The following is a 57,008-nucleotide window of genomic DNA, read 5'->3' as shown; positions in this document are numbered from 1 at the left end:
TCGGTGAGTCCCGGTTCAAGAGCGGCAAAGAAGAAAGTCGGCGCTCCAGCCGCAGGACCGAAATCCGGTCCGACGAAAGCATCGAAAGACCTGCATGATGGGGCTGTGGGGCTATGGCAGGGTCATTGTGGTTGGAATGAGATTGGGGTGAAGATGAACGTTCTTTTGACCTGCATAGGGAGACGGCGCTATCTGGTGGAGTATTTCAAGTCGGAGCTGAACGGGACCGGCATGGTGCTTGGGGTGGACATGCAACGCGGCGCGCCGGCCGCGAGCGCATGCGACATGTTCCTGGTAGGCCCCGGCCTCTTGGCGGATAACTACATCGACTTCCTGATCGATGTATGCAGGGTGCATCGGGTCTCGGCCCTCCTGTCGCTGAATGACTTGGAGCTCCCGCTCATTGCCGAGCACGCTCAACGGTTTCGGGAAATCGGAACGATACCGGTCATCTCGTCGGCAGAGGTCATTAACCTTTGCGCGGACAAGTTCCTGACTGCGCAGTTCGCCGAATCAATCGGGCTGTCCACGCCGCGCAGCTATGCGACCCTCGAAAGTGCAGAGCATGCCATTGCGACGGGCTCGGTAGCCTTCCCTCTGATTGTCAAGCCCCGCTGGGGCAGCGCTAGTTTTGGCATCTTCGTCGTCGAGGACCTGAACGAGCTTCGCTTCGCCCGTGCGTACTGCCAGCGGATCTTGCAGAAATCGATCTTCGCAAAGATGGGACAGCCAGGGATGGAGGTGCTGATCCAGGAAGTGATCTCGGGCCAGGAGTACGGGCTCGATATCTTCAACGACTTTGAGGCGAGGCCGATCGGGTTTGCGGTCCGCAAGAAGCTGTCGATGCGGGCGGGGGAGACGGACCGGGCGATCACTGTCGAAAGCGCGCCATTCAACGACCTGGCCACGCGAATCAGTCGCGAATTGCGGCACATCGGCAATGTCGACTGCGATGTGATCGAGCGCGACGGGCGTCAGTACCTGCTGGAGATGAATCCAAGATTCGGAGGAGGCTATCCCTTCACCCATATAGCGGGAGCCAACCTGGTGCGGATACTGCTGAATTGCGTGCGCGGCGGGCAGCAAGGGCAGGAAGTCCGCTATCAGGCCGGTATCGAACTGGCCAAGTGCGACTACCCGGTCGGCGTGGGAGCACGGGTTGAGGAGGGATAAAGGCAGGCGCTAACAATCAATGCAACAGGACGGAGCAGCCACACTCGTCCGAGATGGATCTTGAACCAGACTGTCGGCAAATCGCGGCGATTTCCGTGAGCGGTTGCGCGCTCATTTCCATGGCGCGCCGGGTCAATTCGGCAGCGCTGCTCAGTGTGAGCACAGCGAGGCAGATGCCCGGGAGCCGCCAGGCGACAGGTGCCGGCCAAATGCGTCCCCTCGTGAAGAGCGTCATCGGTCAGATGCTTGCCGACGCGCCATACACTGGGCCTTTTTGACATTCCGATGTGCGAAACCAGACATTGTGCGGTTTGCACACCCGATAGATTGAGGGCTCGCGACCCGCCCGCCCCGGGCCGTCCACATTTCGCCACTCCCTGCAGGGAGGCATATTGTGAACACTTCAAGCATACCGACCAAGCCTTTGCGCGCGGTGTTGATGCAACGGCTGAAACAACGGCTCAAGCCGTACACGCCAGCCTGGTTGCTGAAATACCACCACGACCGGACCATCCGCAAAGACCGCGCACTGTATCAGGGAAAGGCGCTTCGCGAGGTGTTTTCCCATGTCTACGAAACCGGGGGGTGGGGCGTGGCGAAGGACCACTCCGGGTTCTACAGCGGGAGCAGTTCTCATGATCCGGCGATCGTCGACACCTATGTCGAAGCCGTAACGGCCTACCTCGGCTCGTTGCCATACCGGCCAGACGTGGTTGACCTCGGTTGCGGCGATTTCAATGTCGGCAGCCGTATCCGGCCGGCTTGCGCACGCTATGTTGCTTGCGACGTGGTGGAGGCAGTCATCCAGTCGAACCGCACCAGGTTCTTCTCCAGTCTTGATGTGGACTTCCGGTGCCTCGACATCACAAGCGAGCCCTGGCCGAGAGGTGACGTCGTTTTCCTGCGCCAGGTGCTCGATCATCTGGACAACGCACGCATTGCCGGCGTGCTTGCCAGCCTGACGCCATACAAGAGCCTGATTCTGACTGAGTATTTGCCTCTGGCACCCGATTTCCCGCCAAATCTCGACAAGCCGATCGGCCCCGGTCTCCGGATTTGGGGCGCCATACCAAGCGGGATTGTGCTGACGGAGCCGCCGTTCGAGCTGAAAGCCTTGTCGACGCGGATACTCTGTGAGGTGCAGGACAACGTAGGCGTCATTCGTACCATCGCGTACGAACTGCCTCGGCAAACCTGACTGAACCTCTGCCAAGATGTAACGTGCCGTCCTTGACGGTGCCAGGGGCAAGGGATTTTGACGTAGGAGGCCAGGGCCGGTTCGAGGCCCGGCAGTGCGGCAGCGACGGCCCAGGCGGCAGTTCGGGTCCGGTTAATCGGATGATCGGCGATGCGGCCCAGCACTTGGCGCGGGTAGTCTTGGTGCTGAGGCCGCTGAGCTGGCTGTGCCGATGAGCGTGTACCCCCTGCGCCCGAAAAGAGGCGGTCACGCAATCTGCTCGATTTGCTCCTGCAACTCCAGCCACTTCTCCTCAAGCGTCTCCAGCTCGCCGTTGACCTCGCCCTGGCGCTTGAGCATCTCCATCAGCCTGGTCTTGTTGGCTTCGGCATAACTGCTTTCATCGGCCATGAACTGGTCGATCTCCTCCTTGGCGGCTTGCAGCACCGCCATGCGCTTTTCCACCTTTTCCAATTCTTTGGTCAACGGCTTGCGCAGTGCTGACAGCCGCTGGCGCTCGTCGGCTTCCGCGCGGCGCTGGTCCTTGCGGTTGACCGCCGCGGTGGCATCGCCGGCGTTCTCTGCCAGGTGCGCGGTGGTGGCGGCATTGCGCTTGGCCGCGGCCTGTTGCAGCAGCCAGTCGCGGTAGTCGTCCAGGTCGCCGTCGAACGGCTTGATGGTGCCGTCGGCCACCAGCATGAACTGGTCGGCGGTCGCGCGCAGCAGATGCCGGTCGTGCGACACCAGGATCAGCGTGCCTTCGAACTGCGCCAGCGCCATGGTCAGCGCCTCGCGGGTGTCGAGGTCCAGGTGGTTGGTCGGCTCGTCCAGCAGCAGCAGGTTGGGCTTCTGCCAGACGATCAGCGCCAGCGCCAGGCGGGCCTTCTCGCCGCCTGAGAACGGTTCGATCGGCGAAGTGGCCATGTCGCCGCGGAAGTTGAAGCTGCCGAGGAAGTCGCGCAGTTCCTGCTCGCGGGTATCGGGTGCCAGCCGCGCCAGGTGCTGCAGCGGCGAGTCGTGGTCGCGCAGCGTCTCCAGCTGGTGCTGGGCGAAGTAGCCGATCTGCAGGCCCTTGCCCAGGCGCAGGTTGCCCTTGAGCGGATCCTGCGTGCCCGCCAGCGTCTTGACCAGCGTCGACTTGCCCTGGCCGTTGGCGCCGAGCAGGCCGATGCGCTGGCCGTTCTGGATCGACAGCGCCAGGTTGTGCAGGATGGTGACGGGCGGCTCGGCCTCGGCATAGCCGCAATCGACACCGTCGAGCACCATCATCGGGTTGGGGGCGGCGTCGGGTTCGCGGAACTCGAAAGCGAAGCCGGCGGCCACGTGCACCGGCGCCAGCCGCTCCATCTTTTCCAGCGCCTTGACGCGGCTCTGCGCCTGGCGCGCCTTGGTCGCCTTGGCCTTGAAGCGCGTGATGAACGATTCCAGGTGCGCGATTTCCTTCTGCTGGCGCACGTAGGCGGATTGCTGCTGCGCCATCTGCTGCAGGCGCAGGGTCTCGAACAGCGTGTAGTTGCCGCCGTAGCGGCGCAGTTGCTGGTTCTCGATATGCACGGTGACGTTGCAGATCGCATCGAGGAATTCGCGGTCGTGCGAAATCATCACCAGCGTGCCGGGATAGCGCGCCAGCCAGTCTTCCAGCCAGACGATGGCGTCCAGGTCCAGGTGGTTGGTCGGTTCGTCGAGCAGCAGCAGGTCGGACGGGCACATCAGCGCCTGCGCCAGGTTCAGGCGCATGCGCCAGCCGCCGGAGAACGAGGCCACCGGCTGCGACACCTGCGCCAGCGTGAAGCCCAGGCCCAGCAGCAGAGCCTCGGCGCGCGCCGGGGCGGTGTAGCCGTCGGCGTCGGCAAAGGCGGCGTGGGCTTCGCCCTCGGCGCTGCCGTTGCCGCTGGCCTGTGCGGCGGCGATGGCGCCTTCGATTTCGCGCAGACGGGTGTCGCCATCGATCACGTAATCCACGGCGGTGCGGCTGACCGCAGGCGTTTCCTGCGCCACGTGCGCGACGCGCCACTGCGCCGGCACGATGACGTCGCCCCCGTCCGGATGCAGCTCGCCGCGCAGCAGCGCGAACAGCGTCGACTTGCCGCTGCCGTTGGCGCCGACGAGGCCCACGCGCTCGCCCGGGTTGAGCGTCACACTGGTGTGGTCGAACAGCACCTTGGTGCCGCGCTGGAGGACTAGCTGGTCGATTCGGATCACGGGAGGGGAAATGCCTGAGTGAAAAACAGAAAAAGCGCGGAGAAAGCGGGCAACCGCCGGGTCTGGTGCGCTGGCCGGCATTGTAGCGTTTCCGGTGCGCCGCACGCCGTGGCGGTGCAAAACAGCTCGGCAACGTGCACCGCCAATGTGCCTTCGTGCCTCGACGATTCAGGGATTACCCTTGGTCTTGCAAAACTCTATTTTCTTGTTCGTGCGTTGCGTGTAAATTCATTTTCACGAAAACGGCGTGCACCAGACGACGTCCAGACCAACCGCTTCCACCATGCAAAAAGGCCATTCGATCTCAGACCGCATTGCGCGCAGCCTGCCGACGCTGACGCCGGCGCACCGCCGCATGGCGGAATACGTGCTGGCCAATCTGTTCCGCGCGGCGACCATGCGCATCGATGAATTTGCCGCGGCGGTGGAGGTGTCGGTGGCCACGGCCAACCGCTTTGCGCGGGCGCTGGGGTTCGACGGCTATCCGCAGTTCCGGGCCGAGCTGGTGCGCGGCTTCGAGGCCACGCTGGCTCCGGTGGAGCGGCTGCGCAGCGAGCTGGAGCGGCCCGCGACCGCGGCCGAAGTCTTCGCCGCCTCGCTGGAAGATGCCGCGGCCAACGCGGAAGCCACGCGGCGCGGCATCGACCCGGAGGCCTGCGAGCGCGCGGTCTCGGCGATCCTGGCGGCGCAGCGTGTCTACGTGGCCGGTTTCGGCGCCAGCGGTTTCCTGGCGGGCCTGCTGCAGCACGGGCTGGAAATGCACTGCCGCATGGTGACCTCGGTGGCGGGCGCCGGCGGCGCCTCGCATGCGGCGCGGCAGCTGTTCAAGCAGCAGCCAAGCGACCTGCTGATCGTGATTGCCTTCCCGCGCTACGTCACGGACACCATCGAACTGGCCGAGCGGGCCAAGTCGCGCGGCGGCCAGGTGCTGGCGCTGACCGACGGGCCGACCTCGCCGCTGGCGCCGCTGGCCGATATCGCGCTCTACGCGCAGGCCGGCAACCGGCTCTCGGCCAACTCCGATGCCACCGTGCTGGCGCTGATCGAGGCGCTGTGCGGCGCGGTCGCGCACCGGGCCGAGCGCCCGGTCAAGGCCGCCGCCGAAATGACCGAATTCCTGCTGCCGTGGCTGTACGGCACGCCGGCCGCGGAGTCCGCGGGCCGTGCCGCGCCCGGCACCCCGCAGTCCACCGAAGCCACGGCTGGCGCCACGCGCGGCCGATCCTCCAACACCCGCAAGTCCTGAGCATCCACATGCAACCAGCAGTCATTGCCATCCATGGCGGCGCCGGCACCATCACCCGCGCGGCGATGGACGCCGCCCGCGAACGCGAATACATCGAAGCGCTGCAACACGTGCTGCAAGCCGGCCAGCGCATCCTGGCCGAGGGCGGCAGCGCACTCGATGCGGTCACCGAGGCCGTGCGCCTGCTGGAAGAATGCCCGCTGTTCAACGCCGGCAAGGGCGCCGTGCTGACCCATGCCGGCACCTATGAGCTCGATGCCGCGGTGATGGACGGCGCCACGCTGGCAGCCGGCGCGGTGGCCTGCGTCACGCGCCTGCGCAACCCGGTGCTGGCCGCGCGCGCGGTGCTGGACCACAGCGAGCACGTGCTTTTTGCCGGCGCCGGCGCCGAGGCCTTTGCGCAGTCGCAGGGGCTGGAACTGGTGGGCCCGGACTACTACTTCACGCAGGCCCGCCATGACCAGTGGCAGCGTGCGCTTGGCAACGCCGGCATGGCGCTGCTGGACCACGATGGCGCTGCGCTGGTGGCGCAAGGCAAGACGCAGGCGAGCGACCCGATCGATCCGGACAGCAAGTTCGGCACCGTCGGCGCGGTGGCCTGCGACGGCCGCGGCAACCTGGCTGCGGCCACCTCCACCGGCGGCGTGACCAACAAGCAGGTGGGGCGCGTGGGCGATACCCCGGTGATCGGCGCGGGCTGCTATGCGGACGACGTGGCGGCAGTGTCTGCCACCGGCACCGGCGAGATGTTTATCCGCACCGTGGCCGCGCACGACGTGGCTGCCCAGATGCGCTATGCGGGCCTGTCGCTCGAGGAATCAGCGCGGCGCGTGGTGATGGAGAAGCTGCCGGCCATCAACGGCCGCGGCGGCCTGATCGCGGTGGACCGCGCCGGCAACGTCACGCTGCCTTTCAACACCGAAGGCATGTACCGCGGTTTCGCCCGGGCGGGCGAGGCCGTGAACGTGTCGATCTACGGCTGAGCGCCATCCCCCTGCATCACCCGGCAATACAAGGAGTTCCAGTGGCCACTTCCCCTATGCAAGCCTCCCAGTCCGGCATCGTGCTGCCACCGCAGCGCGTGGTCTCGGTGAACGGGCTGACCGTGCGCTTTGCCACGTCCGAGCGCACCGTCGAGGCCGTGCGCAACCTGTCCTTCCATGTCGACCGCGGCGAGACGCTGGCGGTGGTGGGCGAGTCGGGCTCGGGCAAGTCGGTCACGTCGCTGGCGCTGATGCGGCTGGTCGAGCATGGCGGCGGCAAGATTGCCTCCGGCAGCATGGCGCTGCGCCGGCGCGGCGGCGAGGTGATCGACCTGGCGCGCGCGGACAACGCCACGCTGCGCAGCGTGCGCGGCGCCGACGTGGCGATGATCTTCCAGGAGCCGATGACCTCGCTCAACCCGGTGTTCCCGGTGGGCGAGCAGATCGCCGAATCGATCCGGCTGCACCAGGGCAAGAGCCGCGCCGCGGCGCGTGCCGAAGCGCTGCGCATGCTGGAGCTGGTGCGCATCCCCGAGGCGCGCCGCGTGCTGGAGCGCTATCCGCACCAGCTCTCCGGCGGCATGCGCCAGCGCGTGATGATCGCGATGGCGCTGTCGTGCAAGCCGGCGCTGCTGATCGCCGACGAGCCGACCACGGCGCTGGACGTGACCATCCAGGCCGAGATCCTGCAGCTGATCCGCGGCCTGCAGGCCGAGATGCACATGGGCGTGGTCTTCATCACCCACGACATGGGCGTGGTGGCCGAGGTGGCCGACCGCGTGCTGGTGATGTACCGCGGCGAGAAGGTGGAAGAGGGCACTTCCGACGATGTGTTCCGCGCGCCGGCGCACCCGTATACGCGCGCACTGCTGTCGGCGGTGCCGCGTTTGGGCGCGATGAGCGGCACCGACCTGCCGGCCAAGTTCCCGCTGCTGCGACTCGATAGCGCCAACGCCGAGCCGGTCGCACCGCAGGACACGGTGACGCCGGGCGTGGCGCCGATCCTGCGCGTGCAGGACCTGGTGACGCGCTTCGACGTGCCCGGCGGCCTGTTCGGCCGCGTCACGCGGCGCGTGCATGCGGTCGAGAAGGTCAGCTTCGACCTCTATCCCGGCGAGACGCTGGCGCTGGTGGGAGAGTCCGGCTGCGGCAAGTCCACCACGGGCCGCTCGCTGCTGCGCCTGGTGGAAAGTCAGAGCGGCACCATCGAGTTCGCCGGGCAGAACATCAGCAAGATGGAAGGGCCGGCGCTGCAGACCCTGCGCCGCAATATCCAGTTCATTTTCCAGGACCCGTTCGCCTCGCTCGATCCGCGCGTGCCGGTCGGTTATTCGATCATGGAGCCGCTGCTGGTGCACAAGGTCGCCAGCGGCAAGGAGGCCGAGCAGCGCGTGGCCTGGCTGCTCGACAAGGTCGGGCTGGATGCATCGCACGCGGCGCGCTATCCGCACGAATTCTCCGGCGGCCAGCGCCAGCGCATCTGCATTGCGCGCGCGCTCGCGCTGAACCCCAAGGTGGTGGTGGCCGATGAATCGGTGTCGGCGCTGGACGTGTCGATCCAGGCGCAGATTGTTAACCTGATGCTGGACCTGCAGCGCGAACTGGGCATCGCGTTCCTGTTTATCTCGCACGACATGGCGGTGGTGGAGCGCGTGAGCCATCGCGTGGCGGTGATGTACCTGGGCCAGATCGTCGAGATCGGGCCGCGCCGCGCGATCTTCGAGAACCCGCAGCATCCGTACACCAAGAAGCTGATGTCGGCGGTGCCGATCGCCGACCCGGCTCGGCGCCACCTGCGGCGCGAGCCGCTCAACGACGAGATCCCCAGCCCGATCCGCGCGGTTGGCGACGAGCCGGTGGTGCAGCCACTGGTGCAGGTCGCCGGCAGCGGGTCGCTCGGCCACTATGTCGCCCGGCATGCCGTCGGCGGCGCCTATTGAAGTCCTGGAAGTCACCAAGTTACCAAGGAGAATCGACGATGTCTGCACGTATGGTTTCGCCCCGATGGGTGGCCGGCGCCTTTGCCGCCGGCACGCTGGGCATGCTGGTTTCGGCCCCGGCTTTCGCCGCCAAGGATGCCGTGATGGCGGTGAGTTCGACCTTCACCTCGCTGGATCCGTACGATTCGAACGACACGCTGTCGCAGGCGGTTGGGAAGAGCTTCTACCAGGGCCTGTTCGGCCTGGACAAGGATATGAAGCTGGTCAATGTGCTGGCAGACAGCTACGACGTCAGCAAGGACGGCCTGACGTATACGATCAAGCTGAAGAAGGGTATCAAATTCCACGACGGCACCACCTTCGACGCCGGCGCCGTCAAGGCCAACCTGGACCGCGTCACCAACCCGGCCAACAAGCTCAAGCGCTACACGCTGTTCAACCGTGTCGCCAAGACCGACGTGGTCGATGCCAATACCGTCAAGGTCACGCTGAAGGAGCCGTTCTCGCCGTTCATCAACGTGCTGGCGCACCCGTCGGCGGTGATGATCTCGCCGGCCGCGCTGCAGAAGTACGGCAAGGAAATCGCCTTCCACCCGGTCGGCACGGGCCCCTTCGAATTTGTCGAATGGAAGCAGCCCGACCACCTGAAGGGCAAGAAATTCGCGGGCTTCTGGAAGACCGGCTACCCGAAAATCGACACTATCACCTGGAAGCCGGTGGTCGACAACAACACCCGCGCCGCGATCATGCAGACCGGCGAGGCTGACTTTGCCTTCAGTATCCCGTTCGAGCAGGCCGCGGTGCTGAAGAACAGCGCCAAGGTGGATCTGATCGCCTCGCCGTCGATCATCCAGCGCTACCTGTCGCTGAACACCATGGTCAAGCCGTTCAACGACCCCAAGGTGCGCCAGGCCATCAACTATGCCATCAACAAGGACGCGCTGGCCAAGGTCGCCTTCGCTGGCTACGCGGTGCCGGCCGAAGGCGTGGTGCCGCCTGGCGTGGACTATGCCGAGAAGCTGGGCCCGTGGCCATATGACCCGGCCAAGGCGCGCGCGCTGCTGAAGGAAGCCGGCTATCCGAACGGCTTCGAGACCACGCTGTGGTCGGCCTACAACCATACCACCGCGCAGAAGGTGATCCAGTTCGTGCAGCAGCAGCTGCAGCAGGTCGGCATTAAGGCCTCGGTGCAGGCGCTTGAGGCCGGCCAGCGCGTGGAGAAGGTCGAGAGCGTGCCCAAGCCGGAAGATGCCGGCGTGCGCATCTACTACGTGGGCTGGTCGTCGTCGACCGGTGAATCGGACTGGGCGCTGCGTCCGCTGCTGGCTTCGGAGTCGATGCCGCCCAAGCTGCTGAATACCGCGTACTACAAGAACGACCAGGTCGACGCCGATATCGCCGGCGCGCTGCGCACCACCGATCGTGGCGAAAAGGCGCGCCTGTACAAGGACGCCCAGGAACGCATCTGGAAGGATGCGCCGTGGGCCTTCCTGGTGACCGAGAAGGTGCTGTTCGCGCGCAGCAAGCGGCTGAGCGGCGCCTATGTGATGCCGGATGGATCGTTCAATTTCGAAGAGATCGATATCAAGCAGTAATGGGTGAGGCGAGGGCCGGGACTTCGTGGAAGCTCCTGCCCTGTCCCCCGGCCCCTCTCCCGCAAGCGGGAGAGGGGAGCAAACAACGGGTGCCGGCTGTAATCCCATCCAAAGAGCAGTAAGCAGTAAAGCAGTACGCCGAGGTGGCCGCCTTGCCCGCGTCGCGGGGTCGCAGGCGGGCGGCCTGCGGCCTCTGCTGCTGCATTTCTTTCTGGTGTGTCATGCTGAATTACTTCCTCAAACGTGTGCTGGGCGTGATCCCCACGCTGCTGATCGTGGCAGTGCTGGTGTTCCTGTTCGTCCACCTGCTGCCGGGCGATCCGGCGCGGCTGGCGGCGGGCCCGGAGGCCGATTCCGCCACCGTCGAACTGGTGCGCAAGGACCTGGGCCTGGACCGGCCGATGCACGAGCAGTTCGTCAACTTCTTTTCCAATGCGGTCCGCGGCGAGTTCGGCCATTCGCTGCGCACCAAGCGCCCGGTCAGCGAGGAGATCGGCGACCGCTTCATGCCCACGCTGCTGCTGACGGTGGCGTCGATGGCCTGGGCGGTGGTGTTCGGCATGGCGATCGGCATCGGCTCGGCCGTATGGCGCAACCGCTGGCCGGACCGGTTCGGCATGACGCTGGCGGTGTCGGGCATTTCGTTCCCGGCCTTTGCGCTGGGCATGCTGCTGATGGAAGTGTTCTCGGTGCAGCTGGGCTGGCTGCCGTCGATCGGCGCCGACAGCTGGAAGCACTACGTGTTGCCTTCGATCACGCTGGGCGCGGCGGTGGCCGCGGTGATGGCGCGCTTTACGCGGGCCTCGTTCGTCGAGGTGCTGCAAGAAGATTTCATCCGCACCGCCCGTGCCAAGGGCGTGCGCGAGACGCTGGTGGTGGCCAAGCACGGCCTGCGCAACGCCATGATCCCGGTGGTGACGATGATGGGCCTGCAGTTCGGCTTCCTGCTGGGCGGCTCGATCGTGGTGGAAAAGGTGTTCAACTGGCCGGGCCTGGGGCGCCTGCTGGTCGATGCCGTCGAGATGCGCGACTACCCGGTGATCCAGGCCGAGGTGCTGCTGTTCTCGCTCGAATTCATTCTGATCAACCTGGTGGTGGACATGCTCTACACCGTGATCAACCCAACCATCCGCTACAAGTGAGGCCGGCATGACTGAGCTTTCCACGCCCGCCGCAGCGCAAGCGGCACCCGCCACCGCCCCCGTGCCGGAGGCCGTGCGCACGCCCTGGACCGAGTTCTGGCGCAAATTCCGCAAGCAGCACCTGGCGCTGGGCGCCGGTGCCTTCGTGCTGGTGCTGGTGGTGATTGCCATCGTGGCGCCGCATATCGTGCCGTACGACCCGGAGAACTACTTCGACTACGACGCGCTCAACGCCGGCCCGTCGGCCGCGCACTGGATGGGCGTCGATTCGCTCGGACGCGACATCTTCAGCCGCATTCTGGCCGGCGCGCGCATCTCGCTGGCGGCGGGTTTCCTGTCGGTGATCATCGGCGCGCTGATCGGCACCGTGCTGGGCCTGCTGGCGGGCTACTACGAAGGCTGGTGGGACCGCATCGTGATGCGCATTTCCGACGTGCTCTTCGCCTTCCCGGGCATCCTGCTGGCGATCGGCATCGTGGCCATCCTCGGCAACGGCATGACCAACGTGATCTTCGCCGTGGCCATCTTCAGCATCCCGGCGTTTGCGCGGCTGGTGCGCGGCAATACGCTGATGCTCAAGCGGTTGACCTATATCGAGGCGGCGCGCAGCATCGGCGCATCGGACTGGACCATCCTGATGCGGCATATCCTGCCGGGCACGGTGTCGTCGATCGTGGTGTATTTCTCGATGCGGATCGGCACCTCGATCATCACCGCGGCCAGCCTGTCATTCCTGGGGCTGGGCGCGCAGCCGCCCACGCCGGAATGGGGCGCGATGCTCAACGAAGCCCGCGCCGACATGGTGACCGCGCCGCACGTGGCGATCTTCCCCAGCCTGGCGATCTTCCTGACCGTGCTGGCCTTCAACCTGCTGGGCGACGGCCTGCGCGATGCGCTTGACCCCAAGATCGACCGCCGTTGAACCTGAGCCGCTGAACATGACCGCATCGACAACGGGCGTGCCGCGTGTCGGCAGCCTGCCGGCAGGTCCGCTGGACAGCATCGCCGACGTGGCCGGCGTGACCGTCGGCCATTGCACGCTGGCGGATGGCGCCGTGCAGACCGGCGTCACCGTGATCCGTCCGCATGGCGGCGATCCGTACCGCGACAAGGTGCCCGCCGCGGCCACGGTGCTCAACGGCTTTGGCAAGAGCATCGGGCTGGTGCAGGTGGACGAACTGGGCGTGCTGGAAACCCCGCTGGCGCTGACCAATACCTTTTCGGTCGGCGCGGTCGCGCAGGCGCAGATCCGTGCGGCGGTGGCGGCCAATCCGGAGATCGGCCGCGCGCTGCCGACCGTCAATGCGCTGGTGTTCGAGTGCAATGACGGCTACCTGAACGATATCCAGCGCATGGCGGTGGAGGGCAGTCACTATGAGGCGGCCCTGGCCGGTGCCGGTCATGACGTCGCGCAGGGAGCGGTCGGTGCCGGACGCGGCATGTCGGCATTCGGCGTCAAGGGTGGTATCGGCACTGCTTCACGCCTGGCCGGTGGCTATCGCGTGGGCGCGCTGGTGCTGGCCAATTTCGGCACGCCGGAATCGTTGACCGTGGCCGGCCGGCTGGCCGGTCCGGAACTGGTGCAGCGCCTGGCGCAGCCCGACACCGCGGCGCAACCGGAAAAGGGATCGATCATCATGATCCTCGCCACCGACGCCCCGCTGGATGCGCGCCAGCTGCGCCGGCTGTCGCTGCGCGCCGGCGCCGGGCTGGCGCGTACTGGCTCGGTGTTCGGGCATGGCTCGGGCGATATCGCAGTCGCGTTCTCGAGCGCGTACACCGTGCCGCACGACACCGCCCGGCCGATGCCGGCCGTCGCCATGCTGCATGAAACCCATCTCGACCCGCTGTTCCGCGCCGCGGCCGACAGCGTCGAGCAAGCCATCCTGCATGCCCTGTGGCATGCCGCACCGGTGCAGGGCCGCGACGGCCACGGCCGGCGCGCACTGCTGGACGTGATGCCCGAACTGGGCCAAACCGCCTGATGAAGATCCTTGTTTCCACCGATATCGAAGGCGTGGCTGGCGTCTTCCACGCCGAACAGACGCGCCCCGGCAACGGCGAATACGAACGCGCCCGCGCCTGGATGACCGGCGAAGCCAATGCCGCGGTCGATGGTGCCTTTGCCGGCGGCGCGACTGAAGTACTGGTCAACGATTCGCACGGCGGCTTCCGCAACCTGCTGCCGGACCAGCTCGATCCGCGCGCGCGGGTGGTGCTTGGCAAGCCGCGCTACCTTGGCATGATGGCCGGCGTCGAGGCCGGAGTCGACGGCGTGCTGATGATCGGCTACCACGGCCGCGCCCAGAGCCGCGGCGTGCTGGCGCACACCATCAACAGCGGCGCGTTTGCGCGGGTCTGGCTCAACGGCAAGGAACTGGGCGAGGCGGGCCTGTACGCCGCGCTGGCCGGCGAGTTCGGCGCTCCGGTGCTGATGGCCAGCGGCGACGATGTCTTCGTGCAGGAAACCCATGCGCTGATGCCGTGGGTGCGCTATGTCGAGACCAAGTCAGCGGACGGCTTCGGCAGCGGCACCTCGCTGTCGCCGGCGGCGGCGCGCGAGGCCATTGCCGCGGCGGCCGCAACCGCGGTGCGCGAACGCGCGCAGGCGCAATGCCTGCGCATCGCCGCGCCGGTGACTTGCACCCTGCAGACCCTGACGCCCGCGCACGCGGACCTGTTCTGCCAGTGGCCGGCGCTGGAGCGCCGCGACGGCGTGACGCTGTCCTTCCAGGCCGATTCGGTCCAGGCGGCGGTGCGCATGCTGAACTGCCTGTCGGCGATGTCGTTCATGCTGAAGTAGGGCAGGGCAGATTCGCCGGGGCGGTCGCGCAGATCGGCGACAATGGCGGGTCTAGCAATTCAGGCATGAGCCGCAACGCATGACCCAGGCACACGACGGGGGCTGGATCCCCGTGCGCAAGGACTTCGTCGACCCCGCCACGCGCTGCCATGCGCGGGGCGCGAGCCGCCGCCACCATGGCTTTCCGACCGGGCAGGCTTATATCCTGCGCGACGCCGCAGGGCATGAATACCCCTTTGGCGACGACTGCGCGCGTGCCGCGGTGCCGCATCCGGGCCTGCTGCTGCAGGTGCCGGACTACACCGAGCGCGATGTGGTGCCGCGCACGGCCTTGCCCGAGGTGGCGCCCCCGGCCCGCCGGCGCGATCCCGGCCAGGCGCAGGCCGCCGAGCGCGCCGCCGCGATCCGCTACCTGGTGCTGCGCATGGAGAAGGTGGCCGCGGTGCCGCGCGTGCAGCCGACAGTGCGTTTCCCGGCGCTTGAGGGCGTCTACGAGCAGTACCAGCGCACCGGCGACATCGGCATGGCGCAAGTGCGCCGCATCCTGGCGATCGAGCGCAGCCCGTCCACCCCGCCGCGGCTGCGCGCCACCAACCTGCTGGACGTCTATACCGCGCATATCAAGCTGGAATGGCTGATCGCGGGGTCCAACAGCGTCGACAACATCCGCTTCCTGCGCAGTCTGCACGACTGGCTGGCCCGTCACCTGGTGCTGACCGCCGGCCAGCTGGCCGCGGCCGGGATCGAGATGCATCCGCAGGCGTTCACCGCGCCCGGCATCTGGGGGCCGGGGACAGAGCCCGCGCCGGCATCGCCCGGGTACGCATCCGGATCGCTGTTTTAGCTGCGGGTGGCAAGACCTGCGGATTTGGCGTCTAATGCCTGCATCGCATCAGCCGGTCACGCCATGAGCCATTTTTCTCGCAGCTACGCCGAAGCCCGCCAGAAGTTCCTTGACGCCGCGCGCACGGCCGGGGCCGCGCTGGCCCAGTTCCCGCACCCCACCAAGCGCGGCAGTGCCGGCGAGGACCTCGCCATCGACGTGGCGCTGGCCGGTCCGGCCGAGGCCCGCCGCTGCCTGATGGTGACCTCGGGCACGCACGGCGCCGAAGGCTTTGCCGGATCCGGCGCGCAGGTGACAATGCTGCACGACGCCGCGCTGCTTGCCGATTGCGCCGCCGCCGACACCAGCCTGCTGCTGGTGCATGCGATCAATCCCTACGGTTTTTCCCACCTGCGCCGGGTCAACGAGGACAACGTCGACCTGAACCGCAATTTCATGGACTTCACCCAGCCGCTGCCGTACAACGAGGCCTATGCCGAGATCGCGCCGCTGCTGGTGCCGGCGCAATGGCCGCCGTCCGACACCGACCAGGCGCAACTGATGAAGGCCGTTGCCGAGCGCGGCATGCCGTGGTACCAGGCCGCGGTCAGCCGCGGCCAGTACCAGGACCCGGGCGGCATGTTCTACGGCGGCGACAAGGCTGCCTGGAGCAACTACACGCTGTGCCGCATCCTGGCGCGCTTCGGCGCCGGGCGCGAGGCGCTGCGCTGGATCGACGTCCATACCGGACTTGGCCCCTGGGGCTACGGCGAGCCCATCCACATGGGCCCGGACACGCCGGAATCGCTCACGCGCACGCGCGCGATCTGGGGCGCGCGGGTAACCTCGATCTACGATGGCTCGTCGACCTCGGCCAACCTCACCGGCCTGGCCTGGCACGCGGTGCTGCAGACCCTGCCCACCATCGACTACGCCGGCATCGCACTTGAGTTCGGCACGCTGCCGGTGGGCGAGGTGCTGGACGCGCTGCGCGGCGACCACTGGCTGCACCAGCACCCGGAAGCCGACGAAAACCAGCGCGCGCTGGTCCGCCAGGCGATGTGGCGTGCCTTCTATGGCGATACCGACGACTGGCGCGAGGGCGTGGTGGCGCAGGTGACCGACGCAGTGCGGGACACCATTGCCTCGGCCTAGCCGGCTCTGGCCGCAAGCGCCTTCTGGTAATGTCTCGACGTTGGCGGTAGAGTGCTGAGCCAGGCACTGCCGCCATGCCTTGGCCGGCACGAGCAGCAGCCGCGCCGCGGTCAGAAAACTACCAGAAACAAGACGGAAGAGGTCGGGGCAGGCCCGGGCGCATGATCCTGCGCGTCGCCGCGGCCTGGCGCACGGCGTCGCTTCCGGCATCAGCTCGGCAGGGAGGCCGGTGCGATGACCCTCTATGAACTGAAGCCCAGGTTCCAGGCCCGGTTGCGCCCCATGGTGCAGGACCTGGCGCAGCGCGGCGTGACTGCCAACCAGGTGACGCTGGCCGCCGCGGCCGGCTCCCTGGCGGTGGGGGTGCTGGCCACGCTGGGCATGCTGGTGGCCGAGACCCCGGCGCTGTTCCTGCTGTTCCCTCTATGGTTGTTCCTGCGCATGGCGCTCAACGCCGTCGACGGCATGCTGGCGCGCGAGCACGGCCAGCAGAGCGTGCTGGGTGTCTACCTGAACGAGCTTGGCGACATTGCCTCGGACCTGGCGCTGATCCTGCCGCTGGCCGCGCTGCCGGACTTCAGCCTGGGCCAGGTCGGCACCTTCGCGCTGCTGGCGGTGATCGTCGAGGCCACCGGGCTGATCGGCCCGCTGGCCGGGGCCAGCCGGCGCTACGACGGCCCGCTGGGCAAGAGCGACCGCGCCTTCGCGGTCGGCGCGATCGCGCTGTGGGCCGGTGTTGGCCTGGGCTTTGGCGCGGCCGCCAGCTGGCTGTGGCTGGTGCTGTCGCTGCTGTCGCTGTTTACGATTGCCAACCGGGTGCGCCGCGGTGTCGCCGAGGCCCAGTCCCGCACAGCGGAGTAGCGAGATGGACCGACCGTCGACGCGCCAGCCGCAAGAGCGGCAATTCGAGACCCACGACCGCCAGACGCTGTTCTATCGGCACTGGCCGGCGGTGGAGGGCCCGGCGCGCGGCGCCGTGGTGTTGTTCCATCGCGGCCATGAGCATTCCGGCCGGGTCGCCCACCTGGCCGACGAACTGAACCTGCCCGGCTACGAGATCTTTGCCTGGGATGCGCGCGGCCACGGCCGTTCGCCCGGCGAGCGCGGCTACAGCCCCAGCCTGGCGGACTCGGTGCGCGATATCCAGACCTTCACCACCCATATCGCCGAGGTCCACGGCATCCCGCTGGAACGCACCGCGGTGATCGCGCAGAGCGTGGGCGCGGTGCTGGCCGCCACCTGGGTGCACGACTACGCGCCGCCGATCCGCGCGCTGGTGCTGGCCTCGCCCGCGTTCAAGGTCAAGCTCTACGTGCCCTTTGCGCGGCCGGGGCTGAAGCTGATGCAGCGCCTGCGCGGCAAGTTTTTCGTCAACAGCTACGTCAAGGCCAAGTTCCTCACGCACGATCCCGAGCGCATCGCCAGCTACGACAGCGATCCGCTGATCACGCGCCCGATCGCGGTCAATATCCTGCTGGACCTGTACGACACGGCGGAGCGCATCGTCGCCGATGCCGCGGCGATCACGGTGCCGACGCAGCTGCTGATCTCCGGCGCCGACTGGGTCGTGCATCGCGGGCCGCAGGACCGCTTCTATGAGCGCCTGGGTGCGCGCACCAAGGAGCGCATCGTGCTGGACGGCTTCTATCACGACACGCTCGGTGAGCGCGACCGCAAGCTGGCGGTCGATGCCGCGCGCCGCTTTATCCTGCGCGAATTCGACATGCCGTCGGCGCCGCGCTCGCTGCTCGATGCCGACCAGATCGGCCCGTTCCGCGAGGAATCCGACCGCCTGGCGTCGGCGCCTGTCGGGCTGGCCGCCTGGTACTGGCGCGCGGCGCGGGCCAACCTGAAACTGGGCGGAATACTGTCGGACGGGGTGCGGCTGGGCCATGAGACCGGCTTCGACTCGGGCTCGACGCTCGACTATGTTTACCGCAACGCCCCCTCGGGCCGCGGCAAGCTGGGCCGGCTGGCCGACCAGCAGTACCTGGACGCGATCGGCTGGCGCGGCATCCGCCAGCGCAAGGTCCACGCCGAGGCCCTGATCGCCGAGGCCGTGCGGCGGCTGCGCGCGGGCGGCATGCCGGTGCGGATTGTCGACATCGCCGCCGGGCACGGGCGCTATGTGCTTGAGGCGCTGGGCGCGCTGGATGGCGGCGCCGCGGCGGTCGAGTCGATCCTGTTGCGCGACTACAGCCCGCTGAACGTCGAGCAGGGCCGCGCCCTGATCGCCGCCAAGGACCTCGCGGACGTGGCCCGCTTCGAGCAGGGCGATGCCTTCGACGGCGACAGCCTGGCGGCGCTGGCACCGGCGCCGACACTGGCGGTGGTTTCCGGCCTGTACGAACTGTTTCCCGACAACGCGATGGTGCGGCGCTCGCTCGAGGGCCTGGCGCGCGCGGTGCCGCCCGGCGGCTACCTGGTCTACACCGGCCAGCCCTGGCATCCGCAGCTGGAATTCATCGCGCGCGCGCTCACCAGCCACCGCGCCGGCGCCGCCTGGGTGATGCGCCGCCGCTCGCAGGCCGAGATGGACGAACTGGTGCGGGCCGCTGGCTTTGACAAGGTGACCCAGCGCATCGACCCGTGGGGCATCTTCACCGTCAGCCTGGCGCGCAGGCGCGGCGCATGAGCACGGTGCCGACGGAGGTTGGCGCCGGGGCGCATTCGCAGCTGCCTGCAGGCAACCGGCCCTGGGGGCTGGCCTGCCTGCTGCTGGCGCTGGCCGGCGCGTTCTTTTTCTCCAGCTACGGCTTTGCCAACTGGCTGGCGAGCCAGCGCGCCAACGTTCCGGCGGTCTATTTCGAATGGGAGCAGGGGATCCCGTTCCTGCCGTGGACCATCGTGCCGTACTGGTCGATCGACCTGCTGTACGGCATCTCCTTCTTCCTGTGGCGCACGCGCGCGGCGCTGCTCACGCACGTCAGGCGGTTGGTACTGGCGCAGCTGGTGTCGGTGGCGTGCTTTATCGCCTTCCCGCTGCGCTTCAGCTTTGCCCGGCCCGAGGCCGACGGCCTGCCGGGCCAGCTGTTCACGCTGCTGGGCGGTTTCGACCTGCCGTTCAACCAGGCGCCGTCGCTGCATATCAGCCTGCTGGTGATCCTGTGGGTCGCCTTTGCGGCGCACCTGCGCGGCGGCTGGCGCTGGCTGCTGCACGGCTGGTTTGCGCTGATCGGGGTCTCGGTGCTGACCACCTGGCAGCACCACCTGATCGATGTGCCCACCGGCGCGCTGGTGGGCTGGCTGTGCGTTTACCTGTTCCCGATGCAACGGCCCGCTGCCGGCGCGCCGGATGCGCGCACGCGCCAGCTGTCGCGCCGCTACACCGTGGGCGCGCTGGTGGGGTTGCTGTGCGCGGTGCTGGCGGTGGGTGCGTCGGTGACGCTGGCGTTGCTGCTGTTGTGGGCCGCGCTGGCGCTGGCCTGCGTCGCCCGGATCTACGCGCTGGCCGCGCCGGCGTGGTTCCAGAAGGACGGCGATGGGATGATGGCCCCGGCCGCGCGCTGGGTGCTGGCGCCGTACCTGCTGGGCGCCTTCCTCAATTCGCGCTGGTGGACGCGGCGCGCGCCGCAGCCCAGTGCCATCGCGGACGGCATCTGGGTTGGCCGCTTCCCGACCCGCGCCGAACTGCGCGCGATCGGGGCGGACGCCGTCCTCGACCTGACCGCCGAACTGTCGCGCGCAGCCACCGACCCGGCGCTTGCGTATCGTTGCGTGCCGGTACTGGACCTGACCGTGCCGACGCCGGAGCAGTTGGACAAGGCCGTGGCTCAACTCGACGCCTGGCAGCGGCAGGGCCGCCGCGTGCTGGTCAGCTGCGCGCTCGGCTATTCGCGCAGCGCGCTGGTTGCCGCCGCATGGCTGGCGCGCCGGCAGGGACTGCGCGACGCCGGCGCTGCGCTGGCGTTGCTGCGCGAGCATCGCCCGGCGGTGGTGCTCGGGCGCGAACATGCTGAGGCGCTGCAACGCTGCCTGGACCGTCCCGCCATGCCGGAGCCCGATGATGGCCGCTGAGTTCACGCAAGGCACTGATGCCTGGATCGCGCACGCCGTCGCCGGGGCGCTGTCGGGCGCCGTGTGGATCGGCGCGGCCGGGCTGGCTTTCGGCGTGGCCACGGTATGGCTGGGGGTGGCCACGCCGGTCCCGCGCGTGCTGGCGGCCGCGTCGCTGCTGCTGGCGCTGCCCCAGGTCTGGCTGCTGCTGCGCGTTGCCATCGACCGCCGGCTGTTCGATGCGCTCGCGGCCGGGCGGCAGGACCAGCCCGACCTGGCCGGATTGGACGCCGCGCTGCTCGAACTGGGCTGGATGCCGGCGCAGCGCGCCGGCCGTCCGTTGCCGGACCGCGCCCGCGGTGCGCTGCGGCTGGTGCGCGCCAGCGCCGCGCTGACTGTGTGCCAGCTGGCGCTGGCCTTGCTGACCGTGATCCTGAGGTAACCAACCATGTGGCTTGCCCGCGCGACCGCGCGCGCCATCATCGTCTTCGCCCGGCTGCTGACCGGCATGCGCGCCAACTGGCAGGGCTGCATCCCCGCCGCGGTGCAGCGCGTCTACTTTGCCAACCACAGCAGCCACGGCGACTTCGTGCTGATCTGGGGCTGCCTGCCGCCCGACCTGCGCACAGTCACGCGCCCGGTGGCCGGTGCCGACTACTGGGATCGCTCGTCGCTGCGGCGCTTTATCGGCCGCGACGTATTCCACGCGCTGCTGATCGACCGCACCCGCAGCGAACCAGGCAGCGACCCGGTGGCGCTGATGCACGGCGCGCTGGCATCCGGCGACTCGCTGATCCTGTTTCCCGAAGGCACGCGCAATACCACCGACGCGCGCCTGCTGCCGTTCAAGAGCGGCATCTACCACCTGGCGCGGGTCTGCCCCGGGGTGGAGTTCGTGCCGGTGTGGATCGACAACCTCAACCGCGTGATGCCCAAGGGCGAAGTCGTGCCGGTGCCGCTGCTGTGCACCGTCACCTTTGGGCAGCCGGTGTTGCTGGCCGCCGAGGACAGCAAGGAAGCCTTCCTTGCGCGCTGCCGCGACGGCCTGCTCGCGCTTGCCCCGGAGCTGGAATGACCGCCATGCCCACTTTGCACTGGAGCCCCGAGACCTGGCTGCTGTTCGGCGGACTGTTCGGCGTGCTGCTGCTGGCCTCCACCGTGACCGCGCTGCTGCGCTGGCGGGTGGCGGGCGGCGGCCAGCACGCGGTGATCGACAACCTGGCGCAGCGCGTCTGGGCCTGGTGGTGGATGATCGGCATCATGGGCGTGGCCTTTGCGCTGGGCCGCACCGCGGTGATCGTGCTGTTCTACCTGCTCTCGTTCTTCGCGCTGCGCGAGTTCGTCACCATCATCACCACGCGGCGCGGCGACCATCACGCCATCGTCGCCGCCTTTTTCGTGTTCCTGCCGCTGCAGTACGTGCTGGTCTATATCGGCTGGTACGGCATGTTCTCGATCCTGATCCCGGTCTATGCCTTCCTGATCCTGCCGATCCTGGCGGCGCTGTCGTCCGAGACCACGCGCTTCCTGGAGCGCTGCGCCGGAGTGCAGTGGGCGGTGATGGTGTGCGTGTTCTGCATCTCGCACGTGCCGGCGCTGCTGACGCTGCCGATCCCGGGCTTTGAAGGCCGCAACCTGCTGCTGATCGCCTTCCTGGTGATCGTGGTGCAGGGCAGCGACGTGCTGCAGTATGTGTGGGGCAAGCTGTGCGGCAAGCGCAAGATCGCGCCGCTGCTGTCGCCGTCCAAGACCGTCGAGGGCTTTGTCGGCGGCGTGGCCAGTGCCACCGCGCTGGGCGCGGCGCTGTGGTGGATCACGCCGTTCTCGCCGTGGCAGGCCGGCGCGATTGCGCTGGTGATTGCGCTGATGGGTTTCCTCGGCGGGCTGGTGATGTCGGCGATCAAGCGCGACCGCGGCATCAAGGACTGGGGCCATATGATCCAGGGCCACGGCGGCATGCTGGACCGGCTGGACTCAGTGGTGTTCGCCGCGCCGGTGTTCTTCCATATCACCCGCTACTGGTGGGTGCCCTGAGCACCCCGGCCCTCACAGCTCCATCTCTTCGCACCACGCCACCACTGCATCGCGGAAGTCCTGGCAGATCGGCGACAGGTAGCCATCGGCGCGCCACAGCACGGCCAGCTCATGCTGCCACGACATGCCTGGCGCCTCGATCGCGGCCAGCCCCTGGCCCTCGGCCTGGTGCAGCATGCGCGGCGGCATGATGCCGAGCAGGTCCGAGTGCCGTAGCAGCTCGCCGAAGGCCACCGGCGACGCCGTGCTTTCCACCGCCACGCGCGGCGGCGGCAGCCCGACCGAGGTAAACCGTTCCTCCAGCCACTGGCGCAGGTAGAGCGAACTCGCCGGCACCACCCAGCGCTCGCCGCTCAGGTCGGCCAGCGTGCGGAAGCCCTCGCGGCGCGGATGGCCGGTGCGGGACACGATCTGCATGGTCAGCGGACCGAGCGGCAGCCAGGCAATGTCCGGCGGCAGGCTGGTCGGGCGCGCGCCCAGGATCAGGTCGGCCTCGCCGTTCTGCAGCATCGCCATCAGGCGCGCGCTCAGGTGGGTCTCGATCGAGAACGTGGCCAGCGGCCGGCTCAGGAAGAAGCGGGCCAGCAGCGGCGACAGCAGCGACGGCAGCAGGTAGGGGATGGCGCCCAGGCGCACCGTGCCCGCGCGCGCCGCGCGCTGCTCGGCCAGTTCGTTGCGCATGTCGCCCGCCGCCAGCGCGATCCGGCGCGCATGGGCGGCCAGGGTGCGGCCCACGCTGGTCGGCACCAGCCCGCGCGGGGTGCGCTCGAACAAGGGCATGCCGGCTTCGCCTTCCAGCCGCGCCAGCGTCTTGGACAGGCCGGACTGGGTCATGCCGAGGGTGTCGGCGGCGCGGTGCAGGTTGCCTTGCTCGATGACAACCAGGAAGGCTTCAAGATCCTCGAATCGCATGGGGCGTGATGGCGCTGGGGTCGGTGCGGGCCATTGTAGCGCCGCACCTCCCCCGCGCCGGTCACGCAGGGCTTACTGCGGCTCAGGCCATTGCCGCTGGGGTTCCGAGGCGCGCTCGAACCAGTGCGCCAGCTGCAGCACGCCCAGGTCGTCAAAGCGCCGGCCGGAGATCTGCAGCCCGATGGGCAGGCCGTCGCGCGACATGCCGCAGGGGATCGATGCCGCGGGCTGTTCGGAGTGGTTGAACACCGCTGTGAAGTGAGAGTCCTTGAGCGGCAGGTCGCCGCCGCTGTTGATGGCATCGGCGGCGAAGGGCAGCACCGGTGACACCGGCGAGATCACGAAATCATAGGGCTGGGTCGCGGCCACGGTGGCCTCGCGCAGCTGCTGCATGCGCGTGAAGGCCTGGAAGGTCTGCTCCGGCGTGAGCGTGCCGGCAAACTCGGCGGCCTTGCGGATGTAGCCTGCCGCCAGGCTGGCGCGCTCCGGCGGCATCCCGGCCAGGTCGACCCGGCAGCGCATGGTGAAGAAGTGCGCCATGCCGATGCGCATGTCCATGGTGGTCCAGTCGCGCACGGGTTCGACCACGGCACCGCCTTGCTCGAACAGGTGCGCTGCCGCCAGCACCGCCGTGCGGACTTCGGCATCGACCTGCCAGTCGCCGCTCGGGTCCAGCCACAGGCCGATGCGCAGCCCGCGGATATCGCGCTCAAGCTGCTGCCAGGCGATGTCCTGCGGAGGCAGGCTCATGTAGTCGCGGGCATCGGGGCGCGAGATCGCCTGCATCGCCAGCGCGGCGTCGGCCACGGTGCGCGTCAGCGGGCCGATCACGCGCGCGGCGGCTGGCGGATGGACCGGCACGCGGCCATGGCTGGGCTTCAGGCCGAAAACGCCGCAGAAGCTGGCGGGAATACGCACCGAGCCGCCGATATCCGTGCCCAGGTGGAGCGGGCCGTAGCCCGCCGCAGCCGCGGCGCCGGCGCCGGAACTGGAGCCGCCGGTGTTGCGGTCCAGCTTCCACGGGTTGCGCGTGAGCGGATGGAAGCTGGACGGCGCCGCGCCCAGGAAGCCGAAATCCGGCATGGTGGTCTTGCCGACCACGATTGCGCCGGCCTCGAGCAGGCGCGCCGCGGCCGGCGCATCGGCCGGTGCCGGCGCCAGCACGGTGGCGGCGCTGCCGAGCGGCACCGGCGTGCCGCGCGTGGCGATGTTCTCCTTCAGCGTCACCGGCACGCCGTCGAGCGGGCCGTTCGGGGTGCCGGCCAGCCAGCGCGCCTCGGCGCTGCGCGCGGCGGCCAGCGCTTGCTCGGCATGCACCACGTACATCGCACGGATGCCGGGCTCCCAGTGTTCGATGCGGTCCAGCACCGACTGCATGACTTCGACCGGGGAGAGTTCGCGCTGGCGGTAGTTGCTGAGCAGCTCGGCGGCGCTGAGTGCGTAGAGCGGAGTCTTCATTGTCTTTTCCGAGAGGGTTGGCTGGCGCTTGGGAATCTGCATGGCCGCGTTACTGCACACCGAACGGGTAATGGCGTCCCGGCGCGGCGGCCAGCAGCGCGCGGGTGTAGTCCTGGCGCGGCGACAGCACGACGTCGCGCGTGGCGCCTTGCTCGACCACGCGGCCCTTGTGCATGACGATCAGGCGGTCGCACACCTGGCTGGCCACGCGCAGGTCGTGGGTGATGAAGAGGATGCCGATGGCAAGCCGCTGCTGGATATCGGCCAGCAGCTTCAGGATCTGCGCCTGCACCGAGACGTCCAGTGCCGACACCGCTTCATCGGCGATCAGCACGCGCGGCTCGCACGCCAGCGCGCGGGCAATGCAGATGCGCTGGCGCTGGCCGCCGGAGAACTCGCTCGGGTAGCGGTGCAGCGCGTCGGGCCGCAGCCGCACCAGTTCCATCAGCGACTCGGCGCGTTGCCACGCCTGCGCGGGCGTCGCGCCGAAATTGACCGCGCCTTCGACGATTGACTGGCCCACCGTGCGGCGCGGATTGAGCGAGCGGTTGGGGTCCTGGAACACCACCTGCACCATGCGCCGGAATGCGGACAGCTGCGCGCGGCGCGGCAGTTGCTGCGCGGATTCGGGCAGCACCTGGATATTGCCCGCGGACGGTTCGATCAGCCGCGCGATGCAGCGCGCCACCGTGGACTTGCCCGAGCCGGACTCGCCCACGATGCCGACGGTCTCGCCCGCCCGCACCTGCAATGACACATCGGTGGCCGCCTCGACCACGCGGCGCCGGCCCGGCCAGGCTCCCGAGACATAGGTCTTGCCGATGCCGCTGGCGTCGAGCAGCAACGCTCGCTGCGCCACCGACGGGCGCTGCGCGGGCTCCAGTCCCGGCACGGCATTGAGCAGCATGCGGGTGTAGTCCGCCTCGGGCTGGCGCAAGACCCGGTCTTTCGGCCCGCTTTCCACCTGGCGGCCAAGCTGCAGCACCACCACCCGGTCGGCAATGTCGGCGACCACGCCGAAGTCGTGCGTGATGAACAGCACCGCGGTCTGGTTCTCGTGCTGCAGTTCGCGCACCAGTGCCAGGATCTCGGCCTGCGTGGTCACGTCCAGCGCGGTGGTGGGCTCATCGCACACCAGCAGGGCCGGGCGCAGGATCAGCGCCATGGCGATGACGATGCGCTGGCGCTGCCCACCGGACAGCTGGTGCGGATAGGCGTCGTAGATCCGCTCGGGATCCGGCAGCCGCACGCGCGCAAAGATCGACAGCACGCGCTCGCGCCGCTGCGCGGCGCCCAGGCTGGTGTGCTGCGCCAGCATTTCCTCGACCTGCCGGCCGCAGCGCATGACCGGGTTCAGCGCGGTCATGGGTTCCTGGAACACCATGGCCACGCCGGTGCCGCGCAGTTCGCGCCGGCGTGCGGGGGTGGCCGCCAGCAGGTCTTCGCTGGCCAGCGCGATGCTGCCGCCTGAGACCTTCAGGCCTTCGGGCAGCAAGCCCATCACCGCGCGCGCGACCACGGACTTGCCTGAGCCCGATTCGCCCAGCAGGCAGACCACTTCGCCCGGCATGACGTCGAAGGAAACCCCCTGGACCGCATGCGGCCGGTCGGCGCCGGGCGGCAGGTCGATGCGCAGGTCGCGCACGCGCAGGCAGGGCGTGGCCGAGTCCGCGGCCGCGGACTCGGTCGTGTTCGTTGGCATCATCAGGCACTCCGCTTGCTGAACTTGGGGTCGAGGGTGTCGCGCAGGCCGTCGCCGAGCATGTTGACGGCCAGCACCGTTACCGCCAGGAAGGCGCCGGGCAGCAGCACGCTGTGCGGATGCGCGGTGAAATGGGCGCGCCCCTCGGCCATGATGTTTCCCCAGGTGGGGATGTCGGTGGGCAGGCCGATGCCGAGGAAGGACATCACCGCTTCCACCAGCATCGCGCCGGCGCAGATAAAGGTGCCCTGCACCAGCAGCGGCGCGATGGTGTTCGGCAGGATGTGGCGCAGCATCAGTTTCCAGGTCGGCGTATCGAGCGCGATGGCGGCCTCGACATAAGGCTCTCCACGTACCGACAGCACCACCGATCGGACCAGGCGCGCCACGCGCGGCGTGTCGGGCACGGTCATGGCCACGATCACCGTCAGCAGGCTGGGCCGCCAGGCGGCCACCAGCACGATGGCGAAGAGGATGCCGGGGATGGCCATCATGCCGTCCATCACGCGCATGATGAAGCCGTCCAGCCAGCGCACATAGCCCGATACCAGCCCGACCGCCAGCCCCAGCAGCACCGAGGCCAGCGCCACCGACACCCCGACCGCCAGCGAGACCCGCGCGCCGTACAACGTGCGGCTCCAGATGTCGCGGCCCAGGCTGTCGGTGCCCAGCGGGAACAGGCGTTCGAAGGCATCGCCGGCCAGCGTCACGATCTCGGCGCGCGTGAAGGGGGCCAGCTGGCTGCTGGCGGGGTCCATGGTGTTGGGATCGATGGTGTAGAGCCAGGGCGCGGCCACGCCAAGGAACAGCATCAGGCCGAGGATGGTGCCGCCGGCGCGCACGGCACCGTTGGCCAGCACCGCGCGCAGCCGCGAGGGACGGGCGCCGGTGCCGGGCGGGGCGGATTCGATGGCAGTGGTGAGTGAGGTCATGGGGCCGGGTTTCCGTGGGAGATATCAGTAGCGAATGCGGGGATCGAGCAGCAGATAGCTCGCGTCCACCAGCAGGTTGATGACCACGTACGAGACCGAGAAGAACAGCGTGATGCCCTGGATCAGCGGGTAGTCGCGCGACAGCACGGCATCCACTGTGAGCTGGCCGACACCGGGAATGGCGTAGATGCTCTCGGTCACGACCACGCCGCCGATCAGGCCGGCCACGCTCAGCCCGATCACGGTGGCGATCGGCACCGCGGCATTGGCCAGCGCATGGCGCGTCAGCATGCGCCACTCCGGAATGCCCTTGGCGCGCGCGGTCTGCACGAAGTCCTCGGTCAGTGCTTCGGACACGGCGGCGCGGGTCGTGCGCGCCACCAGCGCGCACGACATCACCGACAGCGTGACGCAGGGCAGGGCCAGGTTGCGCAGCCATGGCCAGATGCCGTCGGCCAGGCGGCTGTAGCCCTGCGACGGCAGCCAGCCCAGGTGCAGCGAGAACACCCAGATCATCAGGTAGCCGGCCACGAAGATCGGCACCGAGAAGCCCAGCACGGAGCCGCCCATCACCAGGCGGTCGAGCCAGCGGCCGCGCCGGTAGGCCGCCAGCGTGCCCAGCGGCACCGCCGTCAGCACGGTCAGCACGATGGTCAGCGCCGCCACCGAGAGCGTGGGCTCCAGCCGCTGCGCGATCAGCGTGGTCACGGGCATCTTGTAGAAGAAGGAATAGCCCAGGTCGCCGCCCAGCACGTGGCCGAGCCAGCCGATGAACTGGCGCGGCAGCGCTTGATCCAGCCCGAGCTGGGTGCGGATGCGGGCGATGTCTTCCACGCTGGCGGCGTCGCCGGCAATGGCCGCGGCCGGGTCGCCGGGGGTCAGCCGCAGCAGCGTGAAGACGATGACAGCCACCACCGCCAGCACTGGCACGGTGGCCAGGCTGCGGCGGACCAGGAAATTCATCATGGCACTACCTCGTTGGGGGAAAGGGAGGTCAGCAGGCTGGCGGCACGGCAGCCGGGACCGCGGGCGCCGTAGCGGGCTATTGCTTGCGCACGTTCCAGTACAGCACCGCCGGTGCCGGCAGCAGGCCGCTGATCGCACCGCTGCGCACCACGGTGGGCGCCTTGCCTTCGCCGACGGGCGCCAGGATGCCGTTTTCGATGGCGCGCAGCTGGATCCTGGTGGCGATGTCCTTGCGCTGCGCGGCGTCCGCGGCTTCGATGAAGCGGGTCTTGAGGGTTTCCAGCTCGGCGTCTTCCGGCCAGCCGAAGTAGCCGCGGTCGCCGTTGCCGGTCAGCGGGCTGTAGGTGATGGGGCTGCTGGCGTCGACGCCGCCCCAGAAGGTGATGTAGGCATTCCAACCGCCTTTCTCGGGCGGTTCCTTCCTGGTGCGGCGCGTGATCAGGGTGCTCCAGTCGGTGGCCTGCACGTCGACATTGAAGCCCACCTGCCTGAGCAGCTGGCCGTAGACCACCGGCAGGCGGCTCAGCGCGGGGGCATCGCCCGGCAGCATGATCACCACTGGCTTGCCGTCATAGCCGGACTCCTTGAGCAGCTTGCGCGCCTGTTCGAACTGCGGCTTGCCGGTGAAGAAGCCGGTCTGGTCGCTGGCATAGGGCGAGCCGCACAGGTAGATCGAGGCGCACGGCTTGTAGAAGTCGCGGTAGGTGGCCTGCGCGCGCAGCATCGCTTCCTGGTTGATCGCCAGCATCGCGGCCTTGCGCACCCTGGCGTCATTGAACGGCGGCACCTTGTGGTTGTAGATCACGGTGAAGGGGCCGGCGGGCATGATGTCGAACATCTGCACCCGCTTGTCGGTGCGCAGTTGCGGATAGTGCGATGACGGCACGACCTCGAGAATATCCACCTCGCCGTTGAGCAGCGCGTTTACCTGGGTCTGCGTATCGCGCAGGAACACCCATTCGACGCGGTCGACGTGCACGGCCTTGCCGCCGGCCAGGCCGGACGGCGCATCCTTGCGCGGCACATAGTCGGGATTGCGACGGTAGACCACGCGGTCGCCGGGCCGGAAGTCCTCCTTCTTCAGCGTGAAGGGGCCGGAGCCGGTCAGGTCGTCGATCTGCTTGTCGGCAGGCGTCTCGGCGACACGCTTGGGCATGATGAACGGCACCAGCGGGCTGGGCTTGCCCAGCGCATCCAGCACTGCGCCGAAGGGCTGGCGGAAAGTCATGCGCACCGTGGCCGGGCCTTCGGCAGTGATGCTGGCCATGGCTTCATACATGCGCTGGCCCAGCACGTCGCGCTTGCCCCAGCGCGCCAGCGAGGCGATTACGTCCTGCGCGGTGACCGGCGTGCCGTCATGGAACTTGAGCCCTGGCCGCAGCGTGAAGGTCCAGGTCTTGTTGTCGGCGCTGGTGCTGGTCTTGTCCACCATCTGCGGCCGGATCACGCCCTTCTCGTCCATGCCGAATAGGGTGTCGTAGATCATGAGGCCATGGTTGCGCGTGATGTTCGCGGTGGTCCAGACCGGGTCCAGGATCTTCAGGTCGGACGACGGCACGGTGCGCAGCACGGTCTCGGCGATTGCGCTGCCGGCGGACATGCATGCCAGGGCGCACAACGCGCCGGCACCGGCACGGCGAAGCGGGATTGCAGACATCATGGTCATCATCTCTCGGGGGCGGGGTGGGGGGACAAAGGGCGCCGGTCAGGGCGTGGTGGTGCCGCGCTCGCGCAGCTTCTGGAGATACCGCTCGAAGGACTCGCGCGAAGCGGCCTCGGCTTCGATCAGCTTGACCAGCGTGGCGCGCAGCGCGTCGATCTCGGCCGGCGTCAGGCAGTGCAGGAAGCCCGCTTCCAGCTCGATGCCGAGCGGCTCGGCGCGCCGCACCAGGTCGACGCCGGCCTCGCTCAGGAACAGGCACACCTGGCGCGCGTCTTCCGTGCTGATCTCGCGCTGCACCAGGTCGCGCTTGACCAGCGCGCCAACCAGCTTGGACGCCAGCGTCTTCTCGATCGCAGACTGCTGCACCAGCTGGCCCATGGTGATGCCGGGCGCCGATCCGATCATCCGCAGCAGGCGGATGTCCCGCAGCGAGACCCCGAATTTCTCTTCATACACGCGCGAGCCGCGTTCGCGCGTGCGCTCGGCGGCCATGTCGAGCAGGATGTTGATGTAGTCGGACTTGAGCCGGAGAGCGCGTGGCATGAATAGATGAAAAATTCGATAGTTGAAAATTTCAACGAATAATAATGACCGGCGAGGGGGCTGGGCCATGAGGGATTTCCCGGGGTAGGGCAATGCGGCGCTGCGCCATGCCTGGCAGGACTTGGCCCGCGCCGCGCGGGAATCACGCCGGGCGGGGTGCTGGCCTAGACTGCGTTGGCATCCCTCGCGCACCGCACTCCCGCGGGCACCACAGAAGGGAGCCAGGACAGGAGACACACCGATGCAACACCGTTCCGCACGGCTGCGCGCAGCCGTGGCCGCCATGCTGCTGGCGGCCATCCCGGCGGCAGTCTGCGCCGCCGATCCCGCCTCCGCCGAGCCCTATCCGTCGCGCCCGCTCACCATCGTGGTGCCGTCGGTGGCGGGCAATGTGAACGACGCCGTGGCGCGGCTGATCGGGCAGGAACTGACCAGGAGCTGGGGCCAGCCGGTCATCGTCGACAACAAGCCTGGCGCGGGCACCACCACGGGTACCAAGTACGTTGCCCGCGCAGCAAAGGACGGTTACACCGCGCTGTTGACCTTCACTGCGCACGTGCAGAACCCGTCGCTGTACCGGGGTATCGGCTATGACCCGATCGCGGACTTCACGCCGGTCAGCGAGGTGGCGATCTCGTCCACCATCCTGGCGGTGTCGCCGGACTTCCCGGCGCGCACGCTGCCGGAGGTGGTGGCGCTGCTCAAGGCCAATCCCGGCAAGTATCCGTACGGGTCGTATGGCGCGGGGACGACCGGCCATATCCTGGGAGAGTTGCTCAAGCGCGAGGCCGGGCTGCAGATGGAACACGTCGCCTACAAGGGCGGCGCGCCGCTGGCCACCGACCTGGCGGCCGGCCATGTGAAGCTGGGCTTTATTGCCGTGGGCACGGCCATGCCGCTGCTGCAGGGCGGCAAGCTGGCGCCGGTGGCGATCGCTGGCGCGGAGCGTTCGGCGCTGCTGCCCAAGGTGCCGACCTTCCGGGAGGCCGGCTACAAGGGCTTCGAGCCCGATGCGTGGATGGGCCTGCTGTTCCCCGCCGGCGTGCCGAAAGCACGGGTCGATGCCCTGTCGCGCGAGGTCGCGCGCATCGTGCGCCTGCCGGAAATCGCGAAGAAGATGCAGGACCTGAATCTGGTGCCGGTCGGCAGCACGCCGGAAGCCTTCGCCACGGTGATGAAGAACGACCGCGACAAATGGAGCCGCATCATCAGCGATGTCGGCATCACGCTCGAATGACAGGAGTCCCGATGCAAGAGACCGATTACCTGGGGCTGGTCTGCTCCCGCTGGTGCCACTGGAGCGAGCTGGAACTGCAACGCCTGCCGCGCCAGCCGCTGGCGCCGGGCCAGGTGCGCATCCGTGTGCGCCATGCCGGCGTGGGCTTTGCGCTGAGCCTGTTTGTGTCCGGCAAGTACCAGCGCAAGCCGCCGCTGCCGTTCATCCCCGGCACCGAGGCCGCGGGCGAAATCATCGAGGTGGCGCCTGATGTCACGCGGCTGCGCCCGGGCCAGCGCGTGGCCGCGGCGCTGGACTGGGGCGGCTTCGCCGAGGAAGCGGTGGCCATGGCCGACACGGTCTATCCGGTGCCTGACGGGCTGGAGCTGGCCCAGGCGGCGGCGCTGCCCATCACCTATGGCACGGTCTGGGCGGCGCTGGCCTGGCGCGCCGCGCTGCAGCCGGGCGAAACCATGCTGGTCCATGGCGCCAGCGGCGCGCTGGGCACGGCCGCGGTACAGGTGGGCCGGTTGATGGGCGCGCGCGTGATCGCCACCGCCAGCACCGAGGCCAAGCGCGAGGCGGCGCTGCGCAACGGCGCCGCGCATGCGCTGCCGTCCGACGCGGCCACGCTGGCGGCAGCGGTCAAGGCGCTGTGCCCCGCGGGCGGGGCCGACGTGGTGTTCGATCCGGTCGGCGGCGATCTCTTCGACGCCTCGCTGCGCTGCGCGGCGCCGGGCGCGCGGCTGCTGTCGATCGGCTATGCCAGCGGGCGCATCCCGGAGGTGCCGGCCAACCTGCTGCTGGTGAAGAACCTGACCCTGATCGGCTTCAACTACGGCTACTACATCGGCTGGGGCCTGACCGACGAGCGCCGGCGCTTTGCGCAGCCGGTGCAGGCGATGGTGGCCGAGATCATGCAGGCGGCAGCCAGCGGCAAGCTGGCGCCGCCCGTGCTGCAGCACTTCCCACTGAGCGATTGGCTCAGCGCCGTCGACACCACGATGTCGCGCCGCGCCATCGGCAAGATCATGCTGGATATCTGAACGGAGGGCACGACATGCACCATGCACAAGCGGCAACGGACGATGCCATGTTCGACGGCCTGACCGTGCTCGACCTGAGCCAGGGCATCGCCGGCCCGTACTGCGGCCTGATCCTGCGCCAGCAGGGCGCGCGCGTGGTCAAGGTGGAGCCGCCGGGAGGCGACTGGTCGCGGCAGATGGGACGCATCCGCGCCGGCCAGACCGCGATCGCGGTCGCCTGCAACGCGGGCAAGGAGAGCGTGCTGCTGGACGCGCGCAGCGACAGCGGCCGGGCCGCCATCGCCAGGCTGGCGCAGCAGGCCGACGTGGTGATCCAGAACTTCCGCCCCGGCGTGGCCGAGCGCATGGGCGTCGGCTACGAGGCGCTGGCCGCGCGCAACCCGGCGCTGGTCTATGTCTCGATCTCTGGCTACGGCCATGCCGGCCCGATGGCGAACATGCCAGCGGTGGACACCACCATGCAGGCCTTCAGCGGCCTGATGCACCTGAACCGCGACAGCGCCGGCCAGCCGCGCCGCATCGCCTTCTACATGGTCGACCTGAGCACCGGGCTCTATGCGGCCCAGCATGCGTCGGCAGCGCTGTACAAGGCCGCGCGCAACGGCCGCGGCCGGCACGTGCGGCTGTCGCTGCTGGAGACCAGTGCCGCGCTGCAGTCCTACCTGATGGTGGATGACGCCATGTTCCCCGATGCGGAACTGGCCGTGGCCAATGCGCCCACCGGGCTGTTCGATGCGGCCGATGGCCGGCTGTACCTGAGCATGCTCAACGACGCCATGTTCGTGCGGCTGGCAACGCTGCTGGGTTTCGACGACTGGCTGGCCGATATCACGCTGCACACCAGCGCCGGCCGTCTGCCGCGCGCGGCGGAGCTGGGCCGGCGCGTGGCGCAGGCGATTGCAGCACAGCCGCTGTCGCATTGGGAGGCGCTGCTGACCGAGCACGATGTGCTGTTCGCGCGCGTGGGCCATGCACGGGACCTGCCGCAGAGCGCGCAATGCGCGCAGGCGGGCGTGTTCGGCCGGCTGCCGCTGGCTGGGATCGGCGAAGTGCCGTGGGCCAACCTGCCAGGCATGGCAGGATCGGAACGGCCGGCAGGGAATGCGCCGGCGCTGGGCCAGCATACCGAAGCGGTGCTGGCGGAGTTCGGCATCGGCACCTGAAAGCGGCGCCGGAAAAGAAAAACGGACGGTGCGCAATGCGTACCGTCCGTGTTCCGTTGTGCGTTGGTAGGCTCGATTGGACTCGAACCAACGACCCCCACCATGTCAAGGTGGTGCTCTAACCAGCTGAGCTACGAGCCTAGCGAAGGCGCGAATTATAGAGACGCCTTTTTGATTGCGCAAGCATCCTCGCCAACTTTTTGTGTGGATGCTTGCGCTTGTGCCGTGCGCGGCGCGTCAGGCGCCGGTGATGCGGTCGCGCAGTTCGCGCTTGAGCACCTTGCCGATGGCGCTGCGCGGCAGGCTCTCCACCTCATGGATCGCGGCCAGCCGCTGGGTCTTGCCCAGGTGCTGGTTGGCCCAGGCCAGCACGTCCTGTGCCGTGGCGCCGCCGCCGGCGCGCAGCGCGACGAAGGCCACCGGGGTCTCGCCCCAGCGCTCCGACGGCACGCCCACCACCGACACATCGGCCACCGCCGGGTGTTCGCGCACCACCGCCTCGAGATCGCTCGGGTAGATGTTGAAGCCGCCCGAGATGATCATGTCCTTCTTGCGGTCCATCAGCACCAGGAAGCCGTCTTCGTCAAAGCGGCCGATGTCGCCGGTGCGGATAAAGCGCTGGCCCTGCGCGTCGTGCCACTCGGTCTCGGCGGTCTTTTCCGGCTGGTTGTGGTAGCCGTTCATCATCGCCGCCGAGCGGCCCACCACTTCCCCGGTGCTGCCGGGCGGCAGTTCGCGGCCCTCGTCGTCGATGATGCGCACGTCGGCACCGGTGGCGGGGCGCCCCACGGTATGCAGCTTATCGGGGAACTGGTCGGCGAACAGCAGGCAGCCGCCGCCGCCTTCGGTCATGCCGTACAGCTCGGTCAGCGCGCCCGGCCAGCGCCGCAGCACTTCGGCCTTCAGGGCGGGGCTGAACGGCGCGCTGGTGCAGAACTTCTGCTGGAAGGACGACAGGTCATGGCGGTCGAACTCCGGATGCGCCAGCAGCCGCTGGTACTGCACCGGCACCAGCATGGTGTGCGTGGCGCGATGCTGCTGCGCCAGCGCCAGGTACTGGCCCGCATCGAACTTGGCCATCAGGATCGCCGTGCCGCCCAGACCGATGGTCGGGAAGAAGCTGGCCAGCGTGGTGTTGGAATACAGCGGCGTCGACAGCAGCGTGATCGCATGCGTGCCGTAGCCGGTGGCGGCGCCGCGCGACACATGGGCCCAGCGCATGCCGTGCGACTGCACGATGCCCTTGGGGGTGCCGGTGGTGCCCGAGGAATAGATGATGTTGAGCGGCATCTCCGGGCGGATCCCGGGCTCGGTCACCGGTGTGCCGGCGGGTGCCAGCCAGGCCTGGTACGGCTGGCCTGCGTCGCTGCCGTCCAGCGTGACGATGGGCGTGGCGGCCAGCTGGTCGCGCACGGGCTGCAGCACGTCGGCCACGGTGGCATCCGTGAACAGGATGCGCGCTGCCGCGTCGGCAACCATGCCGGCCAGGCCGTCCGGCGTGGATGACGGTGCCAGCGGCGCCACGACCACGCCTGCGCGCACCGCGCCCAGGTACACCGCGGCGTATTCGATCGAGGACGACGCGCAGATGGCGATGGCCTCGCCGGGGCGCACGCCGTCGCGGGCCAGCGCCGCGGCAATGCGGTCCATGGCGGCATCGAGGCCGGCATAGTCGAGCACGCGCTCGCCATGCATCAGGGCGCGCTGCGTGGGGCGCTGCGTGGCGTGCTCGCGCACGAGCACGGACATGGTGGTAAAGGGGCGTTGGAGCGGGGTCGGTTGGGTCATGTTCGGCAAGGGAATGCGGACGCCGGCCTGGCGGCGCCCGATGAGCAATGATGGATCGAAGCAGTCTTACTGGATCTGTGCGCCGGAGTCCTTCACCACCTTGCTCCAGCGGTTGATCTCGGCGTCGATATGGGTGCGCAGCGCGGCGGGCGTCGAGCCCACCGGCTCATAGCCGTTGGCGGCCAGCGTCGCCTTCAGTTCGGGCTGGCGCAGCACCGTGGCAATCTCGGTGCTGAGCCGGTCGATCACGGGCTGCGGCGTGCCGGCCGGTGCCAGCATCGCGTACCAGCCGGTGATGCTGATGCCCGGCACGCCGGCCTCGGCCAGCGTCGGCACCTCGGGCGCGACCGCGGCGCGCTGGCTGCCGGTGACGGCCAGTGCGCGCAGCTTGCCGCTCTTCACATGCGGCAGGGTGGTGGAGATGCTGTCGAAGGTCAGCTGGACCTCGCCCGACAGCATTGCCGTCACCACTTGTGCGCTGCCTTTGTACGGAACGTGGGTCATCTTGATACCCGCGACGGAATCGAACAATTCGCCCGCCAGGTGGCCGGTATTGCCGTTGCCGGCCGAGGCGAAGGTCAGCTTGCCGGGCGCGGCCTTGGCCTCGGCAATCAGCTCCTTCACGTTGGTGGCCTGCAGCGAGGGGCTCCCGGCCAGGATCATCGGCAGGCTGGCCACCAGCGAGACGGGCGCGAAGTCCTTGCGCGTGTCATAGGGCAGCTTCGGGTACAGGCTGGCATTGATGGCATGGGCGGCCAGCACCATGATCAGGGTGTAGCCGTCGGGCTTGGCCCGCGCCAGCGCCTGGCTGGCGATGGTGCCGCCGGCGCCGGGCCGGTAGTCCAGCACCACGGGCTGGCCCAGGCGCTCCTGCAGCCTGGCTGCGACCGGGCGGGCCAGCAGGTCGGCGCTGCCGCCCGGCGGGTAGGGGATCAGCAGCTGGACCGGGCGCGATGGCCAGGTCTCGGCGCTGGCGCCGGACGGCAAGGCGGTTGCGGCCGCGGTGGCCAGCATGCCGGCCAGCCATGCGCGGCGGCCCCAGGCGCGGCGCCGGGATGCGATCAGGGATGCCATCAGCTTGTCTCCTCGTTATGCCGGCCGCGGGCGCAGCCGTTGTCCCTTGTCGCCAGGTCGGGCTGGGATGTTGGTGTTACAAACGGTAAAGGTGTAAGCGCGCCAGCGGAATTCTTAAATCGATAAGTCTGGCTTTTTGCAAGCGAAGCGATAGGCGGCACCGGTGCGAATGGCTGTGTCCGGCGGTCGGCTACAGCAATAATCTTTGCGAATGAGGAGATTTTGCCAGCCGGCTGTGTTCAGAGGCTTGAATCTTTGCAATCAGGGAGATTTCTTGATTTCCTCGCCTGGACACACTAAAGTCTTTGCAATCAAGGAGATTTTTGTGCCAGTGACCCTCACCGAACCCGGCGATATCGGCGCCTTCGTGCGCGCTGCCCGCAAGGCGCAAGGCCTGCGCCAGGACGATGCCGCAGGCGCCATCGGCGTCAGCGAGAACTTCATGGTGCGCGTAGAGAACGGGGCCGAAGGCATCCAGTGGGGCAAGCTGTTCCAGGTGCTGGAAGGGCTTGGCCTGCGCGTGGTGGTGGATATGCCGGAGGCAGCGGCCCCGCTGGTAGCGCCTGAACTCGCCAAGCTCAGGCAACGCCAGGCGCGCAGCCGCAACCGGCGCGCAGCGGTCAAGGGAGGCGACCAGCATGGCTGAGCGCGTACTGGTCGCCAGCATCAACGGAGCGCCGGTCGGCGAGCTGCATGAAGCCAGCGATGCCTGGTCATTCCGCTATGACGCGGAGTGGCTGGGCAACCCGCACGCCTTCGCCCTGAGCCCGGCGCTGCCGCTGCAGCGGGAGGCGCTCGCCGATGGCAGCACGCTGCGGCCGGTGCAGTGGTACTTCGACAACCTGCTGCCCGAGGACGGCCAGCGTGCGCTGCTGGCACGCGATGCCAGCATCCGCAACGAGGCCGATGCCTTTGCCCTGCTGGCCCACTATGGGGCGGAATCGGCGGGCTCGCTGACGCTGCTGCCGCCCGGCCGCGGGCCCGCCACCGCGCCGGCCCTGCGCGCCTTGAGCGATGCCGCGCTCGACGCCCGCATCCACAGCCTGCCCAGCGTGCCGCTTACGCATGGCGCGGTCAAGCGCATGTCGCTGGCCGGTGCCCAGCACAAGCTGGCGGTGGTGCTGCGGGACGGCGCGCTGTTCGAGCCCGGCGCGGATACGCCGTCCACGCATATCCTGAAGCCGACCCACCAGATGCAGGAGATCTATCCGCATTCGGTCATCAACGAGTGGTTCGTGATGTCGCTGGCCGCGCGGCTGAAGCTGGAGGTGCCGCCCGTGCACCGGCGCTATGTGCCGTCGCCGGTCTACCTGATCGACCGTTTCGATCGCCATCTCACGCAGCAAGGGCAGTGGCAGCGGCTGCATGCGATCGATGCCTGCCAGCTGCTGAACCTGCCGCGCACCTTCAAATACGACCAGGGCAGCGTCGAGCGGCTGGCGCAACTGGCAACGCTGTGCCGCGCCCCGGCGGTGGCGCGGGCACGGTTGTTCGACTGGCTGGTGTTCAACATCCTGGTGGGCAATTCGGACGCGCACCTGAAGAACCTGAGCTTCCTGGTGTCCGATGCCGGCATTGCGCTGGCGCCGTTCTACGATTTGCTCAGCGAGGCGGCTTACGCCACCCGCACCTATGACAAGACCGGCTGGCCGCAGGCGCACCGCTTTGCCTGGCCGGTGCTGGGGGTGGAGTTCTACAGCGATTTCTCGCGCGCGCTGGTGCTGGAGGCAGGGCGCGCGCTGGGCCTGACCGGCGTGACCGCCGAGCGGCGGCTGGACGCCATGCTGCGCGGCATCGGGCCGGCCGCGCAGGCGCTCTATGAGCAGGCCGAGCAACAGAACGCGGCCATGGCGCGGGAGCGCCCGGTGCTCACCGGCGGGTTTGCCGGCGAACTGGCCTGCCTGCGCGTGATCCGTTTCACCATCATCGCCGACATGGTCAGGGCGCTTGCCGCAGCCTGAGTCTGGCTAATGACTGGTGGGATGCGGCTGGCTGAAGAAGTAGGGCACCAGCGCGGCGGCAATCAGCAGGCCCGCGGACAGGAAGATCGCCGCATAGGTGGAAGGCAGCGGCCAGCCGCGCACATGGCCGGCATTGGCGATCAGCCCGTAGCCCCATGACGTCAGCGCCGATCCCAGGAACACAAAGGTGTTGAGCAGCCCCAGCCCGCGCCCGCGCCGCGACGGCGTGATCAGCCCGCGGCCCTGCGCCATCACCAGCGGGTGCAGCATGCCGATGGTCGACAGCAGCGCCATCATCGCCACGCCGTAGCCGATGCCGCTGTCCGGCCATAGCGCCAGCAGGAACGAGCCCGACATGGCAAAGCACGACCAGCCGGCGATGGCGGTCTTGAGCGTGTTGCGGCGGACCAGCACCGGCAGCAGGAAGGCGGTCAGGAAGCCGGCCAGGCTCAGCAGCGCCAGCGCCACTCCGCGCGGCGCCGAGCCCAGCCCGAACACGTCGGCCAGGTAGGGGCCGCTCCAGGCATTGCGGAAGGCGGTGCCGGCGGACATCGCCACGCACAGCGGAATCAGCGTCCACAGCGGCGCCAGCTTCAGCAGCTGCAGGCTTTCCGACAGCATCGCCGGCCACGACGCGCTGCGGGCCTCGGCATGGCCCTGGTCGCGCACGAAGCGCCACACACCATAGCAGGCCGCGACCATGCCCAGCGCCGATACCGCCATCGACGGGCGCCATCCGATCAGCGAGATGGCCCAGCCCAGCGGCGCCGTGGCACACAGCGCGCCGATCATGCCCATGGCATTGGAGCGGCTGACCACGCGGGTGTAGTCGCGCTCGGACAGCTGGTCGGAGGCGAAATGCAGCAGGCCCATGAAGACCGGCGCGCATGCCAGCCCCAGCCCTACCTGCGCCAGCGTGGCCGCCGCGCCGTTTGGCGCCAGCACGAACAGGATCGACGACACCGCGCCCACCGCCAGCAGCAGCGCGGTCGGCCGGCCCACGCCGTAGCGGTCGAAGGCAATGCCCACCGGGATCTGCGTCACGGCAAAGGCCAGGAAGAATGACGAAGACAGCGCGCCAAAGCCCGCCGGCGACAGCCCGAAATCATGCTGCAGTTCGGGCGCCATCACCGCCAGGCAGGAGCGGAAGAACTGGCTGAGCGCAAAGGCGAACGTCAGCAGGGCGATACCGCGCGCGGCGTGCGTTGCCGGGGCATGGGCGGGCAGGGCGTCGGGCGATGCGGGGAGGCGGGTGTTGCTGGGGGTCACGGCTTCAACAGCGGCCTGCTCGGGCCGCGTAGTCTCGGTACTGCGCGATCTCGGCCGCTACCAGCGGGCGCAGGGTTTGCCACTGCACCGGCTGCGGAGCGAACACGCTGTTGTTGTTATCGGAGGAAATGCACAGGCGCACCTGCGCGACGTGGCCGGCGGCATCGGTGCGTACGTGCAGGATGCGGGTCGACCGCGGTGGCTGCCAGGTGATGGGCGGCAGGAAGTAGGTCCTGCCGCTGCCCCGCTCGGACGGGTCGGTGACAAGACCGAACGTGGTGCCTAGCAGTGAGTGTAGAGCGTGCGCGGTCAGCATGGTCGGCGCGTGGCCGGTGTTCGCCCAGCTTGCATGGCAGGCGAGCCGGCCTGCCTGTCCACTCAGCCCGGCAGGGCGTCGTAGGTCAGCAGGAATACCTGCTCATCCCCCGCACTGACCGGCAGCCAGACGATTTCCAGTTCAGGGAACGCGGCTTCCACGTTGGCGTGCTCGTTGCCGATCTCTACCACCAGCACGCCGCCCGGATTCAGGTGCGCCTTGGCGCCGGCGATGATCCGGCGCACCACGTCCATGCCGTCGTCGCCGCCGGCCAGGGCGATGCGCGGCTCGGCCAGGTATTCCGGCGGCAGCGCCTGCATCGAGCCTTCGTTGACGTAGGGCGGGTTGGTCAGGATCACGTCGTAGGTGGCGCCGTGCGGCAGCGGCGCGTACAGGTCGCCTTCATACAGCCGGATGCGGTCGTCCATCTTGTAGTCGGCCACGTTGCGGCGCGCCACGGCGAGTGCGTCGGGCGAGATGTCGACGGCGTCGATCTTCGCGTTCGGCCACACGTGCGCGGCCACGATCGGCAGGCAGCCGGAACCGGTGCACAGCTCCAGCACCGGGCCGATGCTGTCGGCCTCGCCGACCCAGGGCTCCAGCCCGTCCTGCAGCAGTTCGCCGATAAAGCTGCGCGGCACGATCACGCGTGAATCGACGTAGAAGCGCAGGCCGTGCATGAAGGCCTCGTGCGTGATGTAGGCGGCCGGCACGCGCTCATTGACGCGGCGGTCGATGACCTTGAGCACGGCATCGACTTCCTCGGGCAGCAGGCGCGCGTCCAGGAAGGGATCGAGCGTGTCGAGCGGCAGGTTCAGCGTATGCAGCACCAGGTAGGCGGCTTCGTCATAGGCATTGGCGCTGCCGTGGCCAAAGGACAGGCGCGCGGCGGTAAAGCGCGAGACTGCGAGACGCAGCAGGTCGCGCACGGTGCGCAGGGGAGAGGGCGTTGCCATGTATGGGTGTCTTTCGGCGAAAAAAATCAGGCGACGAGACGTTCCAGCACGCCGCGGTAGACGTTCTTCAGCGGCTCGATGAAGCGTACTTCAACGTGCTCGTCGATCTTGTGGATGCTGGCGTTGGGCGGGCCGAACTCGATCACCTGCGGGCAGATTTTGGCGATGAAACGCCCGTCAGAAGTGCCGCCGGTGGTCGACAGCTCGGTCTTGACGCCGGTCTCGGCCTCGATCGCCGACGACAGCGCGTCGGACAGCTCGCCGCGCGGGGTCAGGAAGGGCTCGCCGCCCAGGGTCCAGTCCAGCGCGTATTCGAGCTGGTGGCGGTCCAGGATCGCATGCACGCGCGCCTTCAGGCCTTCGGGCGTGCTGGCGGTCGAGAAGCGGAAGTTGAAGTCGATGGTGACGTGGCCCGGGATCACGTTGGTGGCGCCGGTGCCGCCGTGGATGTTCGACATCTGCCAGCTGGTCGGCGGGAAGTACTCGTTGCCCTGGTCCCAGACCTCGGCGGCCAGCTCGGCCAGCGCCGGCGCGGCTTCATGGATCGGGTTGCGGCCCAGGTGCGGGTAGGCGATATGGCACTGAATGCCCTTGACCGTGAGCTTGCCCGAGAGCGAGCCGCGGCGGCCGTTCTTGACCATGTCGCCGAGCGTGTCGACCGAGGTCGGCTCGCCGATCACGCAGTAGTCCAGGCGCTCGCCGCGTGCGGACAGGGCCTCGACCACCTTGATGGTGCCGTCGTGCGCCGGGCCTTCCTCGTCGCTGGTGATCAGGAAGGCGATCGAGCCGGCATGCGCAGGATGCGCCTTGACGAACTCTTCCACCGCCACCATGAAGCCGGCGATGGAGGTCTTCATGTCGGCGGCGCCGCGGCCGTACAGCTTGCCGTCGCGGTGCGTCGGCGCGAACGGGTCCGAATGCCACTGCTCCAGCGGGCCGGTCGGCACCACGTCGGTATGGCCGGCAAAGACCAGCAGCTTGCCGTCCTTGCCCTGCGTGCCGCGCCTGACCGCCCACAGGTTGGTCACGCGGAAATCGTCGGGGCCGCTGACGAGCGCTTCGCAGTCGAAGCCGAGCGCCTTCAGGCGGGTTTCCAGGATGGCCTGGCAGCCTTCGTCGGCGGGCGTGACGGAGCGGCGGCGGATCAGGTCTTCGGTGAGGGCGAGGGTGGCGGTCATCGGACTACGGAAATGGAAATCAGAACTGGCCGGCGTACTGGTCGGCGGAGAAGCCGACCATCACCTTGCCATCGTGGGCCAGCACCGGGCGCTTGATCAGCGACGGGCTTTGCTGCATCAAGGCGATCGCGCCGGCTTCCTGCTCGGCGCGGGCCTTGTCGGCGTCCGACAGCGTGCGCCAGGTGGTGCCCTTGCGGTTGAGCAGCGTGGCCAGCGGCACATGCTTCAGCCAGCCGCGCAGCATGGCTTCATCCACGCCCTGCTTCTTGAAGTCGTGGAAGGTGTAGGCCACGCCGTTGGCATCCAGCCAGGTGCGGGCTTTCTTGACGGTATCGCAGTTGGGTATGCCGTAGAGCAGGACGGTCATGGCTAGTCTTGATGGATTGGATTCAGCGGAACAGCAGGTTCAGCGCGATCACCAGGCCGCCCAGGCCCAGCGCCACGCCGCCCATGGCCACCGCGGTCATCAGGCGCAGGCGGCGGTCCAGCCGGGCGGCTTCCTTGCGCAGCGCGTCGATGGTGATGGCATGTTGCTCGGCCAGCAGCTTGACGGCCTCGGCCTGCTGCACGGCAGCGGCTTCCAGCTCGGCGATGCGGGCGGCGGGATCGCGCGTGTCGGCCACCGCGCCTTCCGGCGTGCCGTCCTTGCGCTTGTTCTTCTTCAGTTTCTCGATGGTCTTGTTGGCCTGCTCGAGAATGGTGGGCAGCAGGGAGAGCACGGTACTGACGGTGGTGGGATCCAGGGCCATGAGTCGCTTGCGGAGGGAAGGCATGTTCAGCCTGGCCAGGCGGGGTGACAACGGAAATACTGCCCCGGGGCCGGGCCCCGGGACGGGGCGGCGCAGCCGTTGCGGGCTGCGCCAGGCGTGCTCAGTCGCCGCGCAGCAGGTCGTTCAGGCTGGTCTTGGCGCGGGTCTGCGCGTCGACCTTCTTCACGATCACGGCGCAGTACAGGCTGTACTTGCCATCCTTGGACGGCAGGTTGCCCGCCACCACCACCGAGCCGGCCGGCACGCGGCCATAGTGGATCTCGCCGGTTTCGCGATCGTAGATCTTGGTCGACTGGCCCAGGTACACGCCCATCGAGATCACCGAGTTCTCTTCCACGATCACGCCTTCAACCACTTCCGAGCGCGCGCCGATAAAGCAGTTGTCTTCGATGATCACCGGGTTGGCCTGCAGCGGCTCCAGCACGCCGCCGATGCCCACGCCGCCCGACAGGTGGACGTTCTTGCCGATCTGTGCGCACGAACCGACCGTGGCCCAGGTGTCGACCATGGTGCCTTCGTCGACGTAGGCGCCGATATTGACGTACGACGGCATCAGCACCGCGTTCTTGGCGATGAACGAGCCGCGGCGGGCCACGGCCGGCGGCACCACGCGGAAGCCGGCCTTGGCGAAGTCGTCTGCGCTCCAGTTGGCGAACTTGGTCGGCACCTTGTCGTAGAACTGGGCAAAGCCGCCGGCGCTCATCGGCGCGTTGTCTTCCAGGCGGAACGACAGCAGCACGGCCTTCTTGATCCACTGGTTGACGATCCAGTCCTTGCCTTGCTTCTCGGCCACGCGCAGCGCGCCGGAATCCAGCTGGCTGATGACGTTGGCGACGGCCTCGCGGATGTCGTTGGGGGCGGACTTGGGCGACAGGCTGGTGCGGTCTTCCCAGGCCTGGTCGATCAGGGCTTGCAGAGCTTGCGTCATGTTCGTTTTCTCAGGTGTTGAATGTTGATGTTCGGCCAATTGTGTTCTCCCTCTCCCCTCAGCGGGAGAGGGTCGGGGAGAGGGGGGTCTAGCAAGGCACCACGCTGGTAGAACCGCCTGCCCTCTCCCCCGGCCCCTCTCCCGCAAGCGGGAGAGGGGAGCAAACCAGTGGTCAAGGCCAAAGCCTCAGGCCAGCGATTTGCAGAATTCCACGATCCGGCGCGCACCTTCCAGGCATTCCTCCGGCGTCGCCACCAGCGCCATGCGCACGCGGTTTGCCCCCGGGTTAATGCCGTCGGCTTCGCGCGCCAGGTAGCTGCCGGGCAGCACGGTCACGTTCTGCTCGGCCAGCAGGCGCGCGGCGAATTCGGTATCGGTGAGGCCGGTGCGCGAGACATCGGCCCACAGATAGAAGCCTGCATCGGGCAGCGCCACGTCCAGCACCTCAGCCAGCATCGGCGTGACTTCGCTGAACTTGCGCACGTAGGCGGCGCGGTTCTCGCGCACATGCGATTCATCGTTCCAGGCGGCGATGCTGGCGCTCTGCACCGCCGGGTTCATGGCGCCGCCGTGGTAGGTACGGTATAGCAGGAATTTCTTCAGCAGCGCGGCGTCGCCGGCGACGAAGCCCGAGCGCAGGCCCGGCACGTTGGAGCGCTTGGACAGGCTCGAGAACATCACCAGCCGGTCAAGGCCGCGGCCCAGCTTGTGCGCGGCTTCCAGCGCACCCAGCGGGGCGCGGCCCTCGTCGAAATAGATCTCCGAGTAGCACTCGTCCGAGGCGATCACAAAGCCGTAGCGGTCCGACAGCGCAAACAGCTGCTTCCAGTCTTCCAGCGACAGCACCGCGCCGGTCGGGTTGCCGGGCGTGCACACAAATAGCAGTTGCACCTTCTGCCAGACCTCGTCGGCGATGCGGTCGAAGGCCGGGGCGAAGTTGCGCGCCGGGTCGCTGTTGGCGAACACCGGGGTGGCGCCGGCCAGCAGCGCCGCGCCTTCGTAGATCTGGTAGAACGGGTTGGGGCACAGCACCAGCGCGCCCGCGCGGGTGCCGTCGACCACGGTCTGGGCAAAGGCGAACAGCGCCTCGCGCGAGCCGGTCACCGGCAGCACTTCGGTGGTGGCGTTGACCTTGGGCAGGCCGTAGCGGCGTTCCAGCCAGCTGGCGATGCACTGCCGTAGTGCATCGGAACCTGCCGTTGTGGGATAATTCGCCAGCCCCGCGAGCGACTCTGCCAGCGCTTGCTTGATGAATTCAGGCGTCGGATGCTTGGGCTCACCGATGCCAAAGCTGATGGCCGGCTTGTCGGCAGGCTTTACCTGCGCAAAGAGCACCCGCAGTTTCTCGAACGGGTAGGGCTGGAGCAGGTCGAGGCGCGGATTCACAGTGTCAGTCGGGGCCGGTTAAAACGACGCATTATAGAGGAACGGCGCGGGTTTCCGTGCGCCGGCCCGGCCCGCGCGGCCGGCCACGAGCACGGATGGCGGGCATCACGCCCTGGTGATGCCGCCGGCGCCGTCCGGACCCTGCCTGCCTGTCACCGGTCGGCGGCCCGGCTCGCCTCGCTTTGATCCCCTTTATGAGCACAAATACTGTTGCGGCGCAGCATGCGCCGGCCGACCGCCATGCGGTCAAGGCATCGCTTTCCATCCTGATCGGCGCCTCGGTCTGGGGCATCGCCTGGTTCCCGTACCGCGTGCTGGCGGGCTGGGGTCTGGGCGGCATGCACGCCGCGGCGCTGGTGAGCTCGGTCGCGGCGGTGCTGTCGCTGCTGGTCTTCCGCCGGCACCTGGCCGGCCTGCGCCCGCACTTGCTGTTTGTCGCGATCGGGCTGGCGGCGGGCGTGACCAACGCCGGCTTCGTCTGGGGCAGCGTCAACGGCCATGTGATGCGCGTGCTGCTGCTGTTCTACCTGACCCCGGTCTGGACCGCGCTGTTTGCCCGGCTGTTCCTGGGCGAGCGGCTGTCGGCGGCGGGGCTGTCGCTGGTGGCGCTGGCCCTGTTCGGCGCCGGGCTGATGCTGTGGACGCCCGAGGTCGGCGTGCCGCTGCCGGGCTCCGCCGCCGAATGGTCGGGCCTGATCGGCGGCATGGGCTTTGCCGTCAACAATGTGCTGTCGCGCCGCGCCGGCCAGCGCTTCCCGGACATGGACGCACGCGTGCGCACGGTGGTGGTCTATCTGGGCTGCACGGTGGTGGGCGTGCCGGCCGCGCTGCTGCTCGATGGCCCGTCGGTGGCCATCGTCGCGGGCGCGCAGGTCAGCGTGGGCATGCTGGTGCTGGGCCTGGCGGCGGTGCTGGTGGTCAGCAACTCGGTGGTGCAATACGGGCTGCAGCGGCTGCCGGCCAACCGCGTGTCGCTGCTGATGCTGTTCGAAATCGTGATCGCAGCGCTGTCCTCGTGGTGGTTGGCGACCGAGGTGCTGAGCTGGAAGGAAGCGGCCGGCGGCCTGTGCATCATCGCCGCCGGCGCTTTGTCGGGACTGGTGCACCGGAGCCGCGCGCCGGCGCCGGCCGCAGCGGGCGCCGAGGCAGCGGCATGTCACTGACTGAGCCGGCGGGTGCTTCAGTGCAGCATGACCCGCGACACCATTGCCACCAGTGGCGTCCGTACCGCGCGCTCGACGCCGCGGTGCAAGTGCAGCGGCCGCAGCAGCATCTTCACGGTCATTTCGATGGGGATGTTGCGCCGGATCACCCCGGACACGCGCGCATTGAGCGCGCGCACCTCGGCTTCTGACACCGCTTCCACACCGCGCTCCATGCGCAGCACATTGCGCAGCGCGATCGCGGCGTCCTCGTTCTTGATCTCCAGCAGCCGGCGCGCCAGCGCACCCAGCACGCGCAGCCGGCCCAGCCGCTCGGATGCCGCAAAGCGGTTGAAGTACTGGTAGAAGTGCTTGTAGTGCCGCACCTCGTCGTTGGAGATGCGCCGCGTCAGGTCGCGCAGCACCGGTTCGTCGCTGGCCTGTTCCAGCGCGCGGTAGTAGGCGGCGGTGCCGGTTTCCACCACGCAGCGGGCCGCCATTTCCAGGCCCTCGGTCGGCTCGAACTGGTCGATCGAGCAGGTCTTGCTGTACTCGTCGAAGAAGCGTGCATAGCCGCGCTCCCAGTTGAATTCCGGCCAGACATGCTCGACATAGCGCCGCAGCGCCAGCCCGTGCTGCAGTTCCTCGGCTTCCCAGTGCTCGGCAAGCCAGTCGGCCGCGTCGGGCACACGGGCGTAATAGGTGGCAAGGTTGCCTGCATAGGTGTCGGATCCGCTCTCGATGAACGAGGCCGACACCAACAGGTAGAAGAGATCGCGGTCGCCGCGTACGCGTTCCACGTCGATCGCCTGGTAGTTGATGTCGCTGACAGACCACGGCCGGGCGGCCGTTGACGGTTCACTCATGCTCTGTCCTCCTGGTTGGCCAAAGGCTGCGACGGGCGTTCATGGGCGTTTGGCTCGGAGCGCATCCGGAGTCACGCCGACAGATCAGAGACTAGCATTTACCCTAATTAGTTTCCCGGCGATTGGCCGGCAACGCTGGCTGACAGCGCCCACGGCGCCTGCCAAAGTGCTTGCGGAAACGCTTGTAAGGGGCGGAATAGCAAGGGAAATCGGCCATGGGATATGACGCCGGGGCGACTGCCAAACGGGCCGGCGAAGGCATCTGCGATGGTATGATTAGCCCCAATTCTCGGGCCCGAGGGGTATTTTGAGGTGCTGGCGTCACGCCGCGCCGGCTCCCGCGCAGCCCGGCTTTCTGAACAGTGCAATAGCCCCGATACCAGGCCGACCCGGTTCCGATACCGGAGTGGCCGATACCACACGAGAAACCGTGCGACTATCCTCGATCAAGCTGGCGGGCTTCAAGTCATTTGTCGATCCCACCAATTTTCAAGTGCCCGGCCAACTGGTCGGCATCGTAGGTCCCAACGGCTGCGGCAAATCGAACATCATCGATGCGGTGCGCTGGGTGCTGGGTGAGTCACGTGCGTCAGAGCTGCGTGGCGAATCCATGCAGGACGTCATCTTCAACGGCTCCACCGCGCGCAAGCAGGCCGGCCGGGCGAGTGTCGAACTGGTGTTCGACAATGCCGAGGGCCGCGCCGCCGGCCAGTGGAGCCAGTACGCCGAAGTCGCGGTCAAGCGCGTGCTGACCCGCGACGGCACTTCGTCCTACTACATCAACAACCAGCCGGTGCGCCGGCGCGACATCCAGGACATCTTCCTGGGCACGGGCCTGGGCCCGCGCGCCTACGCCATCATCGGGCAGGGCATGATCTCGCGCATCATCGAGGCCAAGCCCGATGACATGCGCATCTTCCTGGAAGAAGCCGCGGGCGTGTCCAAGTACAAGGAACGCCGCCGCGAAACCGAAAACCGCCTGTCCGACACGCGCGAGAACCTGACCCGCGTGGAGGACATCCTGCGCGAACTCGGCAGCAACCTCGAAAAACTGGAAGGCCAGGCCGAGGTGGCGCAACGCTTCAAGACGCTGCATGCCGACGGCGAAGAAAAGCAGCACCTGCTGTGGCTGCTGCGCAAGCGCGAGGCCCAGCAAGAGCAGGAACGCCACCAGCGCGCCATCGAGCAGGCCCAGATCGACCTGGAAGCGCAGACCGCGCAGCTGCGCCATGTCGAAGCCGAGCTCGAAACCATGCGCGCCGCGCATTACGCGGCGTCCGATGGCATGCACGCCGCGCAGGGCGCGCTGTATGAGGCCAACGCCGAAGTTAGCAAGCTCGAAGCCGAGATCCGCTACGTGGTGGAATCGCGCAATCGCGTGCAGGCCCAGATCGCCGCGCTGACCGGGCAGCGCGAGCAGTGGCAGGGCAAGGCCGAACAGGCCACCGACGAGCTGGCGCAGGCCGAAGAAAACCTGGCCGTGGCCGAAGGCCGCACGGTCGAGGCGCAGGAAGCCGTCGCCCACAAGAACGACGAACTGCCGACGCTGGAAGGGCAATGGCGCGACGCCCAGCAACTGCTCAACGAGCAGCGCGCCGGCATCATGCAGGCCGAGCAGGCCCTGAAGCTCGAAGCCGCGCAGCAGCGCAGCGCCGACCAGATGCTGCAGCAGCTGGAACAGCGCCGCGAACGCCTGTCGGCGGAAGAAAAGGGCCTGGACCGTCCCGACGAGACCCGCCTGGAGCAGGCCCGCGCCGAGCTGGCCGAGCAGGAAGCGCTGGTCGAGGAAGCCCAGGCCGTGCTGGCCGACGCCGAAGAGAGCGTGCCGCGCCTGGACGAAGCGCGCCGCGCCGCGCAGGCGCGCGTGCACAGCGAAGCCTCCGCAATCGCCACGCTGGAGGCGCGCCTGTCGGCGCTGCGCCAGCTGCAGGAGAACGTGCAGACCGACGGCAAGGTGCAGCCGTGGCTGGCCAGGCATGAGCTGGCCGAGCTGCCCCGCCTGTGGAAGAAGGTCCATATCGAGCCGGGCTGGGAAAACGCGCTCGAATCCGTGCTGCGCGAGAAGCTGGCCGCGCTGGAAGTGTCGAACCTGGACTGGGTCAAGGCCTTCCTGTCCGACGCGCCGCCGGCCAAGCTGGCGTTTTACTCGCCGCCGGCCGCCGCCCGTCCGCTGGAAACGCCTGCCGGCCTGCGCCCGCTGATGTCGCTGGTCCAGATCACTGAGCCGGGCATCCGCGCCGTGATGCAGGACTGGCTGGCCGATATCTATGTCGCCACCGACATGGCGCAGGCGCTGGCCGCACGCAACACGCTGCCTGACGGCGCGTCGTTCGTCGTGGCCGAGGGCCACCTGGTGGGCCGCAACGCCATCCAGATCTACGCCGCCGATTCCGAGCAGGCCGGCATGCTGGCGCGCGAGCAGGAGATCGAAAATCTGCAGAAGCAGGCGCGCGCGCAGCTGCTGCTGTCCGACGAAGCCAAGACCCAGGCGGTGCGTGCCGAAGCGGCCTACACCCAGGCCAGCCAGGGGCTCGGCGATGCCCGCGCGCGCGCCGAGCAGGCTACCCGCCGCGTGCACGCGTTGCAGATGGACGTGCTCAAGCTGTCGCAGGCGATGGAGCGCTACTCCGCCCGCAGCGGCCAGATCCGCGAGGAGCTGGACGAAATCCACGCGCAGATCGAGGAACAACGCGCCATCCGGGCCGAATCCGAAGCCAGCTTCGAGCAGCATGACGCCGCGCTGGCAGAGATGCAGGCCACTCACGAAGACCAGCAAATGGCCTTCGAGGCGCTGGACAGCAAGCTCTCGGGCGCGCGCCACCAGCTGCGTGATTTCGAGCGCGCCGCACAGGAAGCCCTCTTTGCCGAGCGCAACCTGGCCAGCCGCATCGACGAGCTGCGCCGCAATATCCAGGTGGCCGCCGACCAGGCCGAACGCATCGCCGAATCGCTGGAAAACGCCCGCGCCGAGCTGGAGACCATCAACGAGCAGACCGCGCATACCGGCCTGCAGGAAGCGCTGGAGCGCCGCGCCGAGAAGGAAGAAAAGCTCACCATCGCGCGCACCGAACTCGATGCGCTGTCGGCGCAATTGCGCCAGCACGACGAGCAGCGCCTGGCCGCCGAGCGCAGCCTGCAGCCGCTGCGCGACCGCATCACCGAGCTGCAGCTCAAGGAACAGGCCGCGCGCCTGAACCAGGAGCAGTTCAGCGAGCAGCTGACCGCGGCCGAAGTGGACGAGGCCGCGCTGGCCGACAAGCTGACCGGCGATCTGAAGCCGTCATACCTGCAGGGCGAAGTCACGCGCATCAACAACGCCATCAACGCGCTGGGCCCGGTCAACATGGCCGCGCTCGATGAACTGGCGGCGGCGCGCGAACGCAAGACCTTCCTCGATGCGCAGTCGGCCGACCTGAACGACGCCATCAATACGCTGGAAGACGCGATCGCCAAAATCGACCAGGAAACCCGCGCGCTGCTGCAGGGCACCTTCGACCAGGTCAACCATCATTTCGGCGAGCTGTTCCCGTCGCTGTTCGGCGGCGGCCAGGCGCGCCTGATCATGACCGGCGAGGAAATCCTCGACGCCGGCGTGCAGGTGATGGCGCAGCCCCCGGGCAAGAAGAACTCGACCATCCACCTGCTGTCGGGCGGCGAGAAGGCGCTGACCGCGATTGCGCTGGTGTTTGCCATGTTCCAGCTCAACCCGGCACCGTTCTGCCTGCTGGACGAGGTGGACGCGCCGCTGGACGACGCCAACACCGAACGCTACGCCAATATGGTGGCGCGCATGTCGGACAAGACTCAATTCGTTTTCATCTCACATAACAAGATTGCCATGGAAATGGCTCATCAACTCATTGGCGTGACCATGCAGGAGCAGGGCGTTTCGCGTATCGTGGCCGTGGATATGGACGCGGCGGTTTCGATGGCGGAGGCAGCATGAAACTGAACATGGACCTGCAGACCGCGCTGATCGTCGCGGGCCTGGTTTTCGTGGTACTGGTGTTCGGCTACAACCAGTGGCAGATCCGCAAGGCGCGCCGCCCGCGCGAGCTCAGCCCCGAAGACGACCTGCCGCCGATGCGCGAGCCGGTGGTCGGGCAGGGTACCGCGCCGGAAACCGCCGCGCGCCTGCACGAAGCCGCTGCCGAACAGGCACCGCGGCGTGAGCCGACGCTATCTCCGGCGCAGGCCACGGCCGGTGCCGCGGTGGCGACGGACAGCAACCATGCGGCTGCCGCCGCTGCGGCCGCCGCAAGCACCGCGGACGCCGACGAAGTCGTCGCCGAGGAAGTGTCCGTCGCGACCGCCGCGACGCATGCCGAGGCCGCCGAGGACGAGGCTGAAGCCAAAGCCGAGGCCACTCCGGCCCCGGTTCCCGCACCTGCACCCGCCCCAGCTCCGGTGGCCGCCGTGCCCGATGGCCAGCCCACGCCTGCCTTGATCGATCCGCTGATCGACTGCATCGTGCCCCTGCACCTTGAGCGCAAGGCCTCCGGTGACCGCATCCTGCCGCTGACCGGCCGGCTGCGCCGCGCCGGCACCAAGCAGGTCCATATCGAGGGCCTGCGCACCGAAGCCAATGCATGGGAGCCGGTCACCGCCGGCCACCAGTACGAAGACCTGCAGGTCGGCGTGCAGCTGGCCAACCGCGGCGGCCCGCTCAACGCGCTGGAATTTTCGGAGTTCATCACCGCGGTGGAGTCGCTGGCCGAGTCGCTCGACGCTTCGGCCGACCTGCCGGACATGAGCGAGACCGTCGCCAATGCGCGCGAGCTCGACGGCTTTGCCGCCGGCTGCGACGTGCAGCTGGGCGTCAACGTGATCTCGGATGGCGCGCCGTGGTCGGCGGCGTACGTGCAGAACGTTGCCACGCAGGACGGGCTGGTGCTGTCGCGCGACGGCACGCGTTTTATCCGCTACCAGGCCAATGCCGAGGGCGTGCAGCGTCCGCTGTTCACGCTGCAGTTCGGCGACACCAACTTCCTGCGCGACGACCTGACCGTCAAGGCCGGCCGCCAGATCACGCTGCTGCTCGACGTGCCGGTGGCCGACCAGGCCGCCAAGCCGTTCAAGACCGTGTGCGAATACGGTCACACGCTGGCCCAGCGCATGGGCGCGCAGCTGGTCGACGACAATATGCGGCCGCTGACCGAGGCCTCGTTCGTCGCGATCTTCAGCCAGCTTGAAACGCTGTACAACAAGCTGGAAGCGCGCGGCATGCCGGCCGGTTCGTTGGTGGCGCAGCGCCTGTTCAGTATCTAGCCGGAGCCTGCCATGACCGCAACACACCGCGGCGCGCAGGCAGATGCCTCCGCGCCCGCCGGCCCCTTGCCGCCCGAAGCCGCCGCCAAGCGCGTGGCCTGGCTGCGCGACGAGCTGGATCGCCACAACTACCAGTACTACGTGCTGGACGCGCCTACCATTCCCGACGCCGAGTACGACGCGCTGTTCAGCGAGCTGCAGGCGCTGGAGCTGGAGCATCCCGAACTGCAGACGCCGGACTCGCCCACCCAGCGCGTGGGCGGCGAGCCGCTGTCGGCCTTCGATTCGGTGCGCCACCGCGTGCCGATGCTGTCGCTCAACAACGGCTTCGCCGACGACGACGTGCTGAACTTCGACCGCCGCTGCGCGCAGGGCCTGGGCCGCACCGCGCCCGCAGCCGGCGAGCAGGACCTGTTCAGCGCGGCCGATGCGGTCGAGTACGCCTGCGAGCTGAAGTTCGACGGCCTGGCCATGTCGCTGCGCTATGAGGACGGCAGGCTGGTGCAGGCCGCCACCCGCGGCGACGGCGAGACCGGCGAAGATGTCACGGTCAACGTGCGCACCATCAAGGCGATCCCGCTGAAGCTGCGCGGCCAGGCTCCCGCCGTGCTTGAAGTGCGGGGCGAAGTCTTCATGTACCGCGGCGACTTCGACAAGCTCAACGAACGCCAGGCCGAGGCCGGCGAGAAGACCTTCGTCAACCCGCGCAACGCCGCCGCGGGCAGCCTGCGCCAGCTCGATCCGCGCATCACCGCCAAGCGGCCGCTGTCGTTCTTCGCCTACGGCCTGGGCGAGCTGCAGGGCGTGGACCGTCCGCCCACCCACAGCGCCATGCTCGACGGCTTTGCCGCGCTGGGTCTGCCGGTGTGCAAGGACCGGGCGGTGGTGAAGGGCGCGCAGGGCCTGCTGGATTTCTACCGCGATATCGGCCAGCGCCGCGACGCGCTGCCGTATGACATCGACGGCGTGGTCTACAAGGTCAACGCACTGGCCGAACAGGAGCGCCTGGGCTTTGTCTCGCGCGCGCCGCGTTTTGCGCTGGCGCACAAGTTCCCGGCGCAGGAAATGACCACCATCGTCGAGGACATCGAAGTGCAGGTCGGCCGCACCGGCGCGATCACGCCGGTGGCGCGGCTCAAGCCGGTGTTTGTCGGCGGCGTCACGGTGACCAACGCCACGCTGCACAACGAGGACGAGATCCGCCGCAAGGACGTGCATATCGGCGACACCGTGATCGTGCGCCGCGCCGGCGACGTGATCCCGGAGGTGGTCGCCGTGGTGACCGAACGCCGCCCCGACGATGCGCGCGCGTTCGTGATGCCGACTGCCTGCCCGGTCTGCGGCTCGCATATCGAAAAGCTGGAAGACGAAGCCATCGCCCGCTGCACCGGCGGCCTGATCTGCGCCGCGCAGCGCAAGCAGGCGCTGCTGCACTTCGCGCAGCGGCGCGCCATGGATATCGAAGGCCTGGGCGACAAGCTGGTCGAGCAACTGGTCGACCAGGGCATCGTGCGCACGCCGGCGGATCTGTTCAAGCTGGGCGTGGCCAAGCTGGCCGCGCTGGAGCGCATGGCCGACAAGTCGGCGGCCAACCTGGTGGCGGCGATCGACGCGTCGCGCGAGACCACCATGAACCGCTTTATCTTCGCGCTGGGCATCCGCCATGTGGGCGAAGCCACCGCCAAGGACCTGGCCAGGCATTTCGGCAAGCTCGATGCGCTGATGGCAGCCGACGAAGCCGCGCTGCTGGAGGTGAACGACGTCGGCCCGGTGGTGGCGCAGTCGATCGCGCACTTCTTTGCCGAGCCGCACAACGTCGAGGTCATCGAACAACTGCGCGCCGCAGGCGTACACTGGACGGAAAGCGAGCCGGTGGCCAAGGCCCCGGCGCCACTGTCGGGCAAGACCTTCGTGCTGACCGGCACGCTGCCCACCATGTCGCGCGAGGACGCCAAGGAACTGCTGGAAGCCGCCGGCGCCAAGGTGGCGGGTTCGGTATCGAAGAAGACCGACTACGTGGTCGCGGGCGCCGAGGCAGGCAGCAAGCTCGACAAGGCCGAGGCGCTGGGCGTGCCGGTGCTGGACGAGGCCGGCATGCTGGCGCTGCTGGCAGAGGCCGGCGCCGCGCCGGCACAGGAATAACCGGGGAAACAACCATGATCCGCGAGATTCTCAAGATGGGCGATCCGCGCCTGCTGCAGGTGGCGCGGCCGGTGGAGCGCTTCAATACGCCGGAGCTGCGCACGCTGATCGAAGACATGTTCGACACCATGGACCACGCCAACGGCGCGGGCCTGGCCGCGCCGCAGATCGGCGTGGACCTGCAGGTGGTGATCTTCGGCTTCGACCGCAACCCGCGCTACCCGGACGCGCCGACCGTGCCCAAGACAGTGCTGATCAATCCGGTGCTGGAAATGGAGTCCGACGAGATGGAGGACGGCTGGGAGGGCTGCCTGTCCGTCCCCGGCCTGCGCGGCGTGGTGCCGCGCCACCTGCGGCTGAAGTACAGCGGCCATGACCTGATGGGCAACCGCATCGAGCGCGTGGCCGAGGGCTTCCATGCGCGTGTGGTGCAGCATGAGTGCGACCACCTGCAGGGGATCCTCTATCCGATGCGGATCAAGGACTTCAGGCAGTTTGGGTTTACGGAGGTGTTGTTTCCGGATCTGCCGCCGAATAACGACGATTGAAGAGCTGTGCGGCGCGGTATCGAACCCGCGCAAGGCGCAAAAAAACCGGTCCCCAGGACCGGTTTTTTTGTGTCGGCGAATTCCGGAATCAGAACTTCTCAAACTGCCCCAGGAACCGCCACTTGCCCGGCGGCAGGTCCCCCAGCACCACGCGTCCCATGCGCACGCGCTTGAGGCCGACCACCTGCAGCCCGACCTGCTCGCACATCCGACGGATCTGGCGCTTGCGGCCTTCGCGCAGCACGAAGCGCAGCTGCTCCTCGTTCTGCCAGCTCACCTTGGCCGGCTTGAGGGGAACGCCATCCAGCGACAGCCCGTGGCGCAGCAGCTCGAGATCATCGGCCGGGAATTCCGCGCTGATATTGCGCTCGACCACGCCCTGCGGCGAGTGCCAGATCACGCGCACCAGGTATTCCTTCTCGACGGTCGAATCCTCGCCGATCAGCGCGCGCGCGACGCGGCCGTCCTGCGTCAGCACCAGCAGGCCGGTTGAGTCGATATCAAGGCGGCCGGCGGGTGCCAGGCTCTTGCGTTGCCACGGGGCAAAGCGCTTGCGCGTGGGATCGCCTTCCCACTGGTTCTCGGGGGTGAACAGCACCGCGGCCGGCTCGTAGCCGTCTTCGGCCTGGCCGGAGACGTAGCCCACCGGCTTGTTCAGCAGCACCGTGACACGCTCGCCTTGTTCGGAGCGCGCTTCCTGCATGATCTCGATCACGGCGTCGGGGCGGATGCGGCTGCCCAGTTCGGTCACGGGCTTGCCGTTGACCAGCACCCAGCCGTGCGGGATCCATTCGTCGGCTTCGCGGCGCGAGCACAGGCCCAGTTCGGACATGCGCTTGGACAGGCGCACCAGGCCATCGTCGTGGCTGGACTCGGCGCGGGCGGGCTTTTCCTGGCGCGCGGCCGGTGCCTGCTGGCGTGCCGGGCCTGCGGTGCGGATGCGGTCGGCGGTGTCGCTGAAGCGGCGTGCCGGCGCGGTGCCTTCACGGCGGCGCTCGCCCGACGGCGCGGGGCGCGGGCGCTGCTCGTCATCGCCATAACGGCGCGGACGCGAGTCGGCGCCTTCGAAGCGGCGGGGACGGTTCTCGTCGTCGCCATAGCGGCGCGGGCGCGAGTCGGCGCCTTCGAAGCGGCGAGGGCGGTTCTCGTCATCGCCAACGCGGCGCGGACGCGATTCGGCGCCTTCGAAACGGCGGGGGCGGTTGTTGTCCTCGCCAGCACGGCGCGGCGGACGCGAATCACCGCCCTCGAAGCGGCGCGGCGGGCGCGCTTCGCCGCCTTCGAAATGGCGCGGACGAGCCTCGCCGCGATCGTCGCCAGTGCGGCGCGGGCGGTTGTCGTCGTCGCCAAAGCGGCGCGGCGGACGCGAATCGCCGCCCTCGAAACGGCGCGGACGTGCCTCGCCGCGATCGTCGCCAGTGCGGCGCGGGCGGTTGTCGTCGTCGCCAAAGCGGCGCGGCGGACGCGAATCGCCGCCCTCGAAACGGCGCGGACGTGCCTCGCCGCGATCGTCGCCAGTGCGGCGCGGGCGGTTGTCGTCGTCGCC

48 protein-coding genes and 1 tRNA gene are annotated in these 57,008 nt (G+C 68.4%); 28 read left to right on the top strand and 21 right to left on the bottom strand.

All coding sequences use genetic code 11. The features are described 5' to 3' along the window. Window positions 1-153: 153 nt before the first annotated feature. Together C265_RS20550 and C265_RS20545 are read left to right on the top strand one after the other, a co-directional pair. The gene (locus tag C265_RS20550; protein ID WP_037024897.1) at window positions 154-1,173 is read left to right on the top strand and encodes an ATP-grasp domain-containing protein; all 1,020 of its coding nucleotides are present in this window, start codon (window positions 154-156) and stop codon (window positions 1,171-1,173) included. A gap of 394 nt (window positions 1,174-1,567) precedes the next feature. Beyond that, window positions 1,568-2,371 (top strand): class I SAM-dependent methyltransferase, encoded by an 804-nt coding sequence (locus tag C265_RS20545; protein ID WP_037024894.1) that lies wholly within the window; start codon window positions 1,568-1,570, stop codon window positions 2,369-2,371. A gap of 246 nt (window positions 2,372-2,617) precedes the next feature. Here the strand turns inward: C265_RS20545 and C265_RS20540 are convergent, their stop codons facing one another. Beyond that, complete coding sequence (locus tag C265_RS20540; RefSeq protein WP_010814216.1) at window positions 2,618-4,552, bottom strand: ATP-binding cassette domain-containing protein; 1,935 nt, start codon at window positions 4,550-4,552, stop codon at window positions 2,618-2,620. Between the two features lie 283 nt (window positions 4,553-4,835). Between C265_RS20540 and C265_RS20535 the strand changes: the two genes are divergently transcribed. The 16 genes from C265_RS20535 to C265_RS20460 all read left to right on the top strand — a co-directional run bounded on the left by C265_RS20535 (window position 4,836) and on the right by C265_RS20460 (window position 22,269). Beyond that, window positions 4,836-5,798 (top strand): MurR/RpiR family transcriptional regulator, encoded by a 963-nt coding sequence (locus C265_RS20535; RefSeq protein WP_010814215.1) that lies wholly within the window; start codon window positions 4,836-4,838, stop codon window positions 5,796-5,798. A gap of 8 nt (window positions 5,799-5,806) precedes the next feature. After that, window positions 5,807-6,781, top strand: coding sequence for an isoaspartyl peptidase/L-asparaginase family protein (locus C265_RS20530; RefSeq protein WP_010814214.1), 975 nt, complete (start codon window positions 5,807-5,809; stop codon window positions 6,779-6,781). A gap of 56 nt (window positions 6,782-6,837) precedes the next feature. Next, window positions 6,838-8,721 (top strand): dipeptide ABC transporter ATP-binding protein, encoded by a 1,884-nt coding sequence (locus tag C265_RS20525; RefSeq protein WP_010814213.1) that lies wholly within the window; start codon window positions 6,838-6,840, stop codon window positions 8,719-8,721. Between the two features lie 38 nt (window positions 8,722-8,759). Next, a complete protein-coding gene (gene gsiB / locus C265_RS20520; protein WP_037024891.1) occupies window positions 8,760-10,316 on the top strand; it encodes a glutathione ABC transporter substrate-binding protein GsiB in 1,557 nt (518 codons plus the stop codon). Between the two features lie 221 nt (window positions 10,317-10,537). Further along, the gene (gene gsiC / locus C265_RS20515; RefSeq protein ID WP_010814211.1) at window positions 10,538-11,458 is read left to right on the top strand and encodes a glutathione ABC transporter permease GsiC; all 921 of its coding nucleotides are present in this window, start codon (window positions 10,538-10,540) and stop codon (window positions 11,456-11,458) included. A gap of 7 nt (window positions 11,459-11,465) precedes the next feature. After that, on the top strand, window positions 11,466-12,380 hold the full coding sequence (gene gsiD, locus C265_RS20510; RefSeq protein WP_010814210.1) for a glutathione ABC transporter permease GsiD: 915 nt from the start codon (window positions 11,466-11,468) through the stop codon (window positions 12,378-12,380). A 16-nt stretch (window positions 12,381-12,396) separates the two neighbouring features. Further along, entirely contained in the window at window positions 12,397-13,443 is a 1,047-nt protein-coding gene (locus C265_RS20505; RefSeq protein WP_010814209.1) for a P1 family peptidase, read from the top strand. Further along, window positions 13,443-14,261 carry a M55 family metallopeptidase gene (locus C265_RS20500; RefSeq protein WP_010814208.1) on the top strand — a complete coding sequence of 273 codons (819 nt, stop codon included), beginning with the start codon at window positions 13,443-13,445 and terminating at the stop codon, window positions 14,259-14,261. Before C265_RS20505 ends, C265_RS20500 begins: the two co-directional genes overlap by 1 nt. A gap of 79 nt (window positions 14,262-14,340) precedes the next feature. After that, on the top strand, window positions 14,341-15,105 hold the full coding sequence (locus tag C265_RS20495) for a hypothetical protein (RefSeq protein ID WP_010814207.1): 765 nt from the start codon (window positions 14,341-14,343) through the stop codon (window positions 15,103-15,105). 63 nt (window positions 15,106-15,168) lie between these two features. Further along, window positions 15,169-16,239, top strand: a complete 1,071-nt coding sequence (locus tag C265_RS20490; RefSeq protein ID WP_010814206.1) for a M14 family metallopeptidase — start codon at window positions 15,169-15,171, stop codon at window positions 16,237-16,239. 234 nt (window positions 16,240-16,473) lie between these two features. Beyond that, window positions 16,474-17,100, top strand: a complete 627-nt coding sequence (locus tag C265_RS20485) for a CDP-alcohol phosphatidyltransferase family protein (RefSeq protein ID WP_010814205.1) — start codon at window positions 16,474-16,476, stop codon at window positions 17,098-17,100. Between the two features lie 4 nt (window positions 17,101-17,104). Next, window positions 17,105-18,874: a bifunctional alpha/beta hydrolase/class I SAM-dependent methyltransferase gene (locus tag C265_RS20480; protein WP_010814204.1), complete on the top strand. Its 1,770-nt coding sequence runs from the start codon at window positions 17,105-17,107 to the stop codon at window positions 18,872-18,874. Continuing rightward, window positions 18,871-20,256, top strand: a complete 1,386-nt coding sequence (locus C265_RS20475; RefSeq protein WP_010814203.1) for a phosphatase PAP2/dual specificity phosphatase family protein — start codon at window positions 18,871-18,873, stop codon at window positions 20,254-20,256. The genes C265_RS20480 and C265_RS20475 overlap by 4 nt, the downstream gene beginning before the upstream one ends. After that, window positions 20,243-20,677 carry a hypothetical protein gene (locus tag C265_RS20470; protein ID WP_231881345.1) on the top strand — a complete coding sequence of 145 codons (435 nt, stop codon included), beginning with the start codon at window positions 20,243-20,245 and terminating at the stop codon, window positions 20,675-20,677. Before C265_RS20475 ends, C265_RS20470 begins: the two co-directional genes overlap by 14 nt. A gap of 6 nt (window positions 20,678-20,683) precedes the next feature. After that, window positions 20,684-21,310 carry a 1-acyl-sn-glycerol-3-phosphate acyltransferase gene (locus tag C265_RS20465; protein WP_010814201.1) on the top strand — a complete coding sequence of 209 codons (627 nt, stop codon included), beginning with the start codon at window positions 20,684-20,686 and terminating at the stop codon, window positions 21,308-21,310. Further along, entirely contained in the window at window positions 21,307-22,269 is a 963-nt protein-coding gene (locus C265_RS20460) for a phosphatidate cytidylyltransferase (RefSeq protein WP_010814200.1), read from the top strand. The genes C265_RS20465 and C265_RS20460 overlap by 4 nt, the downstream gene beginning before the upstream one ends. A 12-nt stretch (window positions 22,270-22,281) precedes the next feature. Here C265_RS20460 and C265_RS20455 read toward each other — a convergent pair whose 3' ends face one another. The 7 genes from C265_RS20455 to C265_RS20425 all read right to left on the bottom strand — a co-directional run bounded on the left by C265_RS20455 (window position 22,282) and on the right by C265_RS20425 (window position 30,445). Beyond that, window positions 22,282-23,181 (bottom strand): LysR family transcriptional regulator, encoded by a 900-nt coding sequence (locus C265_RS20455; RefSeq protein ID WP_010814199.1) that lies wholly within the window; start codon window positions 23,179-23,181, stop codon window positions 22,282-22,284. A 72-nt stretch (window positions 23,182-23,253) separates the two neighbouring features. Then, the gene (locus tag C265_RS20450; protein ID WP_010814198.1) at window positions 23,254-24,639 is read right to left on the bottom strand and encodes an amidase; all 1,386 of its coding nucleotides are present in this window, start codon (window positions 24,637-24,639) and stop codon (window positions 23,254-23,256) included. A 49-nt stretch (window positions 24,640-24,688) separates the two neighbouring features. Then, entirely contained in the window at window positions 24,689-26,344 is a 1,656-nt protein-coding gene (locus tag C265_RS20445) for an ABC transporter ATP-binding protein (RefSeq protein ID WP_010814197.1), read from the bottom strand. Next, window positions 26,344-27,273: an ABC transporter permease gene (locus C265_RS20440; RefSeq protein WP_010814196.1), complete on the bottom strand. Its 930-nt coding sequence runs from the start codon at window positions 27,271-27,273 to the stop codon at window positions 26,344-26,346. Before C265_RS20440 ends, C265_RS20445 begins: the two co-directional genes overlap by 1 nt. Window positions 27,274-27,297: 24 nt before the next feature. Continuing rightward, a complete protein-coding gene (locus tag C265_RS20435) occupies window positions 27,298-28,239 on the bottom strand; it encodes an ABC transporter permease (RefSeq protein ID WP_010814195.1) in 942 nt (313 codons plus the stop codon). Window positions 28,240-28,315: 76 nt separating this feature from the next. Continuing rightward, window positions 28,316-29,899, bottom strand: a complete 1,584-nt coding sequence (locus C265_RS20430; protein ID WP_037024909.1) for an ABC transporter substrate-binding protein — start codon at window positions 29,897-29,899, stop codon at window positions 28,316-28,318. Window positions 29,900-29,944: 45 nt separating this feature from the next. After that, complete coding sequence (locus C265_RS20425; RefSeq protein WP_010814193.1) at window positions 29,945-30,445, bottom strand: MarR family winged helix-turn-helix transcriptional regulator; 501 nt, start codon at window positions 30,443-30,445, stop codon at window positions 29,945-29,947. A 241-nt stretch (window positions 30,446-30,686) separates the two neighbouring features. On the opposite strand from C265_RS20425, the gene C265_RS20420 reads away from it, so the two are divergent. The 3 genes from C265_RS20420 to C265_RS20410 are packed head-to-tail and all read left to right on the top strand — an operon-like array spanning window position 30,687 to window position 33,870. Then, entirely contained in the window at window positions 30,687-31,682 is a 996-nt protein-coding gene (locus C265_RS20420) for a tripartite tricarboxylate transporter substrate binding protein (protein ID WP_010814192.1), read from the top strand. 11 nt (window positions 31,683-31,693) lie between these two features. Further along, the gene (locus C265_RS20415) at window positions 31,694-32,707 is read left to right on the top strand and encodes an NADPH:quinone oxidoreductase family protein (protein WP_010814191.1); all 1,014 of its coding nucleotides are present in this window, start codon (window positions 31,694-31,696) and stop codon (window positions 32,705-32,707) included. 14 nt (window positions 32,708-32,721) lie between these two features. Further along, window positions 32,722-33,870, top strand: coding sequence for a CaiB/BaiF CoA-transferase family protein (locus C265_RS20410; protein WP_010814190.1), 1,149 nt, complete (start codon window positions 32,722-32,724; stop codon window positions 33,868-33,870). Between the two features lie 64 nt (window positions 33,871-33,934). Here C265_RS20410 and C265_RS20405 read toward each other — a convergent pair. The 3 genes from C265_RS20405 to C265_RS20395 all read right to left on the bottom strand — a co-directional run bounded on the left by C265_RS20405 (window position 33,935) and on the right by C265_RS20395 (window position 36,732). Next, window positions 33,935-34,011: transfer RNA gene (locus tag C265_RS20405), tRNA-Val, on the bottom strand. Window positions 34,012-34,107: 96 nt separating this feature from the next. Then, the gene (locus tag C265_RS20400; protein WP_037024903.1) at window positions 34,108-35,658 is read right to left on the bottom strand and encodes a class I adenylate-forming enzyme family protein; all 1,551 of its coding nucleotides are present in this window, start codon (window positions 35,656-35,658) and stop codon (window positions 34,108-34,110) included. 66 nt (window positions 35,659-35,724) lie between these two features. Then, entirely contained in the window at window positions 35,725-36,732 is a 1,008-nt protein-coding gene (locus C265_RS20395) for a tripartite tricarboxylate transporter substrate binding protein (RefSeq protein ID WP_010814188.1), read from the bottom strand. A 325-nt stretch (window positions 36,733-37,057) separates the two neighbouring features. Here C265_RS20395 and C265_RS20390 point away from each other — a divergent pair, with 325 nt between their 5' ends. Continuing rightward, on the top strand, window positions 37,058-37,378 hold the full coding sequence (locus tag C265_RS20390) for a helix-turn-helix domain-containing protein (RefSeq protein WP_037024885.1): 321 nt from the start codon (window positions 37,058-37,060) through the stop codon (window positions 37,376-37,378). After that, entirely contained in the window at window positions 37,371-38,693 is a 1,323-nt protein-coding gene (locus tag C265_RS20385; protein WP_010814186.1) for a HipA domain-containing protein, read from the top strand. Before C265_RS20390 ends, C265_RS20385 begins: the two co-directional genes overlap by 8 nt. A gap of 6 nt (window positions 38,694-38,699) precedes the next feature. On the opposite strand, the gene C265_RS20380 is transcribed toward C265_RS20385, so the two are convergent. The 8 genes from C265_RS20380 to dapC form a co-directional block, all read right to left on the bottom strand. After that, on the bottom strand, window positions 38,700-39,962 hold the full coding sequence (locus C265_RS20380; protein WP_010814185.1) for an MFS transporter: 1,263 nt from the start codon (window positions 39,960-39,962) through the stop codon (window positions 38,700-38,702). Window positions 39,963-39,966: 4 nt separating this feature from the next. Then, the gene (locus C265_RS20375) at window positions 39,967-40,278 is read right to left on the bottom strand and encodes a hypothetical protein (RefSeq protein WP_010814184.1); all 312 of its coding nucleotides are present in this window, start codon (window positions 40,276-40,278) and stop codon (window positions 39,967-39,969) included. 62 nt (window positions 40,279-40,340) lie between these two features. Then, window positions 40,341-41,234, bottom strand: coding sequence for a 50S ribosomal protein L3 N(5)-glutamine methyltransferase (gene prmB / locus C265_RS20370; protein ID WP_010814183.1), 894 nt, complete (start codon window positions 41,232-41,234; stop codon window positions 40,341-40,343). Between the two features lie 26 nt (window positions 41,235-41,260). Then, window positions 41,261-42,412: a succinyl-diaminopimelate desuccinylase gene (gene dapE, locus C265_RS20365; RefSeq protein ID WP_010814182.1), complete on the bottom strand. Its 1,152-nt coding sequence runs from the start codon at window positions 42,410-42,412 to the stop codon at window positions 41,261-41,263. A gap of 19 nt (window positions 42,413-42,431) precedes the next feature. After that, the gene (locus C265_RS20360; RefSeq protein ID WP_010814181.1) at window positions 42,432-42,779 is read right to left on the bottom strand and encodes an ArsC family reductase; all 348 of its coding nucleotides are present in this window, start codon (window positions 42,777-42,779) and stop codon (window positions 42,432-42,434) included. Window positions 42,780-42,801: 22 nt separating this feature from the next. Then, on the bottom strand, window positions 42,802-43,185 hold the full coding sequence (locus tag C265_RS20355; protein ID WP_011615476.1) for a hypothetical protein: 384 nt from the start codon (window positions 43,183-43,185) through the stop codon (window positions 42,802-42,804). A gap of 97 nt (window positions 43,186-43,282) precedes the next feature. Then, window positions 43,283-44,110: a 2,3,4,5-tetrahydropyridine-2,6-dicarboxylate N-succinyltransferase gene (dapD, locus tag C265_RS20350; protein WP_010814179.1), complete on the bottom strand. Its 828-nt coding sequence runs from the start codon at window positions 44,108-44,110 to the stop codon at window positions 43,283-43,285. 186 nt (window positions 44,111-44,296) lie between these two features. Then, the gene (gene dapC / locus C265_RS20345) at window positions 44,297-45,496 is read right to left on the bottom strand and encodes a succinyldiaminopimelate transaminase (protein ID WP_010814178.1); all 1,200 of its coding nucleotides are present in this window, start codon (window positions 45,494-45,496) and stop codon (window positions 44,297-44,299) included. A 194-nt stretch (window positions 45,497-45,690) separates the two neighbouring features. Between dapC and C265_RS20340 the strand changes: the two genes are divergently transcribed. Continuing rightward, window positions 45,691-46,659, top strand: coding sequence for a DMT family transporter (locus C265_RS20340; RefSeq protein ID WP_010814177.1), 969 nt, complete (start codon window positions 45,691-45,693; stop codon window positions 46,657-46,659). Window positions 46,660-46,676: 17 nt separating this feature from the next. Here C265_RS20340 and C265_RS20335 read toward each other — a convergent pair whose 3' ends face one another. After that, a complete protein-coding gene (locus C265_RS20335) occupies window positions 46,677-47,504 on the bottom strand; it encodes a ferritin-like domain-containing protein (RefSeq protein ID WP_010814176.1) in 828 nt (275 codons plus the stop codon). 430 nt (window positions 47,505-47,934) lie between these two features. Between C265_RS20335 and smc the strand changes: the two genes are divergently transcribed. From smc to def, 4 genes are read left to right on the top strand one after another with little or no spacing between them, the layout of a single operon-like run. Continuing rightward, window positions 47,935-51,450 carry a chromosome segregation protein SMC gene (gene smc, locus C265_RS20330; protein ID WP_010814175.1) on the top strand — a complete coding sequence of 1,172 codons (3,516 nt, stop codon included), beginning with the start codon at window positions 47,935-47,937 and terminating at the stop codon, window positions 51,448-51,450. After that, on the top strand, window positions 51,447-52,772 hold the full coding sequence (locus C265_RS20325; protein WP_037024882.1) for a cell division protein ZipA C-terminal FtsZ-binding domain-containing protein: 1,326 nt from the start codon (window positions 51,447-51,449) through the stop codon (window positions 52,770-52,772). Before smc ends, C265_RS20325 begins: the two co-directional genes overlap by 4 nt. Window positions 52,773-52,784: 12 nt before the next feature. Next, on the top strand, window positions 52,785-54,914 hold the full coding sequence (gene ligA / locus C265_RS20320) for an NAD-dependent DNA ligase LigA (protein WP_010814173.1): 2,130 nt from the start codon (window positions 52,785-52,787) through the stop codon (window positions 54,912-54,914). A gap of 14 nt (window positions 54,915-54,928) precedes the next feature. Beyond that, window positions 54,929-55,462: a peptide deformylase gene (def, locus tag C265_RS20315; RefSeq protein WP_010814172.1), complete on the top strand. Its 534-nt coding sequence runs from the start codon at window positions 54,929-54,931 to the stop codon at window positions 55,460-55,462. 88 nt (window positions 55,463-55,550) lie between these two features. Here def and C265_RS20310 read toward each other — a convergent pair. Beyond that, window positions 55,551-57,008, bottom strand: a 1,458-nt coding sequence (locus C265_RS20310; protein WP_010814171.1) for a pseudouridine synthase, incomplete at its 5' end; no start/stop codon positions are given.

The sequence above is a fragment of the Cupriavidus sp. GA3-3 genome (assembly GCF_000389805.1).
GTDB classification, from domain to species: Bacteria; Pseudomonadota; Gammaproteobacteria; order Burkholderiales; family Burkholderiaceae; genus Cupriavidus; species Cupriavidus necator_D.
This window is presented reverse-complemented; position numbering and strand designations above follow the sequence as displayed.

Excerpts from the sequence above, each read along its gene's own strand:
- C265_RS20550 (WP_037024897.1), top strand. The coding sequence starts at position 154 with ATGAACGTTCTTTTGACCTGCATAGGGAGACGGCGCTATCTGGTGGAG.
- C265_RS20535 (WP_010814215.1), top strand. The coding sequence starts at position 4,836 with ATGCAAAAAGGCCATTCGATCTCAGACCGCATTGCGCGCAGCCTGCCG.
- C265_RS20530 (WP_010814214.1), top strand. The coding sequence starts at position 5,807 with ATGCAACCAGCAGTCATTGCCATCCATGGCGGCGCCGGCACCATCACC.
- C265_RS20525 (WP_010814213.1), top strand. The coding sequence starts at position 6,838 with ATGCAAGCCTCCCAGTCCGGCATCGTGCTGCCACCGCAGCGCGTGGTC.
- gsiB (WP_037024891.1), top strand. The coding sequence starts at position 8,760 with ATGTCTGCACGTATGGTTTCGCCCCGATGGGTGGCCGGCGCCTTTGCC.
- gsiC (WP_010814211.1), top strand. The coding sequence starts at position 10,538 with ATGCTGAATTACTTCCTCAAACGTGTGCTGGGCGTGATCCCCACGCTG.
- gsiD (WP_010814210.1), top strand. The coding sequence starts at position 11,466 with ATGACTGAGCTTTCCACGCCCGCCGCAGCGCAAGCGGCACCCGCCACC.
- C265_RS20505 (WP_010814209.1), top strand. The coding sequence starts at position 12,397 with ATGACCGCATCGACAACGGGCGTGCCGCGTGTCGGCAGCCTGCCGGCA.
- C265_RS20500 (WP_010814208.1), top strand. The coding sequence starts at position 13,443 with ATGAAGATCCTTGTTTCCACCGATATCGAAGGCGTGGCTGGCGTCTTC.
- C265_RS20495 (WP_010814207.1), top strand. The coding sequence starts at position 14,341 with ATGACCCAGGCACACGACGGGGGCTGGATCCCCGTGCGCAAGGACTTC.
- C265_RS20490 (WP_010814206.1), top strand. The coding sequence starts at position 15,169 with ATGAGCCATTTTTCTCGCAGCTACGCCGAAGCCCGCCAGAAGTTCCTT.
- C265_RS20485 (WP_010814205.1), top strand. The coding sequence starts at position 16,474 with ATGACCCTCTATGAACTGAAGCCCAGGTTCCAGGCCCGGTTGCGCCCC.
- C265_RS20480 (WP_010814204.1), top strand. The coding sequence starts at position 17,105 with ATGGACCGACCGTCGACGCGCCAGCCGCAAGAGCGGCAATTCGAGACC.
- C265_RS20475 (WP_010814203.1), top strand. The coding sequence starts at position 18,871 with ATGAGCACGGTGCCGACGGAGGTTGGCGCCGGGGCGCATTCGCAGCTG.
- C265_RS20470 (WP_231881345.1), top strand. The coding sequence starts at position 20,243 with ATGATGGCCGCTGAGTTCACGCAAGGCACTGATGCCTGGATCGCGCAC.
- C265_RS20465 (WP_010814201.1), top strand. The coding sequence starts at position 20,684 with ATGTGGCTTGCCCGCGCGACCGCGCGCGCCATCATCGTCTTCGCCCGG.
- C265_RS20460 (WP_010814200.1), top strand. The coding sequence starts at position 21,307 with ATGACCGCCATGCCCACTTTGCACTGGAGCCCCGAGACCTGGCTGCTG.
- C265_RS20455 (WP_010814199.1), bottom strand. The coding sequence starts at position 23,181 with ATGCGATTCGAGGATCTTGAAGCCTTCCTGGTTGTCATCGAGCAAGGC.
- C265_RS20450 (WP_010814198.1), bottom strand. The coding sequence starts at position 24,639 with ATGAAGACTCCGCTCTACGCACTCAGCGCCGCCGAGCTGCTCAGCAAC.
- C265_RS20445 (WP_010814197.1), bottom strand. The coding sequence starts at position 26,344 with ATGATGCCAACGAACACGACCGAGTCCGCGGCCGCGGACTCGGCCACG.
- C265_RS20440 (WP_010814196.1), bottom strand. The coding sequence starts at position 27,273 with ATGACCTCACTCACCACTGCCATCGAATCCGCCCCGCCCGGCACCGGC.
- C265_RS20435 (WP_010814195.1), bottom strand. The coding sequence starts at position 28,239 with ATGATGAATTTCCTGGTCCGCCGCAGCCTGGCCACCGTGCCAGTGCTG.
- C265_RS20430 (WP_037024909.1), bottom strand. The coding sequence starts at position 29,899 with ATGATGTCTGCAATCCCGCTTCGCCGTGCCGGTGCCGGCGCGTTGTGC.
- C265_RS20425 (WP_010814193.1), bottom strand. The coding sequence starts at position 30,445 with ATGCCACGCGCTCTCCGGCTCAAGTCCGACTACATCAACATCCTGCTC.
- C265_RS20420 (WP_010814192.1), top strand. The coding sequence starts at position 30,687 with ATGCAACACCGTTCCGCACGGCTGCGCGCAGCCGTGGCCGCCATGCTG.
- C265_RS20415 (WP_010814191.1), top strand. The coding sequence starts at position 31,694 with ATGCAAGAGACCGATTACCTGGGGCTGGTCTGCTCCCGCTGGTGCCAC.
- C265_RS20410 (WP_010814190.1), top strand. The coding sequence starts at position 32,722 with ATGCACCATGCACAAGCGGCAACGGACGATGCCATGTTCGACGGCCTG.
- C265_RS20400 (WP_037024903.1), bottom strand. The coding sequence starts at position 35,658 with ATGACCCAACCGACCCCGCTCCAACGCCCCTTTACCACCATGTCCGTG.
- C265_RS20395 (WP_010814188.1), bottom strand. The coding sequence starts at position 36,732 with ATGGCATCCCTGATCGCATCCCGGCGCCGCGCCTGGGGCCGCCGCGCA.
- C265_RS20385 (WP_010814186.1), top strand. The coding sequence starts at position 37,371 with ATGGCTGAGCGCGTACTGGTCGCCAGCATCAACGGAGCGCCGGTCGGC.
- C265_RS20375 (WP_010814184.1), bottom strand. The coding sequence starts at position 40,278 with ATGCTGACCGCGCACGCTCTACACTCACTGCTAGGCACCACGTTCGGT.
- prmB (WP_010814183.1), bottom strand. The coding sequence starts at position 41,234 with ATGGCAACGCCCTCTCCCCTGCGCACCGTGCGCGACCTGCTGCGTCTC.
- dapE (WP_010814182.1), bottom strand. The coding sequence starts at position 42,412 with ATGACCGCCACCCTCGCCCTCACCGAAGACCTGATCCGCCGCCGCTCC.
- C265_RS20360 (WP_010814181.1), bottom strand. The coding sequence starts at position 42,779 with ATGACCGTCCTGCTCTACGGCATACCCAACTGCGATACCGTCAAGAAA.
- C265_RS20355 (WP_011615476.1), bottom strand. The coding sequence starts at position 43,185 with ATGCCTTCCCTCCGCAAGCGACTCATGGCCCTGGATCCCACCACCGTC.
- dapD (WP_010814179.1), bottom strand. The coding sequence starts at position 44,110 with ATGACGCAAGCTCTGCAAGCCCTGATCGACCAGGCCTGGGAAGACCGC.
- C265_RS20340 (WP_010814177.1), top strand. The coding sequence starts at position 45,691 with ATGAGCACAAATACTGTTGCGGCGCAGCATGCGCCGGCCGACCGCCAT.
- C265_RS20335 (WP_010814176.1), bottom strand. The coding sequence starts at position 47,504 with ATGAGTGAACCGTCAACGGCCGCCCGGCCGTGGTCTGTCAGCGACATC.
- C265_RS20325 (WP_037024882.1), top strand. The coding sequence starts at position 51,447 with ATGAAACTGAACATGGACCTGCAGACCGCGCTGATCGTCGCGGGCCTG.
- ligA (WP_010814173.1), top strand. The coding sequence starts at position 52,785 with ATGACCGCAACACACCGCGGCGCGCAGGCAGATGCCTCCGCGCCCGCC.
- def (WP_010814172.1), top strand. The coding sequence starts at position 54,929 with ATGATCCGCGAGATTCTCAAGATGGGCGATCCGCGCCTGCTGCAGGTG.